Genomic DNA, 56761 nt, shown 5'->3' on the forward strand with positions numbered 1-56761 from the left:
GCACGGACATCAACGCAGCACTGCGCAGGCGAATGACCTTCGATCTGGTTCAACCGGCATCAACTCGATTCTGGGTATTGCCGGCAGCCCAGGCCGCAATGTTCTGCAGGGTGGTTGCGGCAATCGCGCCCAGGGCTTCACGGGTCAGAAAGGCCTGGTGTGCGGTAATGATCACGTTGGGAAAGGTCAGCAGGCGCGCCAGTACATCGTCCTGCAGCGGCAGATCGGAGCGATCCTCGAAGAACAGTTGCGCCTCCTCTTCATAGACATCCAGCCCCAGATAACCCAGTTGGCCGTCTTTCAACGCATCGATCAGGGCGGGGGTATCCACCAGGCCGCCGCGACCGGTATTGATCAGCATCGCGCCAGCTTGCATGTGCGCCAGTGACTCGCGGTTGATCAAGTGTTTGCTCTGCTCGTTGAGCGGGCAATGCAGGCTGATAATCTGCGACTCGGCCAGCAACTGCGGCAAGCTCAAATAGCGGGCGCCGAGGGCCTCGACCTGAGGATTGGGAAAGGGGTCGTACGCCAGCAACCGGCAGCCAAAGCCGTGCATGATTCTGGCGAAGGTCGCGCCGATCTGCCCGGTGCCGACCACGCCGACCGTCTTGCCGACCAGGTCGAAACCGGTCAGGCCATGCAGGGTGAAATCGCCTTCGCGGGTGCGGTTGTACGCGCGGTGCAGGCGGCGGTTGAGCGCCAGGATCAGCGCCACCGCATGTTCGGCCACCGCATGGGGCGAGTAGGCCGGGACCCGTACGATTGTCAGTCCCAGCCGCTTGGCCACGGTCAGGTCGACATGGTTGTAACCGGCCGAACGCAGGGCGATCAGACGGGTGCCGCCGGTGGCCAGGCGTTCGAGCACCGGGGCGCTGAGGTCGTCATTGATGAAGGCGCAGACCACCTCGTGATGCTCCGCCAGCGCCGCCGTATCGAGGCTCAATCGTGCCGATTGAAAGTGCAACTCGATGCCGGCGGGCAGGGCTGCGGCGAGAAAGCTGTCGCGGTCGTAGGTCTGGCTGCTGAAAAGAATGGTGCGCATGATTTCCTCCTTGTCCCGGTCCCCTGTAGGAGCTGGCTTGCCAGCGAAAGGGCCCTAAAATTCTGCGGTGTTCTTGAGGCCGCCTCCTGTAGGAGCTGGCTTGCCAGCGAAAGGGCCCTAAAATTCAGCGTTGTTCTTGAGGCCGCCTTTTGTAGGAGCTGGCTTGCCAGCGAAGGGGCCCTCAAATTCTGCGGTGTTCTTGAGGCCGCCTTCGCTGGCAAGCCAGCTCCTACAGGGGGCGCGCGGTAACGGGTCAGTTCAAGCATTGATACGGGCATGGGCGGCCAGGCGGTTGATCGCCCGGTCGAGCTCTTCCAGCGCGCGGGGCGCTTTCGGGTCCTGTTGCTTGAGCAGGGTTTCGCTGCGCTGGCAGGCGGCGCGCAGTTGCGGCACGCCGCAATAGCGGGTCGCACCGTGCAGACGATGAACGCGCTCGATCAGGGCGTTCTGGTCATTGGTTTCCCGAGCGCAGCGAATGGCTTCGCGGTCGGCTTCCAGTGACGCCAGCAGCATTGCCAGCATGTCCGCCGCCAGATCAGCCTTGCCGGCGGCCAGGCGTAAACCTTCTTCATGATCGAGCACCTGCAACGCATGGTCGCCGCCGTGTCTGTCGCTGGAACGCTCCGGCCCATGATTGCGCAGCGCCAGGCCGGTCCACTTCAACACCACCTGCGCCAGTTGCCGTTCGCTGATCGGTTTGGTCAGGTAATCGTCCATGCCGCTTTGCAGCAGTGCGCGTTTTTCGTTGGCCATGGCGTGGGCGGTGAGGGCCACGATCGGCAGCGGCGTGCAATGGCGTTCGCTTTCCCACTGACGTATCGCTTCGGTACTCTGGCGCCCGTCCATGCCTGGCATCTGCACGTCCATCAGCACCAGGTCGAAGGTCTCGCTCTGCACCGCCTTGACCGCGGCGTAACCACTTTCCACCGCAAGCACCTTGGCGCCCATGTCTTCGAGCAGGGTCTGCACCAGCAACAGATTGGCCGGGTTGTCGTCGACACACAGCACCTTCGGCGCACGGCTGGACACCGGTTCGCCCGGCTCGCTACGCAACTGGCGCGGGTTGACCAGGTCAGACAGGGCCCGTCGCAGTTTGCGGGTGCAGGCCGGTTTGGCCTGGAGCTGGCTGTGGGGGTTGGGAACCGAGAGATGGAACAGCGTCTGTTCGGTGGTCGGGCACAGCACCAGCACCTTGCAGCCCAGGTGTTCGAGGTCCCAGATGTGCTGGTTGAGACGCTCCGGCGGCATGTCGTTGCTGGTGATGCCCAGCACCGCCAGGTCAATCGCCTGATCGGTCTGATGCGCGCCGGTCACGCCGTTGGTCAGGCTTTCCAGGGTATTGAACGGGGTGACTTCGAGGCCGCAGTCCTCCAGTTGATGCTGTAACGCCTGACGGGCCAATTCGTGGTTTTCCAGCACCGCGACCCGCCGTCCGAGCAGCGGCGGCCCCGGCAGGTCTTCGGCGTCGTCGCGGGTTTTCGGCAGGCTCAGGCTGATCCAGAACTCCGAACCTTCGCCCGGCGTGCTGTCGACCCCGATCTCGCCGCCCATCTGTTCGATCAAGCGCTTGGAGATCACCAGGCCAAGACCGGTGCCGCCCGGCTGTCGGGACAGCGAGTTGTCGGCCTGGCTGAACGCCTGGAACAGCGCGCGCACGTCCTGGTTCGACAAGCCGATGCCAGTGTCCTGGATGCTGATGCGCAACTGCACGCTGTCCTCATGCTCTTCTTCGAGCATGGCCCGGGCGACGATGGTGCCTTCGCGGGTGAATTTGATCGCGTTGCTGACCAGGTTGGTGAGGATCTGCTTGAGCCGCAGCGGATCACCCACCAGCGACAGCGGCGTGTCGCGATACACCAGGCTCACCAGCTCCAGCTGTTTGGCGTGGGCGGCCGGGGCGAGGATGGTCAGGGTGTCCTGCAACAGGTCGCGCAGATTGAACGGAATATGGTCGAGCACCAGTTTGCCGGCCTCGATCTTGGAAAAGTCGAGGATCTCGTTGATGATCCCCAGCAGGCTGTCGGCGGACTTTTCGATGGTACCCAGGTAGTCGAGCTGGCGTGGGGTCAGCTCGCTTTTTTGCAGCAGATGGGTGAAGCCGAGTATGCCGTTGAGCGGCGTGCGGATTTCATGGCTCATGTTGGCCAGGAATTCGGATTTGATCCGGCTGGCTTCCAGGGCTTCCTTGCGCGCCAGGTCGAGTTCGATGTTCTGGATTTCGATGGTTTCCAGATTCTGGCGCACGTCTTCGGTGGCTTGGTCGATGCTGTGCTGCAATTCTTCCTGGGCGTTTTGCAGGGTGCCGGCCATGCGGTTGATGCCGGACGCCAGTTCATCCAGCTCCTGACTGCCGAGGGGCGGCAGGCGGGTTTCCAGATGCCCGTCCTTGAGTTGCGTCACGGCTTGCTTGATCTGGCTCAACGGCCGGTTGATGGTGCGGCCCATGCGCAACGCCAGCAGCGCTGCACCGCCCAGGCCTGCGCCGATCAACAGCAGGCTGGCGAACAGGCTGCGGTAACCGCGCAGCAGCATGCCGTTGTGGGACAGTTCGAGTTCCACCCAGCCGAGCAGGCGGTCGGCTTCATCGGGGATCAGGTCGCCGGCCAGATTGCGGTGCTTGCCGAATACCGGCAGCAGGTAGCGAGTCGCATCGTTGCCGCTGCGATGCCGCATCTGGGAGCCGTCGCCCAAGGGGGCTGGGTTGAGCATGATCGGGCCGGCGTGGGCCAGTAGCGTGCGGTCGGGCGCGAGGAAGGTCACCGCGCGAACGTCCGGCTGCTCCAGTGACTGGGTGGCGATGCGTTCCAGCAGCTCGTTGTTCTGGTGACCCATGGCCGGGGCCACCAAGGGCGCCAGCTGTTCGGCGATCATTTCGCCACGCTGCATGAGTTGGGCTTGCAGGTCCGACTGCTGCATCCAGGTAAAGTAGCCACCCAGCACCAACGCCATCAGGCTGGTCGGCAACAGGGTCAGCAACAGCACGCGGCCTTTAATTCCCAGTCTCTTGAGCACGCCTCTCTCCTGCATCCCGCTAATCAATGGCCTGCACGTACGTCCGGCACGCACCACCTGCGCAGTGTAGCGATTTTGCTCGCCGGCCATCCGGTAAAATTGATGCAGTCATTCGTCGGCCGCAGGCCTGCTTTTGCGTCGCGGGCAAACCTTGGGTTGCCCCTGGCGAGGCAATCTTGAATAATCGCCAACTGAGAATTATTTGCAGATACTCATGACTCCCATCTCTGTTGGCCATCCGCGCATCCTTTCCATCGAAGACGACCTCGTGCTCGGTGCCTATGTTCATGAGCACCTGGGACGCTGCGGGTTTCAGGTGACCTGGTGCCAGAACGGTCAGGAAGGCCTGGCCATTGCCCGCCAGCAAGCCTTCGATGTGGTGCTGATGGACATTCTGCTGCCGGGCATGGACGGGTTGAACGTGCTGACGCAATTGCGCCAGAGCCATTCAACCCCGGTGGTGCTGATGTCCGCGCTCGGGGCCGAGGCGGATCGCATCAGCGGCTTTCGCCTGGGCGCCGATGATTATTTGCCCAAACCGTTCAGCATGGCGGAGTTGCGAGTGCGCATCGAAGCGATCCTGCGGCGGGTGGCGCTCGACCGGCGGCCGGCGCCTGCACCGGTCGTCCCCTCGGCGGACGGCCTGCGGTTCGATGATGAGCTGTTCGAGGTCTTTTACGGCGCACAGGCTGCCGGCCTGACCCGCAGCGAGTATCGGCTGCTGGAAACGCTGAACCGCAATGGCGATGAGGTGCTGAGCAAGGCCTTCCTTTATCAGCAGGTGCTGCAACGCGGTTACGCGGCCCATGACCGCAGCCTCGACATGCACATCAGCCAGATCCGCCGCAAGCTCAAGGTCATCGGCTACACCGAGCGGGAAGTGCGCACGGTCTGGGGCAAGGGCTATGTTTTGAGTGCTGTCGATGAAATGGTCTGATCTGCCGGGCAGGCATTCGCTGTTCTGGAAGCTGGCCTTTTTGCTGGTGGCATTCTGTCTGCTCATGATCTGGTTGAGCTGGTCCTGGGGCCGCTACATGGAACAGCGCAACCAGTTCCTGTCGAATGACGCCCGAGCCACCCTGACGCGCTATGCCGCCGAGGCCGAGCAGGCGTGGCAGCAGCGGCAGGACGCTGGCGTCGATGCCTGGCTGCAGGGCATGCAACAGCGCGAAACGGGCTGGGTTGGCGTCATTGGCGGTGATTTGCAGTCGTTGAGCAGCCTGCCGCTATCGGACAAGGACATCCAGCGCCTGACTTTTCTGCGGGGCCTGGACTGGCCCATCCATAAGAAAGGCCTGCCGTGGCTGCGGGTGCCGTTTCCCGGCGACCCGAGCGCCGGCAGTCTGGTGATCGAGTTGCCACAGCGATTTGTGCCCGGGCGTTATCGGGTGTTCTGGCGGGTGATCACCAACGGCGTCATCCCCGGCCTGTTCACCTTGCTGCTGTGCGTCGGGCTGTATCGGTTGCTGGTCGTGCCATTGAACAGTCTGCGTGAGCAAGCCAATGCCTGGCGCGCCGACCAGTTGGGCGTGCGTCTGTCGCGCCGTACGACCAACCGCTCCGATGAGCTGGGTGAGCTGGGCCGAGCCTTCGATCACATGTCCGAACGCCTGCAAGGCACCGTGGCCCTGCAACAGCAATTGCTGCGCGATTTGTCCCACGAACTGCGCACGCCGCTGAGCCGTCTGCGGGTAGCCAGCGAGAGCGAGCAGGGGCTGACGCAATTGCGCGAACGCATTGGCCGGGAAGTCGACGGGATGCAGCGGCTGGTGGAGGACGCTCTGCAATTGGCGTGGCTCGACACCGAGCGCGCGCCATTGCCCGACGAAGCGATCCAGATCCAGGCGCTGTGGGAAATGCTCACGGAAAACGCCTGCTATGAAAGTGGCTGGCCGGCCCATCAACTGCAATGCACGGTGGATTCGTCCTGCTGGGTGCGCGGTCATCTCAATACCCTAGCCCAGGCGCTGGAGAACATTCTGCGCAATGCCATTCGGCATTCACCTGGTGGCGGCATTGTCAGTCTCGGTGGACGGCGCGATGGCGACTGTTGGCATGTGTGGCTGGAGGATCAGGGCGGCGGGGTGGCTGACGAGGACCTGGAGCGGATCTTCTCGCCGTTCATCCGGCTTGACGACGCGCGCCCGGGCAATGGTGGGTTCGGGTTGGGGTTGAGCATTGCCAGGAATGCGGTGCAGCGCCAGGGTGGGAGTCTTTGGGCGCAGAACACTGGGGCGGGGTTGCGGCTGAATATGCGGTTAGTGGCTGATGTCGGTGGTGTCAGTGATGACGCCTTCGCGGGCAAGCCCGCTCCCACAGGGAATATGGGTAGGCCACAAATCGTGTGAGCAACTCTAATCCTGTAGGAGCGGGCTTGCCCGCGAATAGACCCTCACATCCGCCACAATCCTTCCCTTATTCCCATAAGCCATAAGCACCGTACTTTGCGTGATATGGCCTGCGAACGTTTGCCGGTATGATAGGCGCCCCCGCAGTCTGGATTGCGAATTACGCCATGACCTTGCAGTACCCAACCATCGCCGATTGCGTCGGCAACACTCCGCTGGTCCGTTTGCAGCGCCTGCCCGGCGCCACCAGCAATACCCTTTTGCTCAAGCTCGAAGGGAACAACCCGGCGGGTTCGGTCAAGGACCGTCCGGCGCTGTCGATGATCACCCGCGCCGAATTGCGCGGGCAGATCCACGTCGGCGATACGCTGATCGAGGCGACCTCGGGCAACACCGGGATCGCCCTGGCGATGGCCGCCGCGATCAAGGGTTACAAGATGATCCTGATCATGCCGGACAACTCCAGCGCCGAGCGCAAGGCCGCCATGACCGCCTATGGCGCCGAGCTGATTCTGGTCACCCAGGAAGAAGGCATGGAAGGTGCGCGCGACCTCGCACAGCGCATGGAAGCCGAAGGCTGCGGCAAGGTGCTGGATCAGTTCGCCAACGGGGACAACCCCGAGGCGCACTACACCACCACCGGCCCGGAAATCTGGCGTCAGACCGAAGGCAGCATCACGCATTTCGTCAGTTCGATGGGCACCACCGGCACCATCATGGGTGTTTCGCGCTACTTGAAAGAGCAGAACGACAACGTGCAGATCATCGGTCTGCAACCGATGGAAGGTTCGGCGATTCCGGGTATCCGTCGCTGGCCGCAGGAATACCTGCCGAAGATCTACCAGGCCGATCGCGTGGACCGGATCGTCGACATGGCACAAAGCGAAGCCGAAGACGTAACCCGTCGTCTGGCCCGCGAAGAAGGCATCTTCTGTGGCGTGTCCTCGGGCGGTGCCGTGGCGGCGATGCTGCGCCTGTCCAAAGAAGTTGAAAACGCGGTGATCGTCGCGATCATCTGCGACCGTGGCGACCGTTACCTGTCGACCGGCATTTTCGACGCGCCCAACTGATGGCCAAGCACGAGAGAGGCCTGCGCTTCCAACCCACCGGCGGCAGCAAGGCCGCGCAAATCCCGACCGGCAAAAAGCAGCGCCTGACCATCGAGCGCCTGGCCAATGACGGTCGCGGTATCGCGTTTTTCGAAGGTCGCACCTGGTTCGTCATCGGCGCATTGGCCGGAGAAGAAATCGAGGCGCGCGTTCTCGGCGCCCACGGCAAAGTGGTCGAAGCGCGCACCGAACGCGTGTTCCAGGCCAGCGAATTGCGTCGTCCGGCACCCTGCCCGCATGCCGGTCGCTGTGGCGGTTGCAGCGTGCAACATCTGTCGCATGACGAACAACTTGCCCTGAAACAACGCATGCTCGCCGAACAGTTATCGAAGGTCGCCGGTGTCGAACCCCAAGAGTGGGCAGCGCCGTTGAGCGGTCCGGAATTCGGATACCGCCGTCGCGCCAGGGTGGCGGTGCGTTGGGACATGAAGGCGAAAAAACTCGAGGTCGGTTTTCGCGCGGCGGGCAGTCAGGACATCGTTGCGATCAACGAATGCCCGGTGCTGGTACAGCCCTTGCAGCCAATCATGACCCGCTTGCCGGAAATGCTCCGGCGCTTGAGCAAGCCTCAGGCGTTGGGGCACGTGGAATTGTTCAGCGGCTCGTCACTGGCCGTGTTGCTGCGACACATGGCGCCGTTATCCGACGCCGACATGACGATCCTCAAGGATTTCTGCGCCTTCCATGAAGCCCAACTGTGGCTGCACGGCGACGGGGAACCGCAACCGGTCGAGGCTGACCAGTCGTTGGGTTATCGGCTTGAGCAGTGGGATTTGAACCTGGCGTACCGACCGGGGGATTTCATCCAGGTCAACGCCGGGGTCAACGAAGCGATGATCGCTCAAGCGTTGGAGTGGCTGAAGCCGACGGCGGATGAACGAGTTCTCGATCTATTCTGTGGTTTGGGTAACTTTGCGTTGCCGCTGGCCAAGGTCGTTCGCGAAGTGGTGGCGGTGGAAGGTGTGCAGGCGATGGTCGAGCGAGCAGCCGCGAACGCTGCTAGCAACAATCTTCATAATGTGAAGTTTTTTCAGGCCGATTTATCCCAGCCTTTGACCGATGCCGAATGGGCGCGCGAAGGCTTTTGTGCGGTACTCTTGGACCCACCGCGTGACGGTGCTTTCGAGGCAGTGCGCAAGCTTGCGTCCCTGGGCGCCAAACGGTTGGTATATGTGTCGTGCAATCCGGCAACGCTGGCGCGCGATACGGTCGAATTGATCAAGCAGGGCTACCGGTTAAAACGTGCCGGGATTCTCGATATGTTTCCTCAAACGGCACATGTCGAGGCCATGGCGTTATTTGAAGCGAGCTAGGAAGGCTCGTCTGGTCCGACTGGCCCGCCCGTGCAGCCGCGCACCAGCCCGACGTGGGCTCATGGGCAACGAAGGTCAGCGATTTTGACGCATTGAATCTGCGTCGTAGGGAAGGTAAGCAAGATGGTACAGGTGAGAGCACACCAGCCGATCAACACCGACGGCAGTATCAATCTCGAGGCTTGGCTCGATCACGCGGTCAGTGTCGATCTGGCACTGGATCGCGAAGCCTTGAAGGAAGCGTGCGAGTTCGCCCGCGCATCTGAGCAACAGGCCAATGCGGCGAAAAACCTCTGGTCCGAAGGGACCTCGAGTTTCCGCGCGGGCCTTGAGATCGCCGAGATCCTCGCCGACCTCAAACTCGATCAGGATTCGTTGGTTGCCGCAGTCTTGTACCGCGGCGTGCGCGAAGGCCAGATCGAACTGCCGGCGGTGAGCCAGCGCTTCGGTCCGGTGGTCGCCAAACTCATCGACGGTGTATTGCGCATGGCGGCGATCAGCGCCAGCCTCAGCCCCCGTCAATCCCTGGTGCTGGGCACCCAGGGCCAGGTGGAAAACCTGCGCAAGATGCTGGTGGCCATGGTCGACGACGTACGCGTCGCGCTGATCAAGCTGGCCGAACGCACCTGCGCGATCCGTGCGGTGAAAACCGCCGACGACGAGAAGCGCAACCGCGTGGCCCGTGAAGTCTTCGACATCTATGCGCCCCTGGCTCACCGTCTCGGTATCGGTCACATCAAGTGGGAGCTGGAGGACTTGTCCTTCCGTTACCTCGAGCCCGACCAGTACAAGCAGATCGCCAAGCTGCTCCACGAGCGGCGCCTGGATCGCGAGCGGTTCATCGCCGATGTGATGAACCAGCTGAAAGTCGAATTGCAGGCCACCGGTGTCGATGCCGATATCAGCGGCCGGGCCAAGCACATCTATTCGATCTGGCGCAAAATGCAGCGCAAGGGTCTGGAGTTCAGCCAGATCTATGACGTGCGCGCCGTTCGTGTGCTGGTGCCGGAAATGCGTGACTGCTACACCGCACTCGGCATCGTCCACACGTTGTGGCGGCACATCCCGAAGGAATTCGACGACTACATCGCCAACCCCAAGGAGAACGGCTACCGCTCGCTGCACACCGCGGTGATCGGGCCCGAGGGCAAGGTGCTGGAAGTGCAGATCCGCACCCACGCGATGCACGAAGAGGCGGAGCTGGGCGTCTGCGCGCACTGGCGCTACAAGGGCACCGACGTCAAATCCGGCTCCAACCACTACGAAGAGAAAATCTCCTGGCTGCGTCAGGTCCTCGAATGGCATGAAGAGCTGGGCGACATTGGTGGTCTGGCCGACCAGCTACGGGTCGATATCGAACCGGACCGGGTCTACATCTTCACCCCGGACGGTCACGCCATCGATTTGCCGAAGGGCGCGACGCCACTGGACTTCGCCTACCGGGTGCACACCGAGATCGGTCACAACTGTCGCGGCGCGAAGATCAACGGGCGGATCGTACCGCTCAACTACAGCCTGCAAACCGGTGAACAGGTCGAGATCATCACCAGCAAGCACGGCACGCCGAGTCGCGACTGGCTGAACCCGAACCTGGGTTACATCACCACCTCGCGGGCACGGGCGAAGATCGTTCACTGGTTCAAACTGCAGGCGCGGGATCAGAACGTCGCCGCCGGTAAAACCTTGCTCGAGCGTGAACTCAATCGCCTGGGCCTGCCCGCGGTGGACTTCGACAAGCTGGCCGACAAGGCCAACATGAAGACGGCCGAGGACATGTACGCCGCGCTGGGTGCGGGCGATTTGCGCCTGGCGCAACTGGTCAACCTGGCACAGCAGCTGGTGGAGCCGGAACGCGGCAACGAACAGCTTGAACTCATCCCGCGCAAAGCCACCGGCTACAAACCGGGCAAGCGCGGCGATATCCAGATCCAGGGCGTCGGCAACCTGATGACACAGATGGCCGGCTGCTGCCAGCCGCTGCCGGGGGATGCGATCGTCGGTTACATCACCGTGGGCCGCGGTGTGAGCATTCACCGTCAGGACTGCGCCTCGGTATTGCAATTGGGCGGGCGCGAGCCTGAGCGGATTATCCAGGTCAGCTGGGGGCCGGTGCCGGTGCTCACCTACCCGGTGGACATCATCATCCGGGCCTACGACCGGTCCGGCTTGCTGCGAGACGTTTCGCAAGTGCTGCTCAACGAGCGGATCAACGTGCTGGCGGTCAACACCCGCTCGAACAAGGAGGACAACACCGCGTTGATGTCCCTGACCATCGAGATTCCGGGGCTGGATGCACTGGGGCGGTTGCTGGGACGGATTTCCCAGTTGCCGAACATCATCGAAACCCGGCGTAACCGCACGCCATAACCATCCCTCCCTGTAGGAGCCGGCTTGCCGGCGAAGGCGTCCATCCGGCCAGCGCATGGCTTGAGGCCGCCTTCGCCGGCAAGCCGGCTCCTACAGGGGGTGTTTGACGGGAATAAGGGATGTACAAACTTGAAGATCTGCTGCACCTGATGAACCGCCTGCGCGACCCGCAGTTCGGCTGCCCGTGGGACATCAGGCAAACCTACGCCACCATCGTCCCGCACACCCTTGAGGAAGCCTACGAAGTCGCCGACGCCATCGAGCGCGGTGATTTCGATCACTTGCAGGGTGAGTTGGGGGATCTGTTGTTCCAGGTGGTTTATTACAGCCAACTGGCTCGGGAAGAAGGGCGCTTCGAATTCGCGGGTGTAGTCGACAGCATCACCCGCAAGTTGATCCGCCGCCACCCTCACGTGTTCCCCACCGGCGATCTGTACGCGCCGCTGGATGTTCCGCGACTGAGTGAAGAACAGGTCAAGCAGCGCTGGGAAGAGATCAAGGCTGAAGAACGGGCGGAGAAATCTGCGGCGCCCGAACAGCTGTCCTTGCTCGATGACGTTCCCGCGGCACTGCCGGCATTGTCCCGTTCGGCGAAATTGCAGAAACGCGCAGGGCAGGTCGGTTTCGACTGGCCTGACGCTTTGCCGGTGCTCGACAAAGTGCGCGAAGAGCTCGATGAAGTGCTTGAAGCCATGGCCGACAATGACTCGGCAGCGATTGCCGATGAGGTCGGTGATCTGCTGTTTTCCGTGGTCAATCTGGCGCGTCATCTCAAGGTCGACCCGGAAACTGCCTTGCGTGGTGCCAACAGCAAATTCGAAAGACGCTTCCGATTTATCGAACAGGCATTGCGCGACACCCACCGTCCCATGGAAGATTGCACCCTCGAAGAGTTGGACGCCTTGTGGGGCGAAGCCAAACGTCAGGAAAAGAATATGCCCAGCTGCGGTTGAGCAGTTGCCTAAGTGAGAAATAAGCACCATGAGCATTTCCCTTCGCGACCAGTTGCTCAAAGCAGGGCTGGTCAATCAGAAGCAGGCCAAGCAGGTCGGCAAAGAAAAACAGAAGCAGCAACGTCTGGTCCACAAAGGCCAGATCGAACTGGATGACTCGCAGCAGCGGGCGGCTCAGGAAGCCATGGCCGAGAAGGTCAAGCGCGACCAGGAGCTGAACCGTCAGCAACAGGAGAAGGCCGAGGCGAAAGCCCGCGCCGCCCAGGTCAAACAATTGATCGAAGTCTCGCGTCTGCCGAAGCTGACCACCGAGGATTACTACAACTTCGTTGACGACAAGAAGGTCAAGCGTCTCTCCGTCAATACGCTGATGCGCAACAAGCTCAGCAACGGTTCGCTGGCGATCGTGCACCATGCCGGCGGCTACGAAGTGATCCCGCGTGAGGCGGCCCTGAAGATTCAGGAGCGCGATCCGCAACGCATCGTGCAGTTGAATGTGCAGACCGCAGAAGCGGCCGCCGAGGACGATCCGTACGCGGCCTTCCAGATCCCTGACGATCTGATGTGGTAAGCCGTTAACAACTGCAATAACGACAAACCCCACCATGGCGTAACGTTGTTTTGTAGGAGCGAGCTTGCTCGCGATGGACGTTAACGATAACGCGTGTTTACTGGCTAAACGTGGCGCTCTTGAGTCTTTCGCGAGCAAGCTCGCTCCTACAATTGCTTACGCGGATTGGAGCTCGCGTTGCTGCTCCTGTTTTTCCAGTTCGGCCTTGTAGCTGTGGGCATCGGTTTCGGAATGAAACATCCCCACCAGCATGTCTTGTTGATGTACATCCCAGATCCGGATACCGGCGGCTACGCCTTCATGGGATTTATGTGAATCGTCGCGTTCAGTTACTTTTACAGTCATCTGCTAGCTCCAATCTCTGTTATCTGCAGCAAGGCGTGTGCAGGGCTTTGTTATATATTTTGGTAGCTTGCTAAGTAAACGACAGAGTTCGGTAAGGATTTTTTGCGAAATTCGTAAAAGTCCTGCAGCCCGCCAAACACGCGGCATTTGGTCGCAGGGCGTTAAGTTTCATGACAAAAGCTTCATGTTAGCGAGGTACAAAGCTCTCTTTCGAACCTGATGGATTGAACACCACAAAACCTGTGGGAGCTGGCTTGTCGGATCGCCGCATCGCTGCGATGGCGGAGTGTCAGGCAACATCATTGTCAGCTGTGCCGACGTCATCGCAGGCAAGCCAGCTCCCACAGGTTTTGTGCCTGGCTTGACTACTTATTTCAGGCAAAAAAAAACGCCCCGAACCAGTCGGGGCGTTTTTATGTGCAGCGAAGCGGCGGGGTATTACTTACCCGACCAGCGCTTCAGTACCAGCGTGGCATTGGTGCCACCGAAACCGAAGCTGTTGCTCATCACGGTGTTGATGGTGGCGTCTTCGCGAGTCTTGGTCAGGATCGGCATGTCAGCCACTTCCGGGTCCAGTTCGTCGATGTTGGCCGAACCCGCCATGAAGTTGCCTTCCATCATCAGCATGCAGTAGATCGCTTCGTGAACGCCGGCGGCGCCCAGGGAGTGACCCGAGAGGCTCTTGGTGGAGCTGATGGCCGGAGCCTTGTCGCCGAACACCTCACGCACACCCTTCATCTCCATGACATCACCGACCGGAGTCGAAGTGCCGTGGGTGTTCAGGTAGTCGATCGGAGCGTCAACGGTGGACATGGCCATCTGCATGCAGCGGATGGCGCCTTCGCCGCTAGGAGCGACCATGTCGTAGCCGTCGGAGGTCGCGCCGTAGCCAACGATTTCGGCGTAGATCTTCGCGCCGCGAGCCAGAGCGTGTTCCAGCTCTTCGACCACGACCATGCCGCCACCGCCGGCGATGACGAAACCGTCACGCTTGTTGTCGTAGGCACGGGAAGCTTTTTCCGGGGTTTCGTTGTACTGGCTGGACAGGGCGCCCATGGCGTCGAACAGGAACGATTGGCTCCAGTGTTCCTCTTCACCGCCGCCGGCGAACACGATGTCCTGCTTGCCCATCTGGATCTGTTCCATGGCCGTACCGATGCAGTGAGCACTGGTGGCACAGGCAGAAGCGATGGAGTAGTTCAGGCCCTTGATCTTGAACGGCGTGGCCAGGCAGGCGGAAACGGTGCTGCTCATGGTCCGCGTGACACGGTATGGGCCGACGCGCTTGACGCCTTTCTCGCGCAGGATGTCCAGCGCTTCCATCTGGTTCAGCGTGGAGGCGCCACCGGAACCGGCGATCAGGCCGGTACGCGGATTGGAGACTTGCTCTTCGGTCAGACCGGAGTCGGCGATGGCATCTTTCATGGCCAGGTAGGCGTAAGCCGCCGCGTGGCCGACGAAGCGATAGATCTTGCGATCGATCAGCTCTTCGAGGGGAAGGTCAATGGAGCCGGAAACCTGGCTACGCAGACCCATTTCGGCATATTCCGGGTTGAACCGGATGCCAGGGCGGCTTGCACGCAGGTTAGCGGAGACGGTCTCTTTGTCATTGCCCAGGCACGAAACGATGCCCAGACCAGTGATAACGACGCGGCGCATGCGGATAACCCTTAGAAGTTGTCAGTGGAGGTGAAAACGCCGACCCGAAGGCCTTCGGCGGTGTAGATCTCGCGGCCGTCGACAGTCACCGAACCATCGGCGATGGCCAGGTTCAGCTTGCCTTTGAGGACGCGCTTGATATGAATGTTATAGGTTACTTTCTTCGCGGTCGGCAGAACCTGACCAAAGAACTTCACTTCGCCCGAACCCAGGGCGCGGCCGCGGCCCGGCAGACCTTGCCAGCCCAGGAAGAAACCGACCAGTTGCCACATGGCGTCGAGGCCCAGGCAGCCTGGCATCACCGGGTCGCCTTCGAAGTGACAGGCGAAAAACCACAGATCCGGAGTGATATCCAGCTCGGCGACCAATTCACCTTTGCCGTACTTGCCGCCTTCTTCGCTGATCAGGGTGATGCGATCGACCATCAGCATGTTCGGGGCGGGCAGTTGCGCGTTACCTGGGCCGAACAGCTCACCGCGACTGCAGCGCAGCAGGTCTTCCCGGGTAAAGGCGTTTTGTTTGGTCATGCGAGCTCCTCAATAGTCCCGTGCGGCAGGTGGGGCAAATCTTCCCGGCCGGTCGAAGCATTCATGCCTCGAGCCAGCAGCCTACTCATAGACTATTGCGTTGTGGTGAAAGTCACAGCACCAAGGACACGAATGTACACTTGTGCACTGAAATTATTATTCAAGCCCCTTTTCGGGCCTGTTCGGGTGCCTAAGACTGCCGCACTTTCGCCTTTCACGCCAGTCGCAGATAGCCGAAAGGCCTGCACTACTGCACCCATCGCTGCAGAATCTGCTGCAGATCAGTACGTTTGAAGGGCTTGGCCAGGTAATCGTTCATTCCCGCCGATAAACAGGCTTCCCGGTCGCCCTGCAAGGCATTGGCGGTCAGGGCGATGATGGGCAAGCCCGCGCAGCCGGGCAATTGGCGAATCTGTCGGGTCGCCTCATAGCCATCGATAACCGGCAATCGACAATCCATCAGGATCGCTTCGAAAATCAGACTCTCGGCGCTGCGCACCGCTTGCGCGCCATCGGTCGCGACGCTGACAGTAAAGCCCAGGCTGCGCAACATCGCCTCGATAACGGTCTGGTTGACCGGATTGTCCTCGACCAGTAGCACATTGCGCCCGTCGCCATCACCGGTGCCGGTTGGCGTCCGTGGCGTCCGTGTCGGCAGCGTCTGTTTATAAAGGGCCAGCGGGATTTCCAGGGTGAACACCGAACCGCGACCTTCTTCGCTATGGGCACGCAAGGTGCCGCCCATCCGCTCAGCCAGGGTGCGGGCAATGGGGAGGCCCAGTCCGGTGCCGCCGTAGCGCCTTGAAATGGAACTGTCGGCCTGCTGGAAGGCATTGAACATCGACTCCAGGTGTTGGCTGGAAATACCGATCCCGCTGTCTCGTACCGTGCAGGTAAACCAGAGCAGTTCGTGATCCAGTGATTGCCATTGCGGCTCGATGGTGATGCGACCTTGCTCGGTGAACTTCAGTGCATTGCCGACCAGGTTGACCAGGATCTGCCGGATCCGCGTCGGGTCGCCCTGCACCTGCAACGCGCGCATGTTATCGGGCGTCAGCAGGGCCAGATCCAGCCCGCGCTGCGCTGCGCTGTGCGAGAACGCCTGGGCGCAACTGCCGATCAGGTCCGCGAGGTTGAACGGAATGTGTTCCAGCTCCAGTTCCGAGCGCTCGATGCGCGAGAAATCGAGAATGTCGTTGATGACCTTGAGCAGGTGCTCGGTGGACTCCGCAGCCAGCGCCGCGTATTCGAGCTGTTCTTCGGTCATTTCGGTGGTTTCCAGCAGTTGCAGCATGCCCAGTACGCCATTCATCGGGGTGCGCAGTTCGTGGCTCATCATCGCGAGGAAATCGGATTTGGCGTTGTTGGCTTTTTCCGCCTCTTCACGAGTCTGGATCAACTGCGCCATCGCCTGGTGCTGTTCGCGGCTGGCTTGTTCGAGTCCGCTGGCGAGGTTGTTGATGTGTTGCGACAGCGCCCCGAGTTCGGTGTCGTCGACGATGGGCAGCGGGGTTTTGTAGTCGCCGTCCTGGATCGCCTTGACCGCGGTGCCGATGTCGCGGATCGGCTGCGACAGGCTACCGGCCAGGCGCCGGGCGATCAGAAAGGTAAACAGCAGGGCGAACAACGCCAGAATCCCGGCCTTGAACAGGATTTCCTGCTGGCGCTGGCTGAAGGCATCGTTGGACAGGCCGACAATGACCCGCCCCAGATAATCCTCGGCAGAGGCGGTGCCCGCGACTTTGCTACCTTGGAGGAAATCATTGTGCAACGGGATGCGTTGCAGCCGCACCGGTGCCTGGAAGACTTCGACCTGATGCGAGCGGGTATGGGTTTCCGACGGTTGTTCGACGTACACCAGAATCCGGTTGGCGCTGTCCTGAACTTCCAGGAATCGCACATTGGGCGTGGCCAGCGTGGCCTTGAGCAAACTGTCCAGCACTTCGTTGTTGCCCGAAATCACCCCGTATTCGGTGGCCGGCGCCAGTTGGTTGGCAATCAACTGGCCGGTGTGGTTGAGTTCCTGGCGCAGGTCCTGGATTCGCACGAAGGTGAAGAAACTGATCAACAGCAAGGTCAGCAACAGGGCAGGGCCGAGGCTGATGATTTGCGTGCGGGTGTTGATGTCCCAGCGACGATGGAAAGTCATGGGTGGCGTTCTCCTGCGCCCAACTGTGCGGCCACAGAGGCTTGATCGATCTGTTCAATACCCAGGGAACGAGCCACTTGTGGATTACTCAAGACCTGGAAGCGCTGCGGGTAGTGCGCGCGTGGCCAGTTGGCCGGTGGCTGGTCGAGCAGTGTGTCCAGAATCGCCAGCCAGTCGCCTTGATCGCTGTAGGTACTGGCCAGGCTCCCGGCCTTGACGAAACCGGCATTGGGGCCGATCAGCGCCCGTTGCCGTGCGTAGCTGCTGAGCAACAGGTTTTTCGCGGTTTTCGGGTTGAACAGATCGGGATCGTCGAGTCCCAGCAGCACGTCGCTGTTGTTCAGCAAAGACTGCAGCGGGCGGCTGTCACTGGTGTTGTCCCAGCGCTCAGTGACGATTTGCAGGCCGAGCGGCAAGGCGGCCTGGCGCAGCTCGTTCAAGAGAAACTCACTGTGACTGTCGTAGAGCACGCCGATTCGTCGGGCCTGGGGCAGAAGAATACCGGTCAGGCGCAACTGCCGAGCCAACGGCGGATCGCTCCACAGCAGGCTCAAGTGTGGGGGCTGGGTGGCGCCCAGGCGTTGGCGCGCTTGCAGGCGACTGATGCGCAATACCAGTGTCGCCGGGCCTTGGGCATCTTGCAGGCGCCAGTCGAGGCTCGGCAGGTCAAGCAGGATCAAACGGGTGCCGGCCGGCAGTTTGCCCGGTGCCGGCAGAGCGGGCAGTGGCTGGAAGCGCACGCTGTCGGCAGGGCGCAGCTCGCTCAGGGCCTGAGTGAAGGATTGCACGCCGGGGCTGTCTTCGGCAGCGGTCAACAGAATGTCGGCGGCCCGTGTCGGCAGGCTGCACAGCAGGCCGCTAACCACCAGGCACAGCCCGGCCAGCAGGTGGCCAAGGGTTGGCGTCTTTCGCGACCAACGGCGCATCGCCGGGCTGAAAATCAGCGCCAGAGCCAGCGGCGAGCGGGGCGATGCAGAGCCAAACGACACGACACATCCTTGGTAGCGAACAATTGGCGCGCATGTTAACCGAGCTGGTCAACTTTTCCAGTCACGATGACCGCATTTTCCGCGGATTTATTGCTCTTCTTCCTACAAGTGCCTGTAATTGATCCAGGGGCTGGCCGCCACTGGGCTGCTCCGTATAATGCCGACATCGCCACTGGTATGGATTAACGGATTGCATATGACTGAACAGCGCCCAATTGCGGTCCTGGGAGGCGGAAGTTTTGGTACCGCCGTGGCTAATCTGCTGGCCGAGAACGGGCATCAGGTTCGGCTGTGGATGCGTGACCCCGACCAGGCCGAGGCCATCAGGGTCAATCGGGAAAACCCGCGCTACCTCAAAGGCATCAAGATTCTGCCGGCCGTGGAAGCGGTCACCGACCTGCAAGCCACTCTGGAAGCCTGCGACCTGAGTTTCGTTGCGCTGCCGTCCAGCGCGCTGCGCTCGGTGCTGGCGCCGCATGCCGAACGTTTGCGCGGTAAATTGCTGGTGAGCCTGACCAAAGGCATCGAAGCCCACACCTTCAAGCTGATGAGCGAGATCCTCGAAGAGATCGCGCCGCAGGCGCGTATCGGCGTACTGTCGGGGCCGAACCTGGCCCGTGAAATCGCCGAACACGCGCTGACCGCCACGGTGGTCGCCAGCGAAGACGAAGACCTCTGCCAGCAGGTCCAGGCCGCGCTGCACGGTCGCACCTTTCGCGTCTACGCCAGCGCCGACCGCTTCGGCGTGGAGTTGGGCGGGGCGCTGAAAAACGTCTACGCGATCATCGCCGGCATGGCGGTGGCGCTGGGGATGGGCGAAAACACCAAAAGCATGTTGATCACCCGGGCGCTGGCGGAAATGACTCGTTTCGCGGTGAATCAGGGCGCCAACCCCATGACTTTCCTCGGGCTGGCGGGCGTGGGCGATTTGATCGTCACCTGTTCGTCGCCGAAAAGCCGTAACTACCAGGTCGGGTTCGCCCTCGGCCAGGGGTTGAGCCTGGAAGAAGCGGTGACACGTCTGGGCGAGGTGGCCGAAGGCGTCAACACCCTGAAAGTGCTCAAGGCCAAGGCCCAGGAAGTTGGCGTGTATATGCCGCTGGTCGCCGGGCTCCATGCCATCCTGTTCGAAGGGCGCACGCTGGAGCAGGTGATCGGTCTATTGATGCGTGCCGAGCCGAAAACCGACGTCGACTTTATTTCCACCAGTGGTTTCAACTGAGCACTCAATTGACAGGGGCAGGGAGCGAGACATGAATGATCCGAAAGTAGAAGCCAGGTACGAATCCATCCTGCTGCGCGTGCTGTGGATGATCGTCTTCTTGCTGGTCTGGCAAGTGGCGCAATTCATCCTCGGCGCGGTGGTGCTGGTTCAACTGATCTATCGTTTGATCTATGGCGCCCCGAGCGCCAGCCTGATGAACTTCGGCGACAGCCTGAGCCAGTTCCTGGCGCAGATTGGTCGTTTCGGCAGTTTTCACAGCGACCAGAAGCCTTGGCCGTTCGCCGACTGGCCGACGCCGCGGACCCCGGAAGGTGAAGCGCCACACGTTGTGGCGCCAGCGCCGCATCCGGCTCGAGATGAGGAACCGAAACTATGAAACTCTGGGTATTGCGTCATGGTGAAGCCGAGCCACATGGCAAACGTCCCGATTCCGAGCGGGCATTGACCGTCAAGGGGCGTGAAGAGGTGCTGCGCACCGCCGCCGAGTTGATCGGCAAGCCGATTACGGCCATCTATGCCAGCCCTTTCCTGCGAGCGCAGGAAACCGCCCAACTGGTCCGTGAAACGCTGGGCTTTCAACCGGAGATTCGCACCGTTGAATGGTTGACACCCGACTACCGTCCGCAAACGGTGGCGGAGCAGTTGGTGTCTGTCGATCATGCGCTGCTGGTCAGTCACAATCCGCTGGTGGGCAACCTGCTCGGTTATCTTCAGCACGGCCATGTGCAGGACCGGGAATCGGTCCCCACCGCCGGCCTTGCCGAGCTTGAAGGCGAAGGGCCGTTGGCCGGAGCGATGAAGCTCAACGGCATCAAGTCACCATAACTGAAGAAACCGGCCCCTGTGGGAGCGTGGCTTGCCCGCGATGCAGACACCGCGGTTTTCCAGAAAGACCGAGTCGATTCCATCGCGGGCAAGCCACGCTCCCACAGGGTCGGCGGCGTTGCTGGTTTTTGTGTGAAATAGTTGACCAAGCAACCGCTTGGTTGACTACGCTTGCTCCAGAGCAAAAACACAGGAGCGAGTCGCATGTCAGCCGCTTTCCGTTTGCCGCTGGACGTCTTCTACGAGCGCGAAGCCCGTCATCCCCGCCAGCGCTTCCTGGTCCAGCCCATGGGCGGCGGACAGGTCGAGACCCTCACCTGGGAAGACGTCGGGCATCAGGCCCGATGCGCCGCGCATTGGTTGCGCGCGCGGGAACTGCCCCAAGGCAGTCACATCGCCCTGATCTCGAAAAACTGTGCGCACTGGATCATTGCCGACCTGGCGATCTGGATGGCTGGACATGTCTCGGTGCCCCTGTACCCTAATCTCACGGCCGAGTCCGTCGCCCAAGTACTGGAACATTCGCAAGCGACGCTGGCGTTCATCGGCAAGCTCGACGACTGGCCCGGCATGTCCTGCGGGGTCAATCCCGATCTGCCGACCATCAGCCTGCCATTGCACCCGCCCGGCACGTTCGATTTCAGCTGGGCCGACCTGCAAGCGAGCTCACCGATCCAGGATGATCCCAAGCCGTCCGCCGGCCAATTGGCGACGATCATTTACACCTCCGGCACCACCGGCCTGCCCAAGGGCGTGATGCACAGCTTCGCCAACCTGGGGTTTGCCACCACCCGTGGCACGCAATTGTTCGGTCTCAACGAGTCGGACCGACTGCTGTCCTACCTGCCGCTGTGCCACGTCGCCGAGCGGATGTTCGTCGAACTGGCGTCGATTTATAGCGGGCAAAGCGTATTTTTTGCCGAGAGCCTCGACACCTTCCTTACCGACCTGCAGCGTGCGCGGCCGACCGCCATGTTCGGCGTGCCGCGCATCTGGACCCGGTTCCAGATGGGCGTGTACGGCAAAATTGCGGCAAAGCGTCTCGACTTCCTGCTGGGCTTGCCGGTGATCGGCAAGCGGGTGGGGCACAAAGTCCTTGCCGGTTTGGGGCTGGATGCCTTGCGCGTGGCCTTGTCCGGCGCTGCGCCCGTGCCGCAGTCCTTGCTGCGGTGGTACCGGAAACTGGGGCTGGATGTGCTGGAGGTGTACGGGATGACCGAGAACTGCGGCTATTCGCACGTTGGCCGGCCCGGTGAGCACAAACCCGGCTGGATCGGCAAGCCATGCCCGGAGGTGGAGGTGCGCATCGAGCCGTCCGGCGAAGTGTTGGTGCGCAGCGGCGCGACCATGCTCGGGTATTTCAGGGAACCGGAAAAAACCGCCGAAACCCTCACTGAAGACGGCTTCCTGCGCACCGGTGACAAGGGCGAGCAAGACGCCGAAGGCAACCTGCGCCTGACCGGACGCCTGAAGGAAATCTTCAAGACCAGCACAGGCAAATACGTCGCCCCGGCACCGATCGAAAATCGGCTGGCGGTGCATTCGCGGATCGAGCAGGTGTGCGTGGTCGGCGATGGATTGAGTGCGCCGCTGGGATTGTGCGTGCTCTCGGCGGTGGGGCAACAGGACGCGGGCGGCACCGCGCGCGCAGGCCTGCAGTCCAGCCTGGAAAAGCTTCTGGAAGAGGTCAACGGCATGCTCGACCACCATGAGCGCTTGCGGCGGCTGGTGGTGGTCAAGGACAGTTGGGCCGTGGAGAACGGCTTCCTGACGCCGACCCTGAAGATCAGGCGCAACATGATCGAAGCGGCCTACGGTGCCCGGTTCGAAGAATGGAGCGAGCGCAGCGAAGCCGTGCTGTGGCAGGATTGAGTGACGAATAAAAACCAACAAAGGATGTCAGCAATGAGTTTGTGGCGTACCACTCCCAACATCGAGCAGTTGAACGCGATCCAGAAAAACACCATCGGCGAAGTGCTGGATATCCGCTTCGAAGACTTCGATGAAGCGTCCCTGACCGCCAGCATGGTCATCGACCACCGTACTCACCAGCCGTACGGCCTGCTGCACGGCGGCGCCTCGGTGGTGTTGGCCGAAACCGTCGGTTCCATGGCCAGTTACCTGTGCATCGATACCAGCAAGTTTTATTGCGTGGGCCTGGAAATTAACGCCAACCATTTGCGTGGCTTGCGCACGGGGCGAGTGACAGCGGTGGCCAGGGCGATTCACGTAGGACGTACGACCCATGTCTGGGACATTCGGCTGACCAGCGACGAAGGCAAGGCCAGTTGTGTGTCGCGGTTGACCATGGCGGTGGTGCCGTTGGGTGAGAATCCGCCGGCACGTTGATTGCGCAGAGCACCGATTTTTATAGGCGAACGGCCCTCTGTGGCGAGGGAGCTGGCTCCCGCTGGGTCGCGAAGCGGCCCAATTCTGTCGGGTAATGCCGCGTTCACCGGTATTGCGGCTGCTGCGCAGCCGAGCGCGAGCAAGCTCGCTCGCCACTGGGGCTGCGTGAACGCTGAATTGCTGATAGACATGGCGGGACTGTCATCATTCCTGTCAGTTACAGTCATTGCTGCAGGCCGTTGTCTTGCGGACAATCAATCTCATGTTCTCGCTCATGGATTTGCCTGTATGCCGCAACAGATTTTTTTCGCCCACGCCAATGGCTTTCCTTCGGGAACCTACGGCAAGTTGTTCGCGGCGCTGGCGCCCGAGTATCAGGTGACGCATCTGGAGCAGCACGCCCACGACCCGCGTTTCCCGGCGGACGACAATTGGCACAACCTGGTCGACGAGTTGATTCATCACCTCAGGCAGCAACCGGAACCGGTGTGGGGTGTCGGGCATTCCTTCGGCGGTGTGTTGCATTTGCATGCGGCCCTGCGTTGCCCCGAGCTGTATCGCGGGGTGGTGATGCTCGATTCGCCGGTGCTGACCCGTACTGATCAATGGGTCATCCGCGCCGCCAAGCGCTTTGGTTTCATCGACCGCCTGACCCCGGCCGGTCGCACCCTGGGCCGTCGCGAAGAGTTCGCCGACCTGGAAGCTGCGCGCGTGTATTTTGCCGGCAAAACCCTGTTTCGCAGCTTCGACCCGGAATGTTTCGATGCTTATCTGCAACACGGTTTGCAAAAGGTCGGCGACACGTTGCGCCTGCGCTTCGACCCGGCGACGGAAATCAGCATCTACCGCGGCGTGCCCCACACCAGTCCGGGCCGGGCACGGCAACTGAAAGTGCCGCTGGCGGTGGTTCGCGGGCACAAGAGTCGGGTGGTGATGCGTCATCACGCCAGTGTCGTCGGGCGCATGCCGCTGGGCGAGTCACTGACCATGCCCGGCGGGCACATGTTTCCGCTGGAACGTCCCCAGGATACGGCCGTGCTGCTGAAGAATCTGTTCAGCCGCTGGGAAGGTCGCCGCCAGCAGGATTGCGCATGAGCCCTGTCGTCGAAGAAGTTCGCCTGAGCCTGCCACATATCGAATTGGCGGCGCATCTGTTCGGCCCGGAAGACGGTGTCCCGGTGATCGCCTTGCACGGCTGGCTGGATAACGCCAACAGCTTTGCCCGGTTGGCACCGAAGCTTGAGGGGCTGCGCATCGTCGCCCTGGACATGGCCGGTCATGGTCACTCCGGGCATCGGCCTGCGGGCGCCGGTTACGCGCTCTGGGATTACGCTCATGACGTGCTGCAAGTGGCCGAACAACTGGGCTGGAAACGCTTCGGGTTATTGGGGCACTCGATGGGCGCGATCGTTTCACTGGTGCTGGCCGGGTCATTGCCGGAGCGGGTGACCCATCTGGCCTTGATCGACGGCATCATTCCTCCTACAGACAAAGGCGAAAATGCTGCCGAGCGCATGGGCATGGCCCTGCAAGCACAGCTGGGTCTAAGGGAGAAACGCAAACCGGTCTACCACACCCTCGATCGCGCCATCGAAGCGCGCATGAAAGGTCTGGTGGCGGTCAGTCGTGAAGCCGCCGAGCTGTTGGCGCAACGGGGTCTGATGCCGGTACCGGGTGGTTACACCTGGCGCACCGATAACCGTCTTACCTTGCCATCGCCGCTGCGTCTGACCACTGAACAGGCGATGGCCTTCGTCCAGCGGATCGGTTGTCCTGCAAAACTGGTGGTCGCGGCCGACGGCATGCTCGCCAAACATTCCGAATTGCTGGAACGTCTACCCTTTAGCCGTGAACAGCTGCCTGGCGGCCATCATTTGCACCTGAATGACGAAGCCGGAGCCGACCTTGTCGCAGACTGTTTCAATCGGTTCTTCGCCGTTCCTTGACTTGCGCCGGGCAACTGTCGAGGCTGGGCGGGTTGAATTGGGAGACAACCATGATAGATCTCTACACCGCTGCGACCCCGAATGGCCACAAGGTCTCTATCGTGCTCGAGGAACTCGGCCTGCCCTATACGGTGCGCGCCTTGAGTTTCGACAAGAAGGAACAGAAATCCGAGGACTTCCTCAAGATCAATCCCAATGGCCGGATTCCGGCGATTGTCGACCGCTCCAACGGCGATTTTGCCGTGTTCGAATCCGGCGCCATCCTGGTTTATCTCGCTGAACTGAGCGGCAAGTTGCTGCCCACGGACCCGAAAGGGCGCTCGGTGGTGCTGCAGTGGCTGATGTTCCAGATGGGCGGAATCGGCCCGATGCAGGGGCAGGCCAACGTGTTTTTCCGCTATTTCCCCGAGAAACTGCAGGGGGCCATCGACCGTTACCAGCATGAAACCCGTCGTCTCTATGAAGTGCTCGACACGCGCCTGCAAGCGGTAGAGTTTCTGGCGGGCGAGTACAGCATTGCCGATATTGCGACCTTTCCATGGGTGCGTGGCCACGAGTGGTCCGGTGTCGAGGTGGAGGGTTTGTCCGCCTTGCAACGCTGGATGGCGACCATGGAGGCGCGCCCGGCAGTACAGCGTGGTCTGCTGGTGCCCGAACGCATCGACGATGCCAGCGTCGTCAAAGGTGCCCAGGCCATGCTGATCCGATGAGCCCGACCATGCGTTCATTCAGTTTGCTGGCGCTGTGCTGTTTCAGTCCTCTATCGTTTGCCGCCGATGTCCCGGGCAGTCAGGACCTGCCGATCGTGCCGCGCATGACCGATGCGCAGATCGTCGACTATCGCCCGGCGGCCGAGCTCGAGCGGATCTACCCGCTGGGTTCGATCCGCAAGATCAGCGGCCAGCTGCGCTTCGAGGGTCAGGTCAGTGCCCGTGGCAATGCGACCTCGGTCACCTACGAGTTGCCACCGGAGCACTCTTCCATCGACGCCTTCACGGCCGCCCGCGAATCCCTGCAGAAGCAGGATGCCGAGTTGCTGTTCTGGTGCCAGGCCCGGGATTGCGGGGAAAGCAGCCTGTGGGCCAATGATGTCTTCGGCAACGCCAAGCTCTATGGCGCCGACGACCAGCAAGCGTTTCTGCTGTTGCGTCTGGCAACGCCGCAGGACAACACACTGGTGGCGCTTTACAGCATCACTCGCGGCAATCGCAAAGCCTATCTGCATGTCGAACAGTTCGACGCCGCGGCACCGCTGGGCAATGTGCTGCCGACATCCGCGACCTTGCTGCGCGAGCTCAAGAGCACCGGTGAGCTCGATTTCCCCAAACTGACCGGCGATCCCGACGAGACCTGGCTGCGCTTGATCTCCCGTGGATTGAATCTTGACACCACTTTGCGGGTCAGTGTTTCCGGGCCCAAGGCCGAAGCCTGGCGCCAGGCGCTGATCGGGCAGGGTGTGCGCACGGCCAGAATCGAAGCCGGCAGTGTCGAAGGCTCTGGCCTGCACCTCGAACTGTTGCGGTAAGCTGTATCGGGTGAACGTGCTCGCATGTTCACCTACTTTTTGGCTGACTGACTTTTTTCGAGACTGGGATGATCAATAACGATCGGCTGTTGGTGCAGATCCTGCTCCTGGTGCTATTTGGCGCGAGTTTCTGGGTGATGGCGCCGTTCTGGTCCGCGTTGTTCTGGGGCGCGGTGCTGGCCTTCGCCAGTTGGCCGCTGATGCGTTTGCTGACCCGCTGGCTCAACGGGCGTGAATCCCTGGCGGCGGCGCTGCTGACCATGGGCTGGATGGTGCTGGTGGCGGCGCCGCTGGTATGGCTGGGGTTCAACCTGGCGGACCATGTGCGCGACGCCACGGCGTTCATCAAGGATGTGCAGGTCGACGGTCTGCCCGAAGCACCGGTCTGGCTGGGCAGTATTCCCTTGGTGGGCGAGCGGCTGGTGGGGATCTGGAACAGTATCGATCAGCAGGGCGCGGCGATGATGCTGGCGATCAAGCCCTATCTGGGCCAGGTCGGTAACTGGTTGCTGGCGCGCAGTGCGCAGATTGGCGGCGGGATTCTCGAACTGACGTTGAGCATTGTCTTTGTGTTCTTTTTCTACCGCGACGGGCCGCGGTTGGCGGCGTTTGTTCACGGGTTGCTGCAGCGGCTGATCGGTGATCGGGCCGGCTATTACATCGAACTGGTGGCGGGAACGGTGCAGCGTGTGGTGAACGGGGTCATCGGGACGGCGGCGGCTCAGGCGGTCCTGGCATTGATCGGGTTCCTGATTGCCGGGGTTCCCGGGGCGCTGGTCCTGGGGATCGTCACGTTTTTGCTGAGTCTGATTCCGATGGGGCCACCGCTGGTGTGGATTCCGGCCACGGCCTGGCTGGCCTGGAAGGGTGAATACGGGATGGCGGTGTTCCTCGGGTGCTGGGGGATGTTCATCATCAGTGGGGTCGACAACGTGCTCAAGCCTTACCTGATCAGTCGGGGCGGCAATTTGCCCTTGGTGATTGTGTTGCTCGGGGTGTTTGGTGGGCTGATTGCGTTTGGGTTCATCGGTTTGTTTATCGGGCCGACCTTGTTGGCCGTGGCTTACAGCTTGCTGACCGACTGGAGCAAGACTCAAGCCCGGGTTGAGGATCGCCGGCCTTGAGAGGCGTCGCTGGTGCGCTGTTCATCCAGGTGCGGGTGTGTCAGGTGTATATCTGACTCGACACAATGGATGCAGGGGCTAGGCTTGCGGGAGCCGTCTCGACGATTTACCGATCATCGGGTCCCGCAGCGCCACTGGTTCCGCTACAATGCGCGCCGATTTCGACCTGCCTGAGAGCCCACTCATGTCCGCCTGCCAGACTCCCATCATCGTCGCCCTGGATTTCCCTACCCGTGACGCCGCACTGAAGCTGGCCGATCAGTTGGACCCGAAGCTGTGCCGGGTCAAAGTCGGTAAAGAACTGTTTACCAGCTGCGCCTCGGAAATCGTTGGCACCCTGCGTGACAAGGGTTTCGAAGTATTCCTGGACCTCAAGTTCCACGACATCCCGAATACCACCGCGATGGCCGTCAAGGCGGCCGCGGAAATGGGCGTGTGGATGGTCAACGTGCACTGTTCCGGTGGTCTGCGCATGATGGCCGCCTGCCGCGAAGTGCTCGACCAGCGCATCGGCCCGAAGCCGCTGTTGATCGGCGTGACCGTGCTGACCAGCATGGAGCGTGAAGACCTGGCGGGTATCGGCCTGGACATCGAGCCGCAGGAGCAGGTGCTGCGTCTGGCCGCACTGGCGGAAAAAGCCGGGATGGACGGTCTGGTCTGCTCGGCCCTGGAAGCCCAGGCCCTGAAATCGGCTCACCCGTCGCTGCAACTGGTGACCCCTGGGATTCGTCCGGCGGGCAGCGCCCAGGACGATCAGCGCCGTATCCTGACCCCGCGTCAGGCGCTGGATGCCGGTTCCGACTATCTGGTGATCGGCCGTCCGATCAGCCAGGCGGCGGATCCGGCCAAGGCGTTGGCCGCTGTGGTTGCAGAGTTGGCCTGATCACCTGTAGGAGCCGGCTTGCTGGCGAAGGCATCACCGCGGTGTACCTGACTCACCGCGGTGCCTGCATCGCCAGCAAGCCGGTTCCTGCAGGGATGGCACCACCGCGGTGTATCTGTTTCACCGCGGTGATGCCTTCGCCAGCAAGCCGGCTCCTACAGACCAGCGTTAAACCTTCAGAACCAACTTCCCGAAATTCTCCCCGCTGAACAATTTCATCAGCGTCTCCGGGAACGTCTCGAGTCCTTCGACGATGTCTTCCTTGCTCTTGAGCTGCCCCTTGGCCATCCAGCCTGCCATTTCCTGCGCGGCAGCGGCGTACTGTGGGGCGTAATCCATCACCACGAAACCTTCCATCCGCGCGCGGTTGACCAGCAGCGACAGGTAGTTGGCCGGACCTTTGACCGCTTCCTTGTTGTTGTACTGGCTGATGGCGCCGCAAATCACCACCCGTGCCTTCAAGTTCAGGCGACTCAGCACTGCATCGAGGATATCGCCGCCGACATTATCGAAGTACACATCCACGCCTTTCGGACACTCGCGCTTGAGCCCGGCGTGGACGTCTTCGTTCTTGTAATCGATGGCGCCGTCAAAACCCAGTTCGTCGATCAGGAACTGGCACTTGTCGGCACCGCCCGCGATGCCGACGACGCGGCAACCCTTGAGCTTGGCAATCTGCCCGGCAATGCTGCCCACCGCGCCGGCCGCGCCCGAGAGCACCACAGTGTCACCGGCCTTGGGCGCACCGACGTCGAGCAGGGCGAAGTAGGCGGTCATCCCGGTCATGCCCAGTGCCGAAAGAAAGCGCGGCAGCGGTGCCAGTTTCGGATCGACTTTGTAGAAACCCCGCGGCTCGCCGAGGAAATAATCCTGCACGCCCAGGGCACCGTTGACGTAGTCCCCGACCGCAAAATCCGAATGGTTCGAAGCAATGACCTGGCCTACACCCAATGCACGCATGACTTCGCCGATACCCACTGGCGGAATATAGGACTTGCCCTCGTTCATCCAGCCTCGCATGGCCGGGTCCAGGGACAAGTATTCGTTTTTGACCAGAATCTGACCCGCGGCCGGTTCGCCGACCGGTACTTGCTGATAGGTAAAGGTCTCGCGGGTTGCCGCACCCACCGGACGTTTGGCGAGCAGGAACTGGCGATTGGTCTGGGTAGTCATGACAGGCACTCAAGATGAATGAAGTCTTGTTGATAGCCCTTCATGATCATTGCCGCAAGTCGGGCTGCTGCGGCGAATGCAGTCCGATCCAGAACAGTGATGGCTGGCCTGGCGGTTTTATCACTGCCACTCATGGGCACTCAACCGGCCTTCTGATAGTGCTGCCGCGCTACGGATGCCTGTGGCTAGATTGCGGCACGCGGACCCCCGCATCTTCTACGAGGACATAACAATGAGCATGACGTTTTCCGGCCAGGTGGCAGTGGTGACAGGGGCGGCCGCCGGTATTGGCCGTGCGACTGCCCAGGCGTTCGCCGCCGAAGGCTTGAAAGTGGTGGTGGCCGACCTCGACACTGCAGGTGGCGAGGGCACGGTGGCGTTGATTCGCACGGCGGGCGGTGAAGCAACTTTCGTGCGTTGCAACGTTACGTTGGAAAGTGATGTAAAAAATCTGATGGACGAAGTAGTGAATACCTACGGCCGTCTCGATTATGCCTTCAACAACGCCGGCATCGAAATCGAGAAAGGCAAACTCGCCGAAGGCACGATCGATGAGTTCGACGCGATCATCGGCGTCAATGTCAAAGGTGTCTGGCTGTGCATGAAGTACCAATTGCCTTTGTTGCTGGCCCAGGGCGGTGGTGCGATCGTCAACACCGCTTCGGTGGCCGGCCTGGGCGCTGCGCCAAAGATGAGCATCTACGCGGCCTCGAAACATGCCGTGATCGGCCTGACCAAATCGGCGGCCATCGAATACGCCAAGAAAAAGATTCGGGTGAATGCGGTGTGCCCGGCGGTGATCGATACCGACATGTTCCGCCGCGCCTATGAAGCGGATCCCAAGAAGGGCGAGTTCGCCAATGCCATGCACCCGGTGGGGCGCATTGGCAAGGTCGAGGAGATTGCCAGCGCGGTGCTGTACCTGTGCAGCGATGGTGCAGCGTTCACCACCGGCCACTCGTTGGCGGTGGACGGAGGCGTCACGGCATTCTGAAGCCAGGCACTGCGGTGCAAAACCCCACATTGGTGTAATGCCGATGTAGGAGCAAGCTTGCTCGCGATGGTCTCAAGGAAGACGCGTTTATCCAGAAGAAACGCGTTATCGTTGACGTCCATCGCGAGCAAGCTTGCTCCTACATTGGGCGCCGGACAATGTGTTACCAATGGTTAGAACCGAAGATTCTGGCGGCGTTGTCGCACATCCCATCGAGCGTTCCTGTGATTAACTGTTCCAGCAAAACAAACAGGAGTTTGCTTGCTCATGGAATTGAGAATCGATCGACAGGCCTTGGTGCCGCTCGTCCAGCAAATCGTCGATGCGCTGGCGGGCTGGCTCCGTCAAAGCGAGGTTTTGCCGGGCACGCGTTTACCTTCTGCGCGGCAAATCGCGCGGGATAATCTGCTCAGTCAGTCCAGCGTCGTCGAAGCGTGTGAGCGCCTGGTCGCTGAAGGGGTGCTGGCGTCGCGTCAGGGCAGCGGCTTTTTTGTCGCCGACCCGACATTGGCTGCTCGCAGGCATCGGGATTACCCCTGGTTCGAAGGCGCGGCGGTAAAGCACGATGGCGTCCTGGGTGAACTGAAGCTGGGCTGTGGCGGGTTGCCCGTCAGCTGGCGCGAGACGGACGACCTGGGTTACGCGATCCGTCAGGTCAGTCGCACCGACATGGCGGGCCTGTTCAACTACGGCACCCCGCTGGGTCTGCCAGCCCTGCGCCAACAAATTCTCAAGCGCCTGCTACAACGGGATATCGCCGTGCAGGAGCGCCAAATCCTGACAACGGCGGGCGCCAGCCAGGGGCTTGATCTGATTGTGCGCACCTTGCTCAAGCCGGGGGAGTGCGTGGTGGTGGAAAGTCCCGGGTACTCGATGCTGTTCAAGCTGCTCAGGCTGCACGGCGTCAACATGATCGAGGTGCCGCGAACGCCGACGGGGCCCGATATCGAAGTGCTCGAGGCGCTGCTCCTGCAGTACCGGCCCCGTGCCTTGTTCATCAACAGTTTCTATCACAATCCAACGGGTAGCAGCCTGACGCCGAAGGTCGCCCAGCGGGTTCTGCAACTGGCGAAAACCCACTGTGCACTGGTCATCGAAGATGACGTCTATGCGGATTTATCCAGCGGACCCGGTACGCGGCTCGCCGCGCTGGATACCGCGGACAACGTGATCTACGTCGGCAGTTTCTCCAAAACCCTCAGCAGTTCGTTACGGGTCGGTTTTGTAGTAGCCGGCGCCGGGGTTGTTTCGCGACTGGCCGAGGTCAAGATGATCAGCAGCATGGGCGCGTCACGGTTTAGTGAATCGGTGCTGGCTTGCCTGTTGGCCAGTGGTGCCTACCGCAAGCTGGTGCAGCGACAACGCCAGCGTTTGAACAGCGACCGGGGGGCCGTCTTGCAAATGCTCGAAGACGCTGAGTGGGAGGTCTTCGGCAAGCCCGCCGGGGGCTTGTTCATCTGGGCGCGATCACGGATGGCCGACTACGCTCAGGTGCGGGCCCAGGCACAGCGCTTCGGTGTCCTGCTGTCTTCAGCGACGGCCTTCAGCCCCACCGGCGAGCCCGGTGACTGGCAGCGTATCAACGTGGCCTATGCCGCTGACCCGCGAGCCCGGGCGTTTTTTCAAGCCACCACTGTGGATCGACCTCAAGCGTTCTGAAAACGACGGTGGCGTAGCTTTTTGCCATTATTCCGACAGCAGAGACTTGTGTTGATACAGGCCCGTTGCGACCCTGCGTCAACAGACTCTATCAGGGGACCCCGTGCAATGATTTCGGCCGTGAAAGGACGTTTTGCCAACCTCGGTATGGCGAAAAAACTGGGTGTCGGGTTTGTACTCGTACTGTTGTTGACCGCCGTGGTGGCGGCCATCGGCATAGGGGCCCTGCAGACCATCAGCCAGCGCTTCGACGGGCTCACGCACATGTCGTCGCTCAACAGCGGTCTGCTCAAGGTGCGACTGCTTGAGCAGGAGTATGCGTTGCACGGCAACCCGAAAACCGCCGAAGCCCTGCAGAAGGGTGTGGACGAGCTGATCGCCCTGGCGACCGAACTCAAGGTCCGGTCCGCGGCCAACGTGCCGGTGATGAATGAGGTCGAGCAATCCCTGGGCGCCTATCGCAAGGCCTTTGACGAGTTCGTCTCGCTCAGCCAGGCCAAGGACCTGGCGCTGGAAATGGCCAGTTGGTCGGTGTCCAGCGTGGCCAATAACCTCGATGTGCTGCAGGCCGGGCTGGCCGATGACGGCGCCTATACCTTGAAAGAATCCGAGGGTAAGGACGGTGCGCAGTTCATCGAGCAAGCCAGTCAGGTCAGCCAGGTATCGCGGCTGATGTTGCAGGCCATGAACGAAGCGCGCGTGCGCCTGGACCAGAGCCGCAAGGGCGACGACAGCGCGGCCCAGGGCAAGATTGAGCAGGCGGACCAGGCGCTGACCCAGGCCGAGCAGCTGAAAACCACGGTGAAGGATGAGGGCTACCAGACCGTCCTCAATGAAGTGGCCGGCCACATCGCTGGCTTCAGTGAAAAGCTCGCCGAGTACACTGGCCTGCTGGCACAGGAAAAGACGGTCTATGAGCAACTGCATCAGCGCGCCGCGCAGGTGGTGGAGCGAGTGGATCAGGCCTATGTCGCCGAAGACCTGTCGATGCAGGCCGAGCTGAAGAAGAACTCGTGGCTGATCATCGGCTCCTCCGCGCTGGCCTTGCTGGTCGGGTTGATTGCGGCATGGGTGATGACCCGGTTGATCGTGGCACCGTTGCGCAGTGTGATCCGTGTTGCGCAACAGATCGCCGCTGGCGATTTGAGCGCGACGGTTGAAGTGGCCCGTCGTGACGAGATCGGTCAACTGATGCAGGCCATGCAACAGATGGGGGCCGGGCTCAGCAGTATTGTCAGCGGTTTGCAGGCCGGCATCGAGCAATTGGCCAGTTCGGCGCAATCACTGTCGGCGGTGACCGAGCAGACCAATCTGGAAGTCAGCAGCCAGAAGGAAGAAACCGAGCAGGTCGCTACCGCGATGAATCAGATGGCCGCGACCGTGCACGACGTTGCGCGTAACGCGGAAGAGGCCGCTCAGGCGGCGCAAACGGCGGACGACAAGGTTGAAAGCGGTCAGCAGGTGGTGCGCCAGAGCATGGTCCGGATCGAACAACTGGCAGACTCTGCGACCTCGGCCAGTTCGAGCATCGAAAGCTTGAGTGCGCAAATCCAGAACATCGGCATGGTGCTCGGTGTCATCAAGAGCGTGGCCGAGCAAACCAACCTGTTGGCGCTCAACGCCGCTATCGAGGCGGCGCGGGCCGGCGAGCAGGGCCGGGGCTTTGCGGTGGTGGCCGATGAAGTGCGGGCATTGGCCAAACGGACCCAGCAATCGACGGAGGAGATCGAGCGATTGGTCAGCGCCTTGCGTTTGGCGGCTCACTCGTCGGTACAGCAGATTCAGAACAGTGGTGAGCTGGTGAAGCTGGCGGTCAGCGATGCGCTACAGACTGAGAGTGCGCTGGGCAGTATTGCCGCGGCGGTATCGTTGATTCAGCAGATGAACCAGCAGATCGCGGCGGCTGCCGAGGAGCAGAGTTCGGTGGCCGAGGAGATCAATCGCAGTGTGACGAGTATTCGCGCCAGTGCGGATCAGTCTTCGTTGGCGATGCAGGGCAATGCGGCGTCCAGTATTGAGCTGGCGCAGTTGGGGGTTGAGTTGAAGGGGATGGTCGGGCACTTTCGGCTCTGATGTGGTCTTTTGGTCTTGGCGGCCTTTGGGCCGACCAGGTTCTTGGTGAAGGTGTACATATCCGTTGCTGCGGTAACGGCCGCTTATGGTTTCGCCCTTACGGCGACTCACTTTTTTTTCAAACGCCAAAAAAAAGTAAGCAAAAAAAGGCTCGCCCCGGCGTCCGGCCCCTCGCTAAGGCTCGGCGTTCCTTCGCTCCGGTATTCATCCGGGGACACTGCCCTCCGGTCTGCTTCGCGACGACCTACATGCAGCGTGTTCGACTGCGTCGAACGGCGCTACGCGCCACTCCCCGGATGAACACCTCCACTCAGCCTCCCGAAGGGGCGGGTGGATCAAGATCAAAAGCTGCAGGCGAGCTAACGCTCGGCCTGATGAGTGGTGAGAAGCGAAGGTGTCCACCGATCATTGTAGGAGCTGGCTTGTCGGGTCGCCGCATCGCAGCGAAGGCGGCCTGCCAGCGAGCAATCTCTGTCAAATGTACGCTGACCCACTGTAGGAGCTGCCGAAGGCTGCGATCTTTTGATCTTGATCTTGGCAACCCGACAGCCGACCTGATTCCACGAATGTACCCAGAACCCCTGTAGGAGCCGGCTTGCCAGCGAAGGCGGCCTGCCAGCCAACCAATCTTTATCGGATGTACCCACCGATAAACCCCAACCCAAAAAAAGCCACCTGTTCGGTGGCTCTTCTACTTTGCCCTGATCAGTCGTAAATCACTTTCTTCTTCCAGTCCGCATCAGCCTCGACGTCCTTGAGGCCTTCGGTCAGCTGGTTCACTTCTCCTTCAGCCGGCGCGGTGTTATCCATGACTTGGGCGTTGACCCGGGCCAGGAGTTTTTCCAGATGCTCCAGTTGTTCGGCGTAGACCTTGGGGTCCTGCTGTTTGCGCAGGTACTGCACGCCGCGTTCGAACGCCAGGCGGGCTTGCCCGGGCTGGTTCTCCTGCAGGGAGCGCTGGCCGAGGTTGTTGAAGAATTCGATGTGCAGCAGGACCAGGAGATGGCGGACTTCGCGGATCCAGCGCTTGGCTTCGTTGGTCGGCAGGAAGCCATCATGGGCGGCGCGGGTAATCTGGCCGTGCAGGGCTTCGAGCAGGAAGCGTACGTCCTTGGCTTTGGCTTCGGTCTGGATCGGTGCCGGCGGGTTGTTGACCGGGATCGATTCGCCCTGGGCGACCGCCGCATCCAGTTCGGCGATCCGTTCCTTCATCGTGGCGTTGGATTTTTCCAGGTTGAGCAGGCGCTGGCAGACGTTCAGCTCCAGACGGGTCAACAGCAGCTTGAGTGCCGGTGTCATCAACTGACCGGGAAAAGTCTCGGTGATTTCGCCACAGCGACGCAGGCGATCGTTCAGCGCGATCCGGGTCCGGGCCTTTGCCAGCTTGCTGTTTTCCACCACATGGTTCATGTAGCCAATGGCGATCAATAGTGCGATCCCGGCTACGACTAGCAGGGTGATCATGAGTGGAGTCACCGGTAAGACCTCTTTATGGGTTTATGGGTTCGCGTGCGAATGTGGTGGTTTGGCAGGGGAGCCGCCCAAGACCGCCAGGCGGAATGAATCGGCTTTCCTTATGCGGTATCGGCCGCGGCCCTGATTACTATAAGTAATAGTCGTGAGGGAGGCATATTGCCATCATCCAGAGCATGGATGACTATAACGCTTTGCCGGGCGTCAGAATATAGACGTCAAACGCCGGGCGCCGGAAAACCCGGAACGGTGTCCTAAAGCAGGGCGAAGTCATTGATTTAAATAAATTTATATCAGGGGGTTGACGACCCCTCAATCCATCCATAGAATGCGCGCCACTTACAGCGTAAAGCACACAGCGAAACGCGGTAGGAAGTGAATGTTGTATGTGTGTCCCCTTCGTCTAGTGGCCTAGGACACCGCCCTTTCACGGCGGTAACAGGGGTTCGAGTCCCCTAGGGGACGCCAATGCGGGAATAGCTCAGTTGGTAGAGCACGACCTTGCCAAGGTCGGGGTCGCGAGTTCGAGTCTCGTTTCCCGCTCCATTTTTAAACAGCGTTGCTTTCGGGCAGGGCTGAGTGAAACCAGAACCAAGTCTTCGGATGCGGGTCTGGGCACCGAAACACACACCATGTGTTCCGGGCAGCGTGTCCCCTTCGTCTAGTGGCCTAGGACACCGCCCTTTCACGGCGGTAACAGGGGTTCGAGTCCCCTAGGGGACGCCATTTGCGGGAATAGCTCAGTTGGTAGAGCACGACCTTGCCAAGGTCGGGGTCGCGAGTTCGAGTCTCGTTTCCCGCTCCAATTTCACAAAAACGCCGCTCATTGAGCGGCGTTTTTGTTTGTGCGTGATGTGTATCCGCGACAATAAAAAGGCTCACCAGTCACACTGTGCGGGCCTTTTGCATGTACGGTGTTTTTTACATCGACAAAATCAAGCGCCCGGCGAACAAAATCAGAATCACCCCCATTGTCCGCTCGAACCAATGCCCCATGCGCATGAACAGCAATCGCACCCGGGTGCTGGAAAAAAACAGCGCGACGATGACAAACCACAGTGCATTCACGAAACACATCCAGACCCCATACAACGCCTGAACGTTGAGCGGTGTCGTGGCGCTGATGAGGCTGGTGAAGATCGCCAGGAAAAACAACGTGGCCTTGGGGTTGGTGGCGTTGGTCAGGAAACCTGTGGTGAACGCCTTGAGCAGTGTTTGCTCTGCCATCGGTTGGTCCGCACCATTGTCGCCTTCCAGTACGGTCTTGGGTTTGCTGCGCACCAGGCTGACGCCGAGGTACAGAATGTAGACACCGCCCACCACCTTGGCCACCGTCAACAGCCAAGGCGTGGTGTGCATCAGTGCGCCGACGCCAAGCAGCGTGTAAAGCACATGCACGGAAATGCCCGCACCGATTCCAAGCGCCGTGCAGATTCCCACTACTCGACCAAAGCGCACACTCTGGCGGATGGTAACAGCGAAGTCCGGTCCGGGTGCGACCACGGCCAGGAAGTGGATAGTCGCCAGCGCCAGAAACTCGCCCAGGTAATTCGAAAGCATCTCAACTCCAGAAAGTAAGGGGTGAAGCATTGCCGCGATAGCCGACAAAGAAAGAAAGGCTCAAGCGCGGGTCGGCCACACCCGGCGTCACCGAGTGCATGCGGCGCGAGTTGAACATGATGAAGTCGCCGGGCTCGGGACGAATCTCCAGGGTTGGAGCGCCGAGCAGGGCCGGGTCGATGCCGTAGCTGTCACCACGCATTTCGTCGAATTGGTCCGGGGAAATGTCGTCGTCCCACATCTGCAGCGCACCGCCCTCGGAGGGCATGTTCAGGTAAACGTTGCAGGCGAATTGGGCTTCCAGGCTTCTGGCCTGATAACTGTCCGGGGCATCCTTGGCGAAAATGTCGTGATGGGCGAGGAAGCACACCCCCGGTTTCACTACCCGGGACAGCCCGACGTACATCTTGCGACCGTAGAGATTCTCCAGATGCGCGCCCGCCGGCCAGGATTCGTCGAGCATGCAGCGCAGGGTATCGACCGGGGACGAGTAGGGCGCACAGCGGTTGCGCAATTCCGCAATGTTGCGGGTGGCGCGAGCGAAATAATCCTCGATCAACAGCGGCTGGTTTTCCGCTTCATAAAACGCCATGCCGATGCGACCGATGCTTGGCGCATTGATATAGCCTTCGAAGCCGGGGGCGAGAATCTTGTCGCCAATTTGAATCGCCAGCGATCGGGGCAGCAAGCCTTTGAGGCGAATGGCGAGGACTTCTTCGTTGGCCAGTTTTTTTATGCACGTCTCATCGAGACGCTTGACGTCAAGCATCATGGTTAAGGTCCATCTATCAGAGAGGCAACGGAACCTGCGGATGCGGGCTCCCCCGGCGTCAGGTGATGACCGGTCCCGGCCTGGCGGAAATGCTCAGTCCACGGTGTAGTGAACTGACAGCGTGCCTTTCTTCTGCGAAACCGAGGCGATCGAGACCGCGCCCAAATCCTTCAGGCTACGTACATGGGTGCCGCCGCAACCGTAGGCGGGCAATTCACCGAAACCGATTTCCCTGGCGCCTTCGCGCAATGACGTCAGGCGTGGCAGGTCGTGGGCGATCCACTGCTCGATGCCGTGCTGAACAGTCCGGGCATCCACGTCCTGTGCCGAATCCTGCGGCTTGAACTGCACGCGTCCTTCGCCCGGCCAGTGATGCCCCTTGATCGGCATCCAACCCATGGCCTGGACGAAGTGACCGATCAGATGGCCGGCGGAGTGCATGCGTGTATTGAACTGACGACGCTGTTCGTCGACGCGAATCGGGGTCATGCCGAGTTTTACCGGGCGGTCGACGAAATGGATGATCCGGTCCGGATCCTGAACCACGCGCAGCACCTGGCTTTCACCGATCCAGCCAGTGTCGAAGGGTTGTCCGCCGCCCTGAGGATGAAACAGCGTGGCGCGCAGCACCACCGCGAATTCGCTCTCGCAGGGTGTGCAATCCAGCACTTCCACATCGGCCTTGAGATCATCACTATGGAAAAACAGGCGAAGCGTCATAGTCCATGACCTTATTGATATTTCTATTTTTTATTATATGGAGTGCACAATTGCGTGATAATCCGTTCAAACATCAAAGGACTATTGCGCTGTGAGCATAAATCTTCCACTGCCACTGCTGGGTGAAATGGCGATTTTCGTCAAGGTGGTCGAGACCGGCAGTTTCTCCGAGGCGGCGCGCCAGCTGGGTTCCTCACCCTCGGCAATCAGTCGCAGCATTTCGCGTCTGGAGAAGGCGCTCGCCACCCGTCTGCTGCAACGCACCACCCGTAAACTGCGCCTCAGCGACGGTGGCGAGGAAGTGTTCAAGCGCTGCCAGGAAATGGTCAGCGCGGCCAAGTCAGTGATGGAAATCAGCGGCCAGTTCACCCACGAGGCGCAAGGGCTGGTGCGCGTCAGCGTGCCGAAAGCGGTGGGACGGTTCGTGATTCATCCGCATATGCCGGAATTTTTGCGGCGTTATCCCAAAGTCGATGTGGAGTTGTTGCTCGAGGACCGTCAGGTTGACTTGATCGACGACAACGTCGACCTGGCGATTCGCATCACCGATCGACCACCCGCCGGGCTGGTGGGACGGCAACTGTTGACCATCGACCATCTGCTCTGCGCAACGCCGCAGTACCTGGCCGAACACGGCACGCCGAGCCATCCCCATGACTTGCTCAATCACAGTTGCATCTACCTGGGCGAAACGCCGAGCGATGCGCGGTGGAAATTCAAGAAAGGCACCAAGGCTGTGACCGTCGGTGTGCGCGGGCGATATGCGGCCAATCACACCGGTGTGCGATTGGGTGCGGTGTTGCAGCACATCGGGATTGGCAGCCTGCCGTATTTCACCGCGCGTTATGCGCTGGAGCAGGGACTGATCGTGCAGGTTTTGCCGGACTGGACCTTCCTCGCGTCCTACCACGGCGGTGCCTGGCTGCTGCATTCGCCGACCCGTTATCTGCCGCCCAAGCTTCGGGTGTTGATCGATTATCTGGTGGAGTGCCTGGAGAAGGAGCCCACTTTGAGCAAGCCGGGCAAGCCAGGTACGTTGGGCAAAGTCGCGGCGCAATATGAGTTGCCCGAAAGTGATGGGTTGCTCTGAAGGACCCTATCGCGAGCAAGCTCGCTCCCACATTTTGATCTGTGTTGGATGCAATTTCCGCAGCCGCTGGAGATCCCCTGTGGGAGCGAGCTTGCTCGCGATGGCGTCCGCTCAGTCGCCACATCTTTCGGCAATGCCAAAAAAAGGCCCGCATATTCAACCATGCGGGCCTTTTGATTGCGGACCGTGGATCAGTGCTTGCTGTCGTCGTTCGACATCGCCAGCAGCTGCTTTTCCTGGTTCCAATCGAACGGTTCGTCGTTCTGTTCAGCTTCGAAACGACGCTCCTCCAGCGCCTGGTACAGGTCGATTTCATCGTCGGGCATGTAATGCAGGCAGTCACCGGCGAAGTACCACAGCAGGTCGCGCGGGACCAGGTGGGCGATTTGTGGATAGCGGGTGATTACCTGGCACAAAATGTCCTGGCCCAGGTATTGGCTTTCGATCGGATCGACCGGCAGTAACGCGCGCAGTTCGTCGAAGCGCTCCAGGAACAAGGCATGGCTTTCTTCGGGAACCTGTTCGGCCTCACCTACGGCGACCAGGATACTGCGCAGGTGGTCGAGCAAGACAAGATGATCGGCAACGACGTTGGACACGAGATAAGTCCTCAAGAGCAAAACGGGCGCGGGAGTATAAAGCGCCCGCGCCCTTTTTTACATGGTGGACGGGATCAGCGGACCTTTCCTTTGGCCAGCGCCAGCTCCTCTTTGTCGAAATCATCGACATCGATCACCTTGCGCCGCGCTGCTTCGGCCTCCCGCAGGGTTTGCGCCTCCACGGGCTGCAACACGCCGGCCTCCAGCGCTGCGTCGATGACGTGTTCGCCGACCGCCGGTTTGACCTGACCACTTTTGAGGGCCACATGCAGTTTTTTCTGCAAGGGCTGCGCCGCGTTCAACAGGTCGCAGGCGTGTTGCAGTGCGCCGACGGCGTCATCGGCCGATTGCGGACGGTAGCAACCGCCGAGCAATTCTTCGAGGGTCGGATCGCCCTTGGCCCTGCCAATCACCGCCGCGACTTCTGCGCCGAGCTTGTCCGAGGGGCCTTTGTGACGACGACCCAGCGGGAATACGATCACCCGCAGCAGACAACCCAGCACCCTGTTCGGGAAGTTGCTCAGCAGTTCATCGAGTGCGCGCTCCGATTGACCCAGGCTTTCTTCCATGGCCCAGGTAAACAGCGGTGCCATATGGTCCGGTGAGTCGAGGTCGTGGTAACGCTTGAGCGCGGCGGAGGCGAGGTACATGTTGCTGAGCACGTCCCCCAGACGAGCCGACAAGCGTTCGCGGCGTTTCAGTTCACCGCCCAGCAGCATCATGCTCAGGTCGGCGAGCATGGCGAACGCAGCGGCCTGGCGATTGAGGGCACGGAAGTAACCCTGGCTGAGCGTATTGCCCGGCGCGTGGTCGAAATGCCCCAGGCCGAGGTTCAGCACCAGCGTGCTGGCGGCGTTGCCCACGGCGAAACCGATGTGCTTGAGCAGCAGGCCATCGAACTCGGTGAGTGCCTGGTCCTTGTCTTCGCGGCCGGCGAGGGCCATCTCCTTGAGCACGAAAGGATGACAGCGAATCGCCCCCTGGCCGAAGATCATCAGGTTGCGCGAGAGAATGTTCGCGCCTTCCACGGTGATAAAGATCGGCGCGCCATTCCAGTTGCGACCGAGGTAGTTGTTCGGCCCCATGATGATCGCCTTGCCGCCGTGCACGTCCATGGCGTGGCTGATGCACTCGCGACCGCGTTCGGTGAGGTGGTACTTGAGAATCGCCGACAGCACCGACGGTTTCTCGCCCAGGTCTACCGCGTTGGCGGTCAGCATCCGCGCGGCGTCCATCATCCAGGCATTGCCGCCGATGCGCGCCATGGCTTCCTGAATGCCTTCGAAGGCAGACAGCGGCACGTTGAACTGTTCCCGAACCTGCGCGTATTGGCCGGTCACCAGACTGGTGAACTTCGCCGCACCGGTGCCCACTGCCGGCAACGAAATCGAACGCCCGACCGACAGGCAGTTCATCAGCATCATCCAGCCTTTGCCGAGCATTTCCTGGCCACCGATGAGGAAGTCCAGGGGAATGAATACATCCTTGCCCGAGTTCGGGCCGTTCATGAACGAAGCGCCCAGGGGCAAGTGACGGCGGCCGATTTCGACGCCGGCGGTATCGGTCGGGATCAGCGCCAGGCTGATGCCCAGGTCTTCCTGTTCGCCCAACAGGTGGTCCGGGTCATAAGCCTTGAAAGCCAGGCCGAGCAGGGTGGCCACAGGACCCAGCGTGATGTAGCGCTTCTCCCAGTTCAGACGCAGGCCGAGGGTTTCCTGGCCTTCCCATTGTCCTTTGCAAATCACTCCGGTGTCGGGCATCGCACCGGCGTCGGAGCCGGCCAGCGGACCGGTCAATGCGAAGCACGGAATGTCGTCCCCGCGCGCCAGTCGAGGCAGGTAGTGATTGCGTTGCTCGTCGGTCCCGTAATGCAGCAACAGTTCGGCCGGGCCCAGGGAATTGGGGACCATCACAGTAGAGGCGAGGTCGCCGCTGCGGGTCGCCAGTTTCATCGCCACTTGTGAGTGAGCATAGGCAGAGAAGCCCTTGCCACCGAATTCCTTGGGAATGATCAGGGCGAAGAAACCGTTGTCCTTGATGTGGGTCCAGGCTTCGGGAGGCAGGTCCATGTCTTGCCCGACCTGCCAGTCGCTGACCATGGCGCAGAGTTCTTCCGTCGGGCCGTCAATAAAGGCCTGTTCCTCTTCGCTCAGTTGCGCTTTGGGATAGGACAGCAGTTTGTCCCAGTCCGGACGACCGCTGAACAGTTCACCGTCCCACCACACCGTGCCGGCGTCGATGGCATCGCGTTCGGTTGGCGACATCGGCGGCAGGGTTTTCTGGAACCAGTTGAACATCGGCGCACTGAAGTATTTGCGGCGCAGGTCTGGCAGCAATAGCGGGGCCGCGGTGGCCGCGAGCAACACCCAGAAAATCAGCAGCAACCAACCCGGTGCACGGCTGAAAATGCCCATCGCCAACAGATAGACAGCAACGATGCCCATGGCGGGCAGCGGGGCGATGCGGCGGTGAGCCAAATAAGCGATCCCGACAACCAGAACCAGTATCCACAACAACAGCATATTTAATCCTCCGTGAAACCAGGGCAAAACCAGCCTTCAGAGCTTAGACGGCATCCGTAAAACAGGGTGGTCAGAGCGATGTGATTGAAATCGTGGGAAACCGTTATGAATTTTGTAGGACCGATGGACGACAGGCCGTGAAAAATCATTCATGGAACGAGCGACAATGCGCTCAAGTTTGGCCGAAACGTCGTTATCTCTGTGCTGAACCTGTCGCTAGACTCGTGGCTTCCCCAGGAGATTATTCTCATGCACGAGTACCTGAGTCCCGGCCGCTTCATCGATAGTGACCACCCGTCGGTGGTGGAGTTCGCTGAAAAACATCGAGGCAGCAGTCGCGACCCGCTCGAGCAGGCGATCAATCTCTATTACGCGGTGCGCGAGGCCGTGCGCTACAACCCTTACACCTTCAGTCGCGACCCGCAAACCTTGCGCGGTAGTTATGCGTTGGCGGCGGGGGAGAGTTACTGCGTGCCCAAAGCCACGCTGCTCGCCGGATGCGCACGGCATTGCTCGATCCCCGCACGCATCGGTCTGGCGGATGTGCGCAACCATTTATCGACGCCGCGCCTGCTCGAATTGCTCAAGAGCGACGTGTTCGCCATGCACGGTTATACCGAGCTTTACCTGAACGGTCGCTGGGTCAAGGCCACGCCGGCGTTCAACCAGAGCTTGTGCGAACTGTTCAATGTCGCGCCATTGGAATTCGACGCCATCAACGACAGCGTATTCCATCCTTTCAATCGTGACGGCGCGCAATTGATGGAGTACCTGATCGATCACGGCCAGTTCACCGACGTGCCTGAAACGTTCTTTTTCGAGCACCTGGAAAAGTGCTACCCGCATCTGTTCAGCGAGCAACTGCCGGTGCTGTTGGGTGATATGCAGAGCGATTTGAGTCGCGCCTGATCCGGCGTATGCTGCCTGCGCATTCATCCATAAAGAGGCGGTCATGCTGAAGATCTGGGGTCGGAAAAATTCGTCGAATGTCAGGAAACCTTTGTGGGCTGCCGAGGAGCTGGGCCTGGCCTATGAAGCGATCGATGCCGGCGGCGCCTTTGGTGTAGTCGATACGCCGCAGTACCGCGCGATGAATCCCAACGGTCGCGTGCCGGTGATTGAAGACGACGGTTTCGTGCTGTGGGAATCCAACACCATCGTGCGTTACCTGATGGCCCTGCATGCCAACGGCACCGCCTGGTACCCGGAAAATCCGCAGGCCCGCGCCGCTGCCGAGAAGTGGATGGACTGGACCACTTCAAGTTTTGCCGGCCCGTTCCGCACGGTGTTCTGGGGCGTATTGCGCACGCCGCAAGACAAGCAGGACTGGCCCGCCATCAAGGCTGCGATCAAGGAATGTGACGATCTGCTATCGATGGCCAATCAAGCGCTGGCGACCCAACCGTACCTGTCGGGCACTGAAATCGGCATGGGCGACATTCCCCTCGGCAGTTTCATTTATGCCTGGTTCGAGATGCCGATCGAGCGTGCGCCGCAGCCTCATGTTGAAGCCTGGTACGCAAGACTGAAGCAGCGTCCGGCGTACCGGAAAGCCGTCATGACCGCGTTGACTTAATACTCACTATCGACACACTTGACTGTACTTGTGTGGCGGCGACAAGCACCATTGCGTCCATGCGCTGCGGTTGCATTGCTCGCCGCCCGCCCTTATTTATTCCTTTCTTCCCTTCTTGGTGCGTAAATCCGATATGAGTTCCGCTCTGTCCATCCGGCAGCTAACCAAAACCTACGGCAACGGTTTCCAGGCCTTGAGTGGTATCGATCTGGACGTCGCCGAAGGTGACTTCTTCGCCTTGCTTGGCCCTAACGGCGCCGGCAAATCCACGACCATCGGCATTCTCTCGACCCTGGTGAACAAGACCAGCGGAACGGTGAATATCTTCGGCAACGACCTGGACAAGAATCCTGCGCAGCTCAAGCGCTCCATCGGCGTGGTGCCCCAGGAATTCAACTTCAACCAGTTCGAAAAGACCTTCGACATTGTCGTGACCCAGGCCGGTTACTACGGGATCCCGCCAAAAATCGCCAAGGAGCGCGCCGAGCAATACCTGACCCAGCTCGGCCTGTGGGACAAGCGCGATGTGCCCTCGCGTTCGTTGTCCGGCGGCATGAAGCGCCGACTGATGATCGCCCGTGCACTGGTCCACGAACCGCGCCTGCTGATCCTCGACGAACCGACGGCGGGTGTGGATATCGAACTGCGCCGCTCGATGTGGACCTTTCTCACCGAGCTGAACAAGAAAGGCATCACCATCATCCTCACCACCCACTACCTGGAAGAGGCTGAGCAGTTGTGCCGCAACATCGGCATCATCGATCACGGCACCATCGTCGAGAACACCAGCATGAAGCAGTTGCTCGGCCAACTGCATGTTGAAACCTTCTTGCTCGACATGAAAAACGATCTGAAAGTGGCGCCGCAGTTGCTCGGTTACCCCACCAAGCTGCTCGACAGCCATACCCTGGAAGTCCAGGTGGACAAGGCGATGGGCATCACCGCGCTGTTTACCCAGCTGGCGCAGCAGAACATCGAAGTGCTGAGCCTGCGTAACAAAACCAATCGCCTCGAGGAGTTGTTCGTGTCCCTGGTGGAGAAAAATCTGTCGAAGGTGGCGGTATGAGTTCCGAGCTGCAACCCAATCTCGTTGCACTCAATACCATCGTTTACCGTGAGGTCAAACGCTTTACCCGAATCTGGCCGCAGACCTTGCTGCCGCCGGCCATCACCATGGTTCTGTACTTCGTGATCTTCGGCAATCTGATCGGTCGGCAGATCGGCGACATGGGTGGCTTCACCTACATGGAGTACATCGTGCCGGGGCTGATCATGATGTCGGTGATCACCAACTCCTACGGCAACGTGGTCTCGAGTTTTTTCGGCAGCAAGTTCCAGCGTTCCATCGAGGAATTGATGGTGTCGCCGGTGTCGCCGCATACGATCCTGATCGGCTACACCCTGGGTGGCGTGCTGCGCGGGTTGATGGTCGGGGTCATCGTGACGCTGCTGTCGCTGTTCTTCACCCAGTTGCAGGTGCATCACCTGGGGGTGACCATTCTGGTGGTGGTGCTGACGGCGACGATCTTTTCGCTGCTGGGCTTCATCAACGCGGTGTTTGCGCGCAACTTCGATGATATCTCGATCATCCCGACCTTCGTGCTGACACCGCTGACGTACCTGGGCGGGGTGTTTTACTCGATCAGCCTGCTGCCGCCGTTCTGGCAGACCGTATCCCTGGCCAACCCCGTGCTGCACATGGTCAACGCTTTCCGTTACGGGATTCTGGGCGTTTCGGATATCCGGATCAGCGTGGCGATTACCTTCATGCTGGTGGCGACTGTGGTGTTGTATATCAGTTGTGCGCGGTTGCTGGTGAGTGGGCGCGGGATGCGTACATAAGGGATACCGAGTCGCCTGCATCGTCGGAACGCCGCCCGGAGCAAGCCCGCTCCCACAGGGTCTCTGGTGTTTATGCGATTTGTGCCACGCAACAGATCCCTGTGGGAGCGAGCTTGCTCCGGGCGGCGTTCCGACGATGGCGTCAGTCCAGACACCGCAAAAAACAACGGCCTCCCACTGTGGAGGCCGTTTTGCGTTTACGGCATCCGTCTCTTCTGGCGCCGCCGCCACTGCCGCCCGACCCACCAGCGCCAGTACATCATGGTCAGGCAGTAGGCGAGTGCGCCGAGCACCAGTCCCGTCACCACCGAACCGAGTAAAAACGGCTGCCAAAGAGTCGAGAGTTGGCCGCTGATCCACTCCCAGGTCAATTCATCCGGCAAATGCCGGGCAGGGACATCCATCAACCAGGCACCGGTCTGGTACGTGCAGAAGAACACGGCCGGCATGGTGATCGGGTTGGTCAGCCAGACCAGGCTGACGGCAATCGGCATGTTGCCGCGCACCATGATGGCGAGGATGGCGGCCACCAGCATTTGTAAGGGGATCGGCAGAAAAGCCGCGAACAGACCCACCGCCATGGCCCGGGCGACGGAGTGTCGGTTGAGGTGCCAGAGGTTCGGGTCATGCAGCAGAGTGCCGAGAAAGCGTAAGGACTTGTGTTCCCTGATGCTCGTCGGGTCTGGCATGTAACGTTTGAATAAGCGCCGGGGCATAAGGCTTCTCGGTCGGTTAAGGCGGCAAGTATGTCTGGATTCCATGAACCGCCCATTCAGACTTTGTGACAATTGATAACCACGGTCGTGCGATAAGCCGGCTATGCCTTGGGATGGAACTCTCAAGGACGGGCTTATGCGCATAGGGATGATGGCGCTGGCGCTGGGTTTGCTGACCCTGCGTTTTTTACCGGTACTACCGCCGGTCTGGTTTTGGCTGTCGTTGCCGGTAGCGGCTTTGATGCTGCTGCCGTTCAGGACGTATCCATTGGCCTTTTTCCTGTTCGGCTTCAGTTGGGCGTGCGCGAATGCGCACTGGGCAATGGATGATCGCCTGCCGATCAATCTGGACGGTGAAACCCGTTGGGTTGAAGGGCGGGTAGTGGGATTGCCCCAGAACGGTGAGGCGGTCGTGCGTTTCGAATTGGCGGACGCCCGCTCGCGACGCGAGCGCGAGAAAGTCCCGACATTGTTGCGCCTGGCCTGGTATGGCGGGCCGCCGATCAACAGCGGCGAACACTGGCGCCTGGCGGTGAAATTGAAGCGTCCTGCCGGGCTGCTCAATCCCCATGCCTTCGATTACGACGCCTGGCTGCTGGCGCAGCGCATCGGCGCCACCGGAACGGTCAAGGATGGCGTGCGTCTCCAGGAAGCCCGATGGGCCTTGCGCGACGGCATCCGCCAACGCTTGCAGGCGGTGGATGCCCAAGGCCGAACGGGGGCGCTGACGGCCTTGGTGCTGGGGGATGGCGCCGGGCTCAGTCGCGAGGATTGGCAGGTGTTGCAAGACACCGGCACCGTGCATTTGCTGGTGATTTCCGGGCAGCACATCGGCTTGCTGGCGGGGTTGGTGTACCTGCTGATCGCCGGCCTGGCCCGTTATGGCCTGTGGCCGGGCCGTTTGCCCTGGCTGCCATGGGCGTGCGGTCTGGCCTTCGCCGCAGCGCTTGGTTATGGGTTGCTGGCCGGCTTCGACGTGCCCGTGCGGCGGGCCTGCGTGATGATCGGCCTGGTGCTGTTGTGGCGGCTGCGTTTTCGTCACCTCGGGGCCTGGTGGCCGTGGTTGCTGGCGCTCAACGGCGTTCTGCTGCTGGACCCGCTGGCGAGTCTGCAACCGGGTTTCTGGTTGTCTTTCGCGGCGGTAGCCGTGTTGATCTTCATATTCGGCGGCCGCCTGGGGCCCTGGCGCTGGTGGCAATCCTGGACTCGCGCCCAGTGGCTGATCGCGATCGGCCTGGGCCCGATGCTGCTGGTACTGGGGTTGCCGATCAGTCTGAGCGGGCCGCTGGTCAATTTGCTGGCCGTGCCCTGGATCAGTCTGGTGGTGCTGCCGCCAGCCTTGCTGGGGACACTGCTGTTGCCCATCCCTTTTGTGGGCGAAGGGTTGCTGTGGGTGGCGGGTGGCTTGATCGATCTATTGTTCAGGGGCCTTGCCCTGATGGCCGGGCGTTTCCCCGCATGGGTGCCGGCGGCGGTACCGTGGTGGATGGGGGCCCTGGGCGCACTCGGCGCCTTGCTTTTGCTGATGCCTCGAGGAGTGCCCATTCGTCTGCTGGGTTGGCCGATGCTGCTGTTGCTGGTGTTTCCACCCCGGCAACTGCTGCCGGAGGGCACGGCCGAGATCTGGCAACTGGACGTCGGCCAGGGGCTGGCCATCCTGGTGCGTACCCGTCATCACACGCTGTTGTACGACGCCGGGCCACGTTTCGGCGATAACGACCTCGGCGAGCGCGCGGTGTTGCCGACGCTGCGCAAACTGGGGGTGAGCGCCCTCGATCTGATGCTGATCAGCCATGCCCATGCCGATCACGCCGGCGGGGCGCAGGCTGTCGCCAAGGGGCTGCCGGTGATGCGCGTGCTCAGTGGCGAACCTTTGGAATTGCCCGTCGCGCTGCAAGCCGAGGCTTGCGAGAGCGGCCGGCAATGGACCTGGGACGGTGTGCAGTTTTCGCTCTGGCAATGGTCAGCAGCGCGCGACAGCAATCCAAAATCCTGCGTGTTGCAGATCGAAGCCAACGGCGAACGGCTGCTGCTGACCGGTGACATCGACACCGCGGCCGAGCGAGCCTTGCTCGACAGTCCCCTGGCGGTGACCACCGATTGGTTGCAGTCACCCCATCACGGCAGTCGCAGTTCATCTTCGCCGGCGCTGCTTGCTGCGTTGCAACCCGCGGCGGCGCTGATCTCCCGCGGCCAGGGCAATGCCTTCGGCCATCCCCATCCGACAGTGATCGCGCGCTATCGACAGCGCGGCATGGCGATCCATGACAGCGCCGAACAGGGTGCCATCCGTCTGCAACTGGGGCAATTCAAGCCGGCATGGACAATGCGTCAGGAACGGCGTTTCTGGCGGCCTGCACCTTGATCGCGAATGAAGGAAGCCCACCGGATACGAGATCCCGGTCTTCGGTGCGCCCACCCCCTATGTTAGAGTGGCGCACTTTTTCGAGGGGACTGTCACTGTGTGGGAATTGGTCAAATCCGGCGGCTGGATGATGCTGCCGATCATTCTGAGTTCCATCGCGGCCATGGCGATCGTCGCCGAGCGTCTCTGGACCCTGCGCGCCAGCCGTGTGACCCCGGAGCATTTGCTCGGGCAGGTCTGGGTCTGGATCAAGGACAAGCAACTCAATAAAGAGAAGCTCAAGGAACTGCGCGCCAACTCGCCGTTGGGCGAGATCCTGGCGGCGGGCCTGGCCAACTCCAAACATGGTCGCGAGATCATGAAAGAGTGCATCGAAGAGGCCGCCGCGCGGGTGGTTCATGAACTCGAGCGCTACATCAACGCCCTGGGCACCATCGCGGCCATGGCCCCGTTGCTCGGCTTGCTCGGCACCGTGTTGGGCATGATCGATATTTTCAGTGCGTTCATGGGCTCGGGCATGACCACCAACGCCGCCGTGCTGGCCGGTGGTATCTCCAAAGCCCTGATCACTACGGCTGCGGGCCTGATGGTCGGTATCCCGGCAGTTTTCTTCCACCGCTTCCTGCAACGCCGGATCGACGAACTGGTGGTGGGCATGGAGCAGGAAGCGATCAAGCTGGTCGAGGTTATACAAGGTGACCGTGACGTGGACCTGTCCGAGGGCAAAAAAGCGTGAAATTCCGCCGCAAGCAACGGGAGAATGTGGACATCAACCTCGCGTCGCTGATCGACGTGGTGTTTATCCTGCTGCTGTTTTTCGTCGTGACCACCACCTTCACCCGTGAAACCCAGTTGCGCGTCGACCTGCCGGAAGCGGTCAGCGGCGCGCCTGCCGAAGACCAGCAGGCCAAGCACCTGGACGTCGCGATCAGTGCCGAAGGTGTGTTCTCGGTGAACAACCAGATCTTGCCGAAGAACGACCTGGCGACCCTGATGGATGCGCTGCAGAAAGAATCCAGCGGTGACACCAACCTGCCACTGTCCATCAGCGCCGACGGCAAGACCCAGCACCAGGCCGTCATCACCGCCATGGACGCCGCCGGCAAACTCGGCTTCAGTCACCTGCGCATGACCACTGTCGAGGCGGCGCCGCCCGCGCCCTGATGGCCATGTCCGATCGCTTGCTCGCCGCGTGGTACCAGGGGCATCCGGCCCTGAAGCTGTTGCAGCCGCTGGAGTGGTTGTATCGGCGCGTGGTCAACAACAAGCGCAAGCGCTTCCTGGCGGGTGAGGGTGAGATCTATCAGCCACCGGTGCCGCTGATCGTGGTCGGAAACATCACCGTCGGCGGCACCGGCAAGACGCCGTTGATTCTGTGGATGATCCAGCACTGCCAGCGCAGCGGGTTGCGGGTGGGCGTGGTCAGCCGCGGATACGGCGCCAAACCGCCGCAACTGCCGTGGCGGGTCGAAGCCGAGCAGGGCGCCGAAATCGCCGGGGATGAGCCATTGTTGATCGTCCAGCGCACCGGCGTACCGTTGATGATCGATCCGGACCGCAGCCGCGCGGTCAAAGCCTTGCTGGCGAGTGAACCGCTGGACCTGATCCTGTCCGACGACGGCCTGCAGCATTATCGCCTGGCCCGCGACCTGGAACTGGTTCTGATCGACGCCGCCCGTGGCCTTGGCAATAGACGCTGCCTGCCGGCCGGGCCGTTGCGAGAGCCCGCCGAGCGCCTGCACAGCGTCGACGCGGTGCTCTACAACGGCGCCGCCGCCGACCGCGACGGCGGTTTTGCCTTCCAGCTACGGCCCACCGCGCTGGTCAATCTGCACAGCGGAGAACGGCGTCCCCTCGACCACTTTGCCGCCGGCCAGGCCCTGCACGCGGTGGCCGGGATCGGCAATCCGCAGCGTTTCTTCACGACCCTCGAAACGCTACACTGGCAGCCCGTACCCCATGCATTTGCCGACCACGCCGAATACAGCGTCCAGGCCTTGAATTTTACGCCGTCATTGCCATTGGTGATGACCGAAAAGGACGCGGTGAAGTGCCGTGCCTTCGCCGCCGCCGATTGGTGGTACCTGGCGGTCGATGCTGCGCCATCGCCGGCCTTCGTGGCCTGGTTCGATACGCAGCTGATGCGCCTGTTGCCGGCTCGTCTTTTGCCTTAATCCGTTTTTCTCCAGGGAATGCTCATGGACACCAAATTGCTCGATATCCTCGCTTGCCCGGTCTGCAAAGGCCCGCTCAAGCTCAGTGCCGACAAGACCGAGCTGATCAGCAAGGGCGCAGGTCTGGCGTACCCGATTCGTGACGGCATCCCGGTGATGCTCGAAACCGAAGCCCGCACCCTGACCACCGACGAGCGCCTGGATAAATGACCACCGCCTTTACCGTTGTCATCCCGTCGCGTTATGCCTCCACCCGCTTGCCGGGCAAGCCGTTGCTGATGATCGCCGGCAAGCCGATGATCCAGCACGTCTGGGAACAGGCCAGCAAGAGCAGCGCCGAGCGCGTGGTGGTCGCCACTGACGACGCGCGCATTGTCGAGGCCTGCAAGGGCTTTGGCGCCGAGGTGGTGCTGACTCGTGAAGACCACAATTCCGGCACCGATCGCCTGGCCGAAGTCGCCGCGAAATTGGGCCTGGCGCCCGATGCGATCGTGGTCAATGTCCAGGGTGACGAGCCGTTGATCCCGCCGAGCGTGATCGATCAGGTCGCCGCCAACCTGGCCGCCCACACCGAAGCGCGCATGGCCACCCTGGCCGAGCCGATCGAAGACGTGGAAACCCTGTTCAATCCCAACGTGGTCAAGGTCGTCAGCGACCTCAACGGCCTGGCGCTGACCTTCAGTCGCGCGACCTTGCCGTGGGCCCGTGATGCCTTCGCCAGGAGCCGCGAGCAACTGCCGGAAGGCGTGCCGTATCGCCGCCACATCGGCATCTATGCCTACCGCGCCGGTTTCCTGCATGACTTTGTCAGCTGGGGCCCATGCTGGTTGGAAAACACCGAATCCCTGGAACAGCTGCGGGCCCTGTGGCACGGCGTGCGGATTCACGTCGCCGACGCACTGATCGCACCGCCCACCGGCGTCGACACCGTTGAAGACCTCGAGCGCGTTCGACGCCTGCTGGAGGCCTGATGCGGGTCCTGTTCGTCTGTCTGGGCAATATCTGCCGCTCTCCCACGGCGGAAGGGGTGCTGCGGCATAAACTGCGCGAAGCGGGGCTGGCCGATCACATCGAAGTCGCCTCCGCCGGCACCGGTGACTGGCACGTCGGCAAGGCGCCGGACAAGCGCAGCCAGGCCGCGGCCAAGGTGCGCGGTTACGACCTGTCCGCGCAGCGCGCCCAGCAAGTGAGCCGTGCCGATTTCGCCACCTATGACCTGATCCTGGCGATGGACAACAGCAACCTGCGCCACCTCAAGGCCCTGCAACCGGCCAAGGGCAAGGCCGAGCTGGACCTGTTCCTGCGTCGCTACGAGTCGGAAATCGACGAAGTCCCCGATCCGTATTACGACGGCGACCAGGGCTTTGAGCAGGTGCTCGACTTGATCGAACGCGCAAGCGACAGGCTGGTGATCGAATTGAAGGGGCGGTTATGAGTTTGCAGGTACTGCCCAAGGTGTCGCTCAAACCGTTCAATACCTTCGGGGTGGACGTTCAGGCCCGGTTGTTCGCCGAGGCCCGCAGCGACGCCGACGTGCGCGAAGCCCTGGCCTATGCGGCGCAACATCAGGTGCCGTTGCTGGTAATCGGCGGCGGGAGCAACCTGCTGCTCACCGCCGATATCCAGGCGCTGGTGCTGCGCATGGCCACGCGGGGGATTCGCATCCTGAGCGACGATGGCAGCAAGGTCGTGATCGAAGCCGAGGCCGGCGAACCTTGGCATCCGTTCGTGCAGCACACCCTGGCCCAGGGGTTATCGGGGCTGGAGAACCTCAGCCTGATTCCCGGCACCGTCGGCGCGGCACCGATGCAAAACATCGGCGCCTATGGCGTGGAAATCAAGGACGTATTCGCCGGGCTGACCGCGCTGGATCGCCAGACCGGCGAACTGCGGGACTTCACCCTGGCCGAATGCAACTTCGCCTACCGCGACAGCCTGTTCAAACAGGAACCGGGACGCTGGTTGATCCTGCGGGTTCGTTTCCTCCTCGACCGCGCCGCGCACCTGCATCTGGAATACGGCCCGGTGCGTCAGCGCCTGACCGAGCAGGGTATCGATCACCCCACGGCCACCGATGTCAGCCAGGCCATTTGCAGCATCCGCAACGAAAAGCTGCCGGACCCGGCGGTACTCGGCAATGCCGGCAGCTTCTTCAAGAACCCCCTGGTGCCCGCCGCACTCGTGGCGCAATTAAAGGGTGAATTCCCGGACCTGGTGGCCTACGCGCAACCGGACGGGCAAATGAAGCTGGCGGCGGGCTGGCTGATCGAGCGTGCGGGATGGAAAGGTTTCCGCGATGCCGACGCCGGTGTGCATAAACTGCAGGCGCTGGTGCTGGTCAACTATGGCAACGCGTCCGGCCTGCAACTGCTGAACCTGGCGCAGCGCATCCAGAAAGACATTTCAGAGCGTTTTAAGGTCGATCTGGAAATGGAGCCCAATCGGTATTAGGGGGGCAGCTTCAAGCTTCAAGCCCGCAAGCTACAATTTTTGGATGTCGGGCTTTGCTGCTTTGCTTCTACTTGAAGCTTGAAGCTTGCCTCTGAAAGCCCTGCCTCAGCAGGGCTTTTTTAACTATGCGGACGTGCCCATGATTACCCTGAAACTCAATGGTCAAGACCATCAACTCGATGTCACCGAGGCCTGATGGACAGCGTTGATCTGAACGTATTGCGCAGCGTGCTGCAGTGGCGTCGCGCCGGTCAGCGGGTGGTGTTGTACAGCGTGGTCCAGACCTGGGGCACCGCGCCCCGGGCGCCTGGCGCCATGCTGGCCTTGCGTGAAGACGGGGTGGTGATCGGCTCGGTGTCCGGTGGCTGTGTCGAGGATGATCTGATTGCCCGGCTGCACGATGGGCGGAGTCCGGCCGATGGGCCGCCGGTGCAACTGATCACCTATGGCGTCACCCGTGAGGAGGCCGCGCGATTCGGTTTGCCCTGCGGCGGCACGCTGCGCCTGACCGAGGAGCGAGTCGCTGATCCGGGCTGGGTAGCCGAGTTGCTGACACGCTGCGAGGCCCATGAAATCGTGGCGCGGGAGCTGGATATCGAGACCGGTGCAGTGGTTTTGCAACCGGCCAGCAAGACCGACGGGCTGACGTTTGACGGGAAGACCTTGCGCGCCATCTACGGCCCGCGTTGGCGATTGTTGCTGATCGGCGCGGGGCAATTGTCCCGTTACGTCGCCGAGATGGCGCGGCTGCTGGATTTCGAAGTGCTGATCTGCGATCCACGCACCGAGTTCGTCTACGGCTGGGAAGAACAGCACGGGCGCTTCGTTTCGGGTATGCCGGACGAAGCGGTGCTGAACATCCAGACCGACGAACGCACTGCCATCGTTGCCCTGACCCACGATCCGCGCCTGGACGACATGGCGCTGCTCACCGCCCTGGACTCCAGGGCCTTTTATGTCGGTGCACTGGGTTCCCGGGTCAACAGCCGCAAGCGCCGGGACAACCTGGTTCAGCTAGGCTTGTCGGATCAGGCCATCGAGCGGCTGCACGGCCCGATCGGTTTGCACATCGGCAGCCATAGCCCGGCGGAAATCGCCTTGTCGCTGCTGGCCGAAATTGTCGCGATCAAGAACGGTGTCGAGCTGAAGCAGATGAGGCCGTTGCAGGAGGAAGTATGAGCGAACCCATCGGCGCCATCGTGTTGGCGGCAGGGCAGGGCAGCCGTTTTCGAAAGGCGGCGGGTGCCGGGAAGGACAAGTTGTTGGCGGATTGTGCCGGGCGTGATGGCGCTGTTCATTCGGTGATCGAGCAGGTGCTGGTGAATTTGCCGGCCAACCTTGAGAAGCGCGTCCTGGTGACGACCGTTGACCGCCCGCAAGTGATTCGCATGGCCCAGGCTTATGGTTGCGAGATTGTGCTGATCGAGTCGACCGGCATGGGCGACAGCATTGCGGCCGGGGTAGCGGCGTGTCCGCAGCTTGGTGGTTGGTTGATAGTGTTGGGCGATATGCCGTTTATTCTGCCGTCGAGTATTGAACGGGTGATGGCGGGGATTGCGGATGATTGCGTCAGTGTGCCGGTGCAGGACGGTGCGTATGGGCATCCGGTGGGGTTTGGGCGCACATTTGGGCCGGGGTTGATGGCGTTATCGGGTGATCAAGGCGCCAAGCCGTTGTTTGCGCAAGCGCGGGTGGTTGAAGTCGCAGTGGATGATCCCGGGGTGTTGTGGGATGTGGATGTGCCTGAGGCGTTGGTCTTCGCCTGACGCACCGCCATCGCGGGCAAGCCACGCTCCCACAGGTATCGCGTCGATCATAATTCCCGTGAACGGCACAAAACCTGTGGGAGCGTGGCTTGCCCGCGATGAACGATAACGCGGTCCACCTGCTTTACCAGAGACAAAAAAAGCCCCGCCTGGATCACCAGGCGGGGCTTTTTAATGGCCGATGGAATCAGACGAGAGGTTTAGGCTCGTGCTCTTTTTCCAGGGCTTGCTCGCGTTGCTCTACCGCTTCCTGAACGGAGCGCGGCGCTTCGTCGATCGCGGAGTCAACCGGCTCGGCAGCGACTTCAGCCGCCGGGGCAGAAGCTGCCTCGACCACTTCAGCAGCAACCGGAGCCGCTTCGACCACAGCCGGTGCCGCAGCGGCCGCCAGTTCGGCTTCCTTCTGCAGACGCTCGGCTTCACGCTTGCGACGACGCACTTCACGTGGGTCGTTCGGCGCACGGCCGCTTGGCGTCAGGGCGCTGACAGGCGCCGCTTCGACTTCAGGTGCCGCCACTTCGGCGACAACCGGCGCCGCCGCTTCGACTGCCGGTGCAGCTTCGACTACCGGAGCAGCTTCGACCACCGGTGCAGGCTCGGCAGCCGCCACCACTGGCTCGGAAACCATGGCGTCAGCTTCTGGCGCTTCGGCGGCAGTTGGCTCGGCAACCCAATTGAATGCGGTCTGCTCTTCGCGAACTTCACGAACGGTTTCGGTCACGGTTTCGGCGACTGTTTCAGCCGCCGGCTCTGTAACCACGGCTGGCGCTTCGGCGACGACTGTCGGCTCAGCCACAGCTTCAACTTCAGGCTGTGTTTCACGAACCGGGGCGACTTCGATTTCCGGCGACGCGGTTGCTTCGACCGGCGTGGTCGCTTCAACGACTGGCGCTTCCACCGCAGCAGTTTCCTGGGTAGCGGCAGTGGCGCGTTCGGCTTGCTCGTTGGCCTGGGCCTCGGCTGGCGCGCTGATCA

52 protein-coding genes, 4 tRNA genes and 1 pseudogene (1 of these 57 running past the window's edge) are annotated in these 56761 nt (G+C 61.2%); 41 read left to right on the plus strand and 16 right to left on the minus strand.

Annotated features, from left to right (window positions below; genetic code table 11):
* Positions 1–49: 49 nt before the first annotated feature.
* Both ACA062_RS06340 and ACA062_RS06345 read right to left on the minus strand, forming a co-directional pair.
* Positions 50–1042, minus strand: coding sequence for a 2-hydroxyacid dehydrogenase (locus ACA062_RS06340; RefSeq protein WP_497455655.1), 993 nt, complete (start codon positions 1040–1042; stop codon positions 50–52).
* Between the two features lie 258 nt (positions 1043–1300).
* A complete protein-coding gene (locus ACA062_RS06345; protein WP_497455656.1) occupies positions 1301–4054 on the minus strand; it encodes a response regulator in 2754 nt (917 codons plus the stop codon).
* Between the two features lie 214 nt (positions 4055–4268).
* Here ACA062_RS06345 and ACA062_RS06350 point away from each other — a divergent pair, with 214 nt between their 5' ends.
* From ACA062_RS06350 to ACA062_RS06380, 7 genes are all read left to right on the plus strand, one after another.
* A complete protein-coding gene (locus ACA062_RS06350; protein WP_497455657.1) occupies positions 4269–4991 on the plus strand; it encodes a response regulator transcription factor in 723 nt (240 codons plus the stop codon).
* Positions 4978–6402, plus strand: coding sequence for a histidine kinase sensor domain-containing protein (locus ACA062_RS06355; protein WP_497455658.1), 1425 nt, complete (start codon positions 4978–4980; stop codon positions 6400–6402). Before ACA062_RS06350 ends, ACA062_RS06355 begins: the two co-directional genes overlap by 14 nt.
* A 167-nt stretch (positions 6403–6569) precedes the next feature.
* Positions 6570–7472 carry a cysteine synthase CysM gene (gene cysM / locus ACA062_RS06360; protein ID WP_497457368.1) on the plus strand — a complete coding sequence of 301 codons (903 nt, stop codon included), beginning with the start codon at positions 6570–6572 and terminating at the stop codon, positions 7470–7472.
* Complete coding sequence (rlmD, locus tag ACA062_RS06365; protein WP_497455659.1) at positions 7472–8824, plus strand: 23S rRNA (uracil(1939)-C(5))-methyltransferase RlmD; 1353 nt, start codon at positions 7472–7474, stop codon at positions 8822–8824. Before cysM ends, rlmD begins: the two co-directional genes overlap by 1 nt.
* Before the next feature lie 123 nt (positions 8825–8947).
* Entirely contained in the window at positions 8948–11191 is a 2244-nt protein-coding gene (relA, locus tag ACA062_RS06370; RefSeq protein WP_497455660.1) for a GTP diphosphokinase, read from the plus strand.
* A 119-nt stretch (positions 11192–11310) separates the two neighbouring features.
* On the plus strand, positions 11311–12144 hold the full coding sequence (gene mazG / locus ACA062_RS06375) for a nucleoside triphosphate pyrophosphohydrolase (protein WP_497455661.1): 834 nt from the start codon (positions 11311–11313) through the stop codon (positions 12142–12144).
* Positions 12145–12172: 28 nt separating this feature from the next.
* A complete protein-coding gene (locus ACA062_RS06380) occupies positions 12173–12715 on the plus strand; it encodes a DUF2058 domain-containing protein (RefSeq protein ID WP_128869325.1) in 543 nt (180 codons plus the stop codon).
* 156 nt (positions 12716–12871) lie between these two features.
* Here ACA062_RS06380 and ACA062_RS06385 read toward each other — a convergent pair whose 3' ends face one another.
* The 5 genes from ACA062_RS06385 to ACA062_RS06405 all read right to left on the minus strand — a co-directional run bounded on the left by ACA062_RS06385 (position 12872) and on the right by ACA062_RS06405 (position 18321).
* Complete coding sequence (locus ACA062_RS06385) at positions 12872–13060, minus strand: hypothetical protein (protein ID WP_497455662.1); 189 nt, start codon at positions 13058–13060, stop codon at positions 12872–12874.
* Positions 13061–13498: 438 nt separating this feature from the next.
* Positions 13499–14719 carry a beta-ketoacyl-ACP synthase I gene (fabB, locus tag ACA062_RS06390; protein WP_497455663.1) on the minus strand — a complete coding sequence of 407 codons (1221 nt, stop codon included), beginning with the start codon at positions 14717–14719 and terminating at the stop codon, positions 13499–13501.
* 11 nt (positions 14720–14730) lie between these two features.
* The gene (gene fabA / locus ACA062_RS06395; RefSeq protein WP_003179264.1) at positions 14731–15246 is read right to left on the minus strand and encodes a 3-hydroxyacyl-[acyl-carrier-protein] dehydratase FabA; all 516 of its coding nucleotides are present in this window, start codon (positions 15244–15246) and stop codon (positions 14731–14733) included.
* Positions 15247–15493: 247 nt separating this feature from the next.
* Positions 15494–17395 carry an ATP-binding protein gene (locus ACA062_RS06400; RefSeq protein WP_497455664.1) on the minus strand — a complete coding sequence of 634 codons (1902 nt, stop codon included), beginning with the start codon at positions 17393–17395 and terminating at the stop codon, positions 15494–15496.
* Positions 17392–18321, minus strand: coding sequence for an ABC transporter substrate-binding protein (locus ACA062_RS06405; RefSeq protein WP_497457369.1), 930 nt, complete (start codon positions 18319–18321; stop codon positions 17392–17394). Before ACA062_RS06405 ends, ACA062_RS06400 begins: the two co-directional genes overlap by 4 nt.
* A gap of 259 nt (positions 18322–18580) precedes the next feature.
* On the opposite strand from ACA062_RS06405, the gene ACA062_RS06410 reads away from it, so the two are divergent.
* The 11 genes from ACA062_RS06410 (at position 18581) to pyrF (ending at position 28261) form a co-directional block, all read left to right on the plus strand.
* Complete coding sequence (locus ACA062_RS06410) at positions 18581–19606, plus strand: NAD(P)H-dependent glycerol-3-phosphate dehydrogenase (protein WP_497455665.1); 1026 nt, start codon at positions 18581–18583, stop codon at positions 19604–19606.
* 31 nt (positions 19607–19637) lie between these two features.
* Complete coding sequence (locus ACA062_RS06415) at positions 19638–19985, plus strand: DUF4389 domain-containing protein (protein WP_128872127.1); 348 nt, start codon at positions 19638–19640, stop codon at positions 19983–19985.
* Positions 19982–20434, plus strand: a complete 453-nt coding sequence (gene sixA, locus ACA062_RS06420; RefSeq protein WP_497455666.1) for a phosphohistidine phosphatase SixA — start codon at positions 19982–19984, stop codon at positions 20432–20434. The genes ACA062_RS06415 and sixA overlap by 4 nt, the downstream gene beginning before the upstream one ends.
* A 204-nt stretch (positions 20435–20638) precedes the next feature.
* The gene (locus ACA062_RS06425) at positions 20639–22306 is read left to right on the plus strand and encodes an AMP-binding protein (RefSeq protein ID WP_497455667.1); all 1668 of its coding nucleotides are present in this window, start codon (positions 20639–20641) and stop codon (positions 22304–22306) included.
* 33 nt (positions 22307–22339) lie between these two features.
* Positions 22340–22783 (plus strand): hotdog fold thioesterase, encoded by a 444-nt coding sequence (locus tag ACA062_RS06430; protein WP_497455668.1) that lies wholly within the window; start codon positions 22340–22342, stop codon positions 22781–22783.
* 288 nt (positions 22784–23071) lie between these two features.
* Complete coding sequence (locus ACA062_RS06435; RefSeq protein ID WP_497455669.1) at positions 23072–23878, plus strand: alpha/beta fold hydrolase; 807 nt, start codon at positions 23072–23074, stop codon at positions 23876–23878.
* Positions 23875–24729, plus strand: coding sequence for an alpha/beta hydrolase (locus ACA062_RS06440; RefSeq protein ID WP_497455670.1), 855 nt, complete (start codon positions 23875–23877; stop codon positions 24727–24729). Before ACA062_RS06435 ends, ACA062_RS06440 begins: the two co-directional genes overlap by 4 nt.
* A 50-nt stretch (positions 24730–24779) precedes the next feature.
* The gene (locus ACA062_RS06445; RefSeq protein ID WP_497455671.1) at positions 24780–25439 is read left to right on the plus strand and encodes a glutathione S-transferase family protein; all 660 of its coding nucleotides are present in this window, start codon (positions 24780–24782) and stop codon (positions 25437–25439) included.
* 8 nt (positions 25440–25447) lie between these two features.
* Positions 25448–26254, plus strand: coding sequence for a DUF4892 domain-containing protein (locus ACA062_RS06450; protein ID WP_497455672.1), 807 nt, complete (start codon positions 25448–25450; stop codon positions 26252–26254).
* Positions 26255–26322: 68 nt separating this feature from the next.
* Positions 26323–27378 carry an AI-2E family transporter gene (locus ACA062_RS06455; protein WP_497455673.1) on the plus strand — a complete coding sequence of 352 codons (1056 nt, stop codon included), beginning with the start codon at positions 26323–26325 and terminating at the stop codon, positions 27376–27378.
* A gap of 184 nt (positions 27379–27562) precedes the next feature.
* Positions 27563–28261, plus strand: a complete 699-nt coding sequence (gene pyrF, locus ACA062_RS06460; RefSeq protein ID WP_497455674.1) for an orotidine-5'-phosphate decarboxylase — start codon at positions 27563–27565, stop codon at positions 28259–28261.
* Between the two features lie 168 nt (positions 28262–28429).
* Here the strand turns inward: pyrF and ACA062_RS06465 are convergent, their stop codons facing one another.
* On the minus strand, positions 28430–29434 hold the full coding sequence (locus ACA062_RS06465; RefSeq protein WP_497455675.1) for an NADP-dependent oxidoreductase: 1005 nt from the start codon (positions 29432–29434) through the stop codon (positions 28430–28432).
* Positions 29435–29666: 232 nt separating this feature from the next.
* On the opposite strand from ACA062_RS06465, the gene ACA062_RS06470 reads away from it, so the two are divergent.
* The 4 genes and pseudogenes from ACA062_RS06470 (at position 29667) to ACA062_RS06485 (ending at position 34160) form a co-directional block, all read left to right on the plus strand.
* The gene (locus tag ACA062_RS06470) at positions 29667–30428 is read left to right on the plus strand and encodes an SDR family oxidoreductase (RefSeq protein WP_497455676.1); all 762 of its coding nucleotides are present in this window, start codon (positions 29667–29669) and stop codon (positions 30426–30428) included.
* A gap of 267 nt (positions 30429–30695) precedes the next feature.
* Complete coding sequence (locus tag ACA062_RS06475) at positions 30696–32087, plus strand: aminotransferase-like domain-containing protein (protein ID WP_497455677.1); 1392 nt, start codon at positions 30696–30698, stop codon at positions 32085–32087.
* 147 nt (positions 32088–32234) lie between these two features.
* A pseudogene (locus tag ACA062_RS06480) lies at positions 32235–33299 on the plus strand (HAMP domain-containing protein); the annotation flags it as partial.
* Positions 33297–34160, plus strand: coding sequence for a methyl-accepting chemotaxis protein (locus tag ACA062_RS06485; protein WP_497457370.1), 864 nt, complete (start codon positions 33297–33299; stop codon positions 34158–34160). The pseudogene ACA062_RS06480 and the gene ACA062_RS06485, both read left to right, overlap by 3 nt.
* Positions 34161–34865: 705 nt before the next feature.
* Here ACA062_RS06485 and ACA062_RS06490 read toward each other — a convergent pair.
* Positions 34866–35624, minus strand: coding sequence for a hypothetical protein (locus tag ACA062_RS06490; RefSeq protein ID WP_497455678.1), 759 nt, complete (start codon positions 35622–35624; stop codon positions 34866–34868).
* Positions 35625–36025: 401 nt separating this feature from the next.
* Here ACA062_RS06490 and ACA062_RS06495 point away from each other — a divergent pair.
* The 4 genes from ACA062_RS06495 to ACA062_RS06510 all read left to right on the plus strand — a co-directional run bounded on the left by ACA062_RS06495 (position 36026) and on the right by ACA062_RS06510 (position 36438).
* Positions 36026–36101, plus strand: a tRNA-Glu gene (locus ACA062_RS06495).
* Between the two features lie 2 nt (positions 36102–36103).
* A tRNA-Gly gene (locus ACA062_RS06500) sits at positions 36104–36179 on the plus strand.
* 104 nt (positions 36180–36283) lie between these two features.
* A tRNA-Glu gene (locus ACA062_RS06505) sits at positions 36284–36359 on the plus strand.
* A 3-nt stretch (positions 36360–36362) separates the two neighbouring features.
* Positions 36363–36438 (plus strand) — tRNA-Gly (locus ACA062_RS06510).
* Positions 36439–36554: 116 nt separating this feature from the next.
* Here ACA062_RS06510 and ACA062_RS06515 read toward each other — a convergent pair.
* From ACA062_RS06515 to ACA062_RS06525, 3 genes are all read right to left on the minus strand, one after another.
* On the minus strand, positions 36555–37193 hold the full coding sequence (locus ACA062_RS06515; RefSeq protein WP_497455679.1) for a LysE family translocator: 639 nt from the start codon (positions 37191–37193) through the stop codon (positions 36555–36557).
* 1 nt (position 37194) lies between these two features.
* Positions 37195–37965: a 2OG-Fe(II) oxygenase gene (locus ACA062_RS06520; RefSeq protein WP_497455680.1), complete on the minus strand. Its 771-nt coding sequence runs from the start codon at positions 37963–37965 to the stop codon at positions 37195–37197.
* 93 nt (positions 37966–38058) lie between these two features.
* The gene (locus tag ACA062_RS06525; protein WP_497455681.1) at positions 38059–38685 is read right to left on the minus strand and encodes an alanyl-tRNA editing protein; all 627 of its coding nucleotides are present in this window, start codon (positions 38683–38685) and stop codon (positions 38059–38061) included.
* A gap of 91 nt (positions 38686–38776) precedes the next feature.
* Here ACA062_RS06525 and ACA062_RS06530 point away from each other — a divergent pair, with 91 nt between their 5' ends.
* Positions 38777–39775: a LysR family transcriptional regulator gene (locus ACA062_RS06530; RefSeq protein ID WP_497455682.1), complete on the plus strand. Its 999-nt coding sequence runs from the start codon at positions 38777–38779 to the stop codon at positions 39773–39775.
* 191 nt (positions 39776–39966) lie between these two features.
* On the opposite strand, the gene ACA062_RS06535 is transcribed toward ACA062_RS06530, so the two are convergent.
* Together ACA062_RS06535 and ACA062_RS06540 are read right to left on the minus strand one after the other, a co-directional pair.
* Complete coding sequence (locus ACA062_RS06535) at positions 39967–40374, minus strand: PA2817 family protein (RefSeq protein ID WP_027924016.1); 408 nt, start codon at positions 40372–40374, stop codon at positions 39967–39969.
* A 74-nt stretch (positions 40375–40448) separates the two neighbouring features.
* The gene (locus ACA062_RS06540; protein ID WP_497455683.1) at positions 40449–42896 is read right to left on the minus strand and encodes an acyl-CoA dehydrogenase; all 2448 of its coding nucleotides are present in this window, start codon (positions 42894–42896) and stop codon (positions 40449–40451) included.
* A 249-nt stretch (positions 42897–43145) separates the two neighbouring features.
* Here ACA062_RS06540 and ACA062_RS06545 point away from each other — a divergent pair, with 249 nt between their 5' ends.
* From ACA062_RS06545 to ACA062_RS06560, 4 genes are all read left to right on the plus strand, one after another.
* On the plus strand, positions 43146–43805 hold the full coding sequence (locus ACA062_RS06545; RefSeq protein WP_497455684.1) for a transglutaminase-like domain-containing protein: 660 nt from the start codon (positions 43146–43148) through the stop codon (positions 43803–43805).
* Between the two features lie 43 nt (positions 43806–43848).
* On the plus strand, positions 43849–44472 hold the full coding sequence (locus ACA062_RS06550; RefSeq protein ID WP_497455685.1) for a glutathione S-transferase family protein: 624 nt from the start codon (positions 43849–43851) through the stop codon (positions 44470–44472).
* A gap of 133 nt (positions 44473–44605) precedes the next feature.
* Entirely contained in the window at positions 44606–45538 is a 933-nt protein-coding gene (locus tag ACA062_RS06555; protein WP_497455686.1) for an ABC transporter ATP-binding protein, read from the plus strand.
* Positions 45535–46314, plus strand: a complete 780-nt coding sequence (locus ACA062_RS06560) for an ABC transporter permease (RefSeq protein WP_497455687.1) — start codon at positions 45535–45537, stop codon at positions 46312–46314. Before ACA062_RS06555 ends, ACA062_RS06560 begins: the two co-directional genes overlap by 4 nt.
* Before the next feature lie 197 nt (positions 46315–46511).
* Here ACA062_RS06560 and ACA062_RS06565 read toward each other — a convergent pair whose 3' ends face one another.
* Positions 46512–47030, minus strand: coding sequence for a DUF2062 domain-containing protein (locus tag ACA062_RS06565; protein WP_497455688.1), 519 nt, complete (start codon positions 47028–47030; stop codon positions 46512–46514).
* A gap of 136 nt (positions 47031–47166) precedes the next feature.
* On the opposite strand from ACA062_RS06565, the gene ACA062_RS06570 reads away from it, so the two are divergent.
* From ACA062_RS06570 to ACA062_RS06615, 10 genes are all read left to right on the plus strand, one after another.
* Positions 47167–49395: a DNA internalization-related competence protein ComEC/Rec2 gene (locus ACA062_RS06570; RefSeq protein ID WP_497455689.1), complete on the plus strand. Its 2229-nt coding sequence runs from the start codon at positions 47167–47169 to the stop codon at positions 49393–49395.
* Between the two features lie 97 nt (positions 49396–49492).
* On the plus strand, positions 49493–50131 hold the full coding sequence (pocA, locus tag ACA062_RS06575) for a flagellar polar localization protein PocA (protein WP_497455690.1): 639 nt from the start codon (positions 49493–49495) through the stop codon (positions 50129–50131).
* Entirely contained in the window at positions 50128–50559 is a 432-nt protein-coding gene (gene pocB / locus ACA062_RS06580) for a flagellar polar localization protein PocB (protein ID WP_497455691.1), read from the plus strand. The genes pocA and pocB overlap by 4 nt, the downstream gene beginning before the upstream one ends.
* Positions 50559–51569, plus strand: coding sequence for a tetraacyldisaccharide 4'-kinase (gene lpxK, locus ACA062_RS06585; RefSeq protein ID WP_497455692.1), 1011 nt, complete (start codon positions 50559–50561; stop codon positions 51567–51569). Before pocB ends, lpxK begins: the two co-directional genes overlap by 1 nt.
* Before the next feature lie 24 nt (positions 51570–51593).
* Entirely contained in the window at positions 51594–51779 is a 186-nt protein-coding gene (locus ACA062_RS06590) for a Trm112 family protein (RefSeq protein ID WP_007945752.1), read from the plus strand.
* Complete coding sequence (gene kdsB / locus ACA062_RS06595; protein WP_497455693.1) at positions 51776–52540, plus strand: 3-deoxy-manno-octulosonate cytidylyltransferase; 765 nt, start codon at positions 51776–51778, stop codon at positions 52538–52540. The genes ACA062_RS06590 and kdsB overlap by 4 nt, the downstream gene beginning before the upstream one ends.
* Positions 52540–53004, plus strand: coding sequence for a low molecular weight protein-tyrosine-phosphatase (locus ACA062_RS06600; protein WP_497455694.1), 465 nt, complete (start codon positions 52540–52542; stop codon positions 53002–53004). Before kdsB ends, ACA062_RS06600 begins: the two co-directional genes overlap by 1 nt.
* A complete protein-coding gene (gene murB, locus ACA062_RS06605; protein ID WP_497455695.1) occupies positions 53001–54020 on the plus strand; it encodes a UDP-N-acetylmuramate dehydrogenase in 1020 nt (339 codons plus the stop codon). Before ACA062_RS06600 ends, murB begins: the two co-directional genes overlap by 4 nt.
* A 195-nt stretch (positions 54021–54215) precedes the next feature.
* Positions 54216–55199: an XdhC family protein gene (locus tag ACA062_RS06610; RefSeq protein WP_497455696.1), complete on the plus strand. Its 984-nt coding sequence runs from the start codon at positions 54216–54218 to the stop codon at positions 55197–55199.
* Positions 55196–55786 carry a nucleotidyltransferase family protein gene (locus ACA062_RS06615; RefSeq protein WP_497455697.1) on the plus strand — a complete coding sequence of 197 codons (591 nt, stop codon included), beginning with the start codon at positions 55196–55198 and terminating at the stop codon, positions 55784–55786. Before ACA062_RS06610 ends, ACA062_RS06615 begins: the two co-directional genes overlap by 4 nt.
* A gap of 187 nt (positions 55787–55973) precedes the next feature.
* Here ACA062_RS06615 and rne read toward each other — a convergent pair whose 3' ends face one another.
* On the minus strand, positions 55974–56761 hold the final stretch of the coding sequence (gene rne, locus ACA062_RS06620; RefSeq protein WP_497455698.1) for a ribonuclease E. The gene runs 2509 nt beyond the window's last position; only the last 788 of its 3297 coding nucleotides appear in the window; the start codon falls outside the window, past its right edge; its stop codon occupies positions 55974–55976.

This window comes from Pseudomonas sp. LBUM1679 (genome assembly GCF_059695565.1).

Coding starts and splice junctions, on each gene's coding strand:
- ACA062_RS06340 (WP_497455655.1), bottom strand. CDS start 1,042: ATGCGCACCATTCTTTTCAGCAGCCAGACCTACGACCGCGACAGCTTT.
- ACA062_RS06350 (WP_497455657.1), top strand. CDS start 4,269: ATGACTCCCATCTCTGTTGGCCATCCGCGCATCCTTTCCATCGAAGAC.
- ACA062_RS06355 (WP_497455658.1), top strand. CDS start 4,978: ATGAAATGGTCTGATCTGCCGGGCAGGCATTCGCTGTTCTGGAAGCTG.
- cysM (WP_497457368.1), top strand. CDS start 6,570: ATGACCTTGCAGTACCCAACCATCGCCGATTGCGTCGGCAACACTCCG.
- rlmD (WP_497455659.1), top strand. CDS start 7,472: ATGGCCAAGCACGAGAGAGGCCTGCGCTTCCAACCCACCGGCGGCAGC.
- relA (WP_497455660.1), top strand. CDS start 8,948: ATGGTACAGGTGAGAGCACACCAGCCGATCAACACCGACGGCAGTATC.
- mazG (WP_497455661.1), top strand. CDS start 11,311: ATGTACAAACTTGAAGATCTGCTGCACCTGATGAACCGCCTGCGCGAC.
- ACA062_RS06380 (WP_128869325.1), top strand. CDS start 12,173: ATGAGCATTTCCCTTCGCGACCAGTTGCTCAAAGCAGGGCTGGTCAAT.
- ACA062_RS06385 (WP_497455662.1), bottom strand. CDS start 13,060: ATGACTGTAAAAGTAACTGAACGCGACGATTCACATAAATCCCATGAA.
- fabB (WP_497455663.1), bottom strand. CDS start 14,719: ATGCGCCGCGTCGTTATCACTGGTCTGGGCATCGTTTCGTGCCTGGGC.
- fabA (WP_003179264.1), bottom strand. CDS start 15,246: ATGACCAAACAAAACGCCTTTACCCGGGAAGACCTGCTGCGCTGCAGT.
- ACA062_RS06400 (WP_497455664.1), bottom strand. CDS start 17,395: ATGACTTTCCATCGTCGCTGGGACATCAACACCCGCACGCAAATCATC.
- ACA062_RS06405 (WP_497457369.1), bottom strand. CDS start 18,321: ATGCGCCGTTGGTCGCGAAAGACGCCAACCCTTGGCCACCTGCTGGCC.
- ACA062_RS06410 (WP_497455665.1), top strand. CDS start 18,581: ATGACTGAACAGCGCCCAATTGCGGTCCTGGGAGGCGGAAGTTTTGGT.
- ACA062_RS06415 (WP_128872127.1), top strand. CDS start 19,638: ATGAATGATCCGAAAGTAGAAGCCAGGTACGAATCCATCCTGCTGCGC.
- sixA (WP_497455666.1), top strand. CDS start 19,982: ATGAAACTCTGGGTATTGCGTCATGGTGAAGCCGAGCCACATGGCAAA.
- ACA062_RS06425 (WP_497455667.1), top strand. CDS start 20,639: ATGTCAGCCGCTTTCCGTTTGCCGCTGGACGTCTTCTACGAGCGCGAA.
- ACA062_RS06430 (WP_497455668.1), top strand. CDS start 22,340: ATGAGTTTGTGGCGTACCACTCCCAACATCGAGCAGTTGAACGCGATC.
- ACA062_RS06435 (WP_497455669.1), top strand. CDS start 23,072: ATGCCGCAACAGATTTTTTTCGCCCACGCCAATGGCTTTCCTTCGGGA.
- ACA062_RS06440 (WP_497455670.1), top strand. CDS start 23,875: ATGAGCCCTGTCGTCGAAGAAGTTCGCCTGAGCCTGCCACATATCGAA.
- ACA062_RS06445 (WP_497455671.1), top strand. CDS start 24,780: ATGATAGATCTCTACACCGCTGCGACCCCGAATGGCCACAAGGTCTCT.
- ACA062_RS06450 (WP_497455672.1), top strand. CDS start 25,448: ATGCGTTCATTCAGTTTGCTGGCGCTGTGCTGTTTCAGTCCTCTATCG.
- ACA062_RS06455 (WP_497455673.1), top strand. CDS start 26,323: ATGATCAATAACGATCGGCTGTTGGTGCAGATCCTGCTCCTGGTGCTA.
- pyrF (WP_497455674.1), top strand. CDS start 27,563: ATGTCCGCCTGCCAGACTCCCATCATCGTCGCCCTGGATTTCCCTACC.
- ACA062_RS06465 (WP_497455675.1), bottom strand. CDS start 29,434: ATGACTACCCAGACCAATCGCCAGTTCCTGCTCGCCAAACGTCCGGTG.
- ACA062_RS06470 (WP_497455676.1), top strand. CDS start 29,667: ATGAGCATGACGTTTTCCGGCCAGGTGGCAGTGGTGACAGGGGCGGCC.
- ACA062_RS06475 (WP_497455677.1), top strand. CDS start 30,696: ATGGAATTGAGAATCGATCGACAGGCCTTGGTGCCGCTCGTCCAGCAA.
- ACA062_RS06485 (WP_497457370.1), top strand. CDS start 33,297: ATGGGGGCCGGGCTCAGCAGTATTGTCAGCGGTTTGCAGGCCGGCATC.
- ACA062_RS06490 (WP_497455678.1), bottom strand. CDS start 35,624: ATGATCACCCTGCTAGTCGTAGCCGGGATCGCACTATTGATCGCCATT.
- ACA062_RS06515 (WP_497455679.1), bottom strand. CDS start 37,193: ATGCTTTCGAATTACCTGGGCGAGTTTCTGGCGCTGGCGACTATCCAC.
- ACA062_RS06520 (WP_497455680.1), bottom strand. CDS start 37,965: ATGATGCTTGACGTCAAGCGTCTCGATGAGACGTGCATAAAAAAACTG.
- ACA062_RS06525 (WP_497455681.1), bottom strand. CDS start 38,685: ATGACGCTTCGCCTGTTTTTCCATAGTGATGATCTCAAGGCCGATGTG.
- ACA062_RS06540 (WP_497455683.1), bottom strand. CDS start 42,896: ATGCTGTTGTTGTGGATACTGGTTCTGGTTGTCGGGATCGCTTATTTG.
- ACA062_RS06545 (WP_497455684.1), top strand. CDS start 43,146: ATGCACGAGTACCTGAGTCCCGGCCGCTTCATCGATAGTGACCACCCG.
- ACA062_RS06550 (WP_497455685.1), top strand. CDS start 43,849: ATGCTGAAGATCTGGGGTCGGAAAAATTCGTCGAATGTCAGGAAACCT.
- ACA062_RS06555 (WP_497455686.1), top strand. CDS start 44,606: ATGAGTTCCGCTCTGTCCATCCGGCAGCTAACCAAAACCTACGGCAAC.
- ACA062_RS06560 (WP_497455687.1), top strand. CDS start 45,535: ATGAGTTCCGAGCTGCAACCCAATCTCGTTGCACTCAATACCATCGTT.
- ACA062_RS06565 (WP_497455688.1), bottom strand. CDS start 47,030: ATGCCCCGGCGCTTATTCAAACGTTACATGCCAGACCCGACGAGCATC.
- ACA062_RS06570 (WP_497455689.1), top strand. CDS start 47,167: ATGCGCATAGGGATGATGGCGCTGGCGCTGGGTTTGCTGACCCTGCGT.
- lpxK (WP_497455692.1), top strand. CDS start 50,559: ATGGCCATGTCCGATCGCTTGCTCGCCGCGTGGTACCAGGGGCATCCG.
- ACA062_RS06590 (WP_007945752.1), top strand. CDS start 51,594: ATGGACACCAAATTGCTCGATATCCTCGCTTGCCCGGTCTGCAAAGGC.
- kdsB (WP_497455693.1), top strand. CDS start 51,776: ATGACCACCGCCTTTACCGTTGTCATCCCGTCGCGTTATGCCTCCACC.
- ACA062_RS06600 (WP_497455694.1), top strand. CDS start 52,540: ATGCGGGTCCTGTTCGTCTGTCTGGGCAATATCTGCCGCTCTCCCACG.
- murB (WP_497455695.1), top strand. CDS start 53,001: ATGAGTTTGCAGGTACTGCCCAAGGTGTCGCTCAAACCGTTCAATACC.
- ACA062_RS06610 (WP_497455696.1), top strand. CDS start 54,216: ATGGACAGCGTTGATCTGAACGTATTGCGCAGCGTGCTGCAGTGGCGT.
- ACA062_RS06615 (WP_497455697.1), top strand. CDS start 55,196: ATGAGCGAACCCATCGGCGCCATCGTGTTGGCGGCAGGGCAGGGCAGC.